Raw genomic sequence first — 56,674 nt, forward strand, 5'->3', positions numbered from 1 at the left:
GACGGCGGGCAGACCTGGCAGACCCAGCAGCTGGCGGCCGCCGATGTGGATCTTTATGCCGTCAGCTTTCTGGCCGATGGGCAGCGCGGCTGGGTGGCGGGAGACAAGGGCAGCTTGCACTACACCCGCGACGGTGGCAGCAGTTGGCAGGCCGCCAAGACTCTGCCAGCGGGTGTCGAGCGCGCAGCGCTGGCCAGCGTCAGCTTTCTTGAAGATGGGATGACGGGTCTGGCAGCCGGCGAGGGCGGGCTCGTCCTCAGCAGCCGTGATGGCGGCCAGAGCTGGGCCCTGGCCAGCAGCGGCCATGCGCAGTGGCCGGTGCCCGGCTTCCTGGCCTTGTTGGCGGGCCTGCTGCTGCTCCTGCTGTCCTTGGTGGGGGTGATGGCCTGGCGCTTTCGGGGCGCACCACAGAGCTTGCGCGGCCTGCTCAATGCCCGTGCCGAAGCCGACACGCCAATCAGCCGGGGCGATCAGGACAAGCTCAACTTCCGCCCCGTGGTGGATGCGCTGAGCTACTTTCTGCGCCACCAGGCCACGCAAGCGCCCCTGACCGTGGCATTGACCGCCCCCTGGGGCCGGGGCAAGAGTTCGATGATGCGCATGCTGGAGGACAAGCTGCAACGCGGCGGCCTGCACACGGTCTGGTTCAATGTCTGGCACCACCAGAAGGAGCCCGTGCTGCTGGCGGCCCTGCTCAATAGCTTGAGTGCACAGGCGGTACCGGGCTGGTTGACGGTGAGCGGCTGGGCGTTCCGCAGCAAGCTGGTCTGGTTGCGCTTTGCCCGCCAGCCTTTTCTGGGCTTGGGGCCGCTGCTGATCTGGTTCTTCATGACGCTTTTCGTGCCCTTGTACCTGTTGGTGGGCACGCTGATGTATGGCTTCTCGGGGGTGGCGCTTTCTCAGGGCAGCCCGGCTTTCGCCTCGCTCGCCGACGGCCTGCTGGCGCTGGCCGCCCTGGTGACCGGCAACCCGGCCAGCGAGGCCTTGATGGCCGGCGAGTGGAGCAAGTTCCTGCGCGAGACCGTGGGCGCCCTGGGTAGCCAGCCGGCCAAGATCGTGCCCCTGCTGCTGACGCTGTGGGGGCTGCTCTCGGTCTTCTTTCTGTTCAGCCATTTCGCGCGCGCGTTTCCGGCTCGGCCGGGGGCGCTGCTGAGCAGCCTGGGGCCGCGCTTTTCGATTGCCGCGGCGGAGGAACAGACCGGCTTTCGCCAGCGCTTTCGCGACCATTTTCTCGACGTGGCCCAGGCCCTGCGGCCGGGTACGCTGACCGTGTTCATCGACGACCTGGACCGCTGCGAGCCGGCCAAGGCGGCAGAGATGTTGGAGGCGGTGAACTACCTCAGCGATGCCGGCCCCTGCTTCATCGTCTTGGGCATGGCCATGGAGGTGGTGGAGGCCCAGCTCGGTGAAACCTACAAGGACCTGGCCCAGCGCAAGCATGATTTCGATCTCGCGCGCCAGGCGCCCGAGGGCCGGCAGGCCCATGTCAGCGGCCAGGCCCTGGATGATCGTGCGGCAGCCTCAGAGGCCCCGGCGGCGCCGCCGCCCAAGGCTGCGCCCAGCAGCCAGCAGGTGCAGCTCAGCTATGCCCGCAAGTATCTGGAGAAGCTGGTGCAGATCTATGTGCCCGTGCCTTCGCCCAGCGAGGAGGGGCTGGCGCAGCTGCTGGCCGAGGATGGCGCTGCGGCGCCGCAGCGCGCCGCCGTGGCCCGGGCGCTGGCGCTGGAGCAAAGCCTGGCCCAGTTCAACCGGCGCTTCTGGGGCGTGTTTCGCTTCGCCTTCGTCTTGCTGGCCCTGCTGTGGCTGGCATCGGAGGGCCAGCAGTGGAATGCCCAGCGGGAACAGGCTCGCCGCGATGAGGAGCTGGCGAAGATGCAGGCCTGGGATCAGACCCTGCTGCAGCGCCAGGCGGCCGTGACCGAGTCGCGCGGTTATGCCCATTGGCTCTCACTTCAGCCAACGCAGGCGCCAGCGATGGCTCCGAGTCCGGCGGCCTCGGCGGCGTCAGCTTTTGGTGCCCTTCGGCGCACGCCCAGCGTCCCTCCCGCCCCGCCGCCGGACGAGGCTTTCCTTCGTGTCCAGCAGGCTCGCCAGGCGCTACAGCAGGAGCAGGCCTGGCAGCGCTCGCAGGAGTCTCAAGCCTGGCTGGACAAGCTCAGCCAGCAGCGCCGCGACGAGGCTTACCAGGACATGGAGCGCAGCGTGCAAGCCCTGGATGACAGCCTGGCCGGCTTGGCCGAGGGGCTGCAGGCTTTCCGGGCGGCGGAGCAGGGCCCTGTGCGCCGCCTGGATCCAGATGCCGCCGAGCGCCCGGGCGACAGGCCGGCGGCGCCCCGGGCTTCGGAGGCGCAGATGGCCCGTCTGGCCGAGGCCCGGCCCACGCCAGCCTCGCCCCAACTGCCCACAGAGGTCTGGGCCATCTACCTGCCCATGATGGTGTTCACCGCCTTGATGTTTGCCGGGATCCTGTTGAGCCGGCAACGCCAGCAGATTCGCGCCAGCGAGGCTTATGAAGATGCGCTGGCAGATTGCCGGCCCCTGCTGCAAAAGCTGGAGTCGCTGCGGGCGCCGCGTGAGATCAAGCGCTTCATGAACCTGAGCCGCTATCTGGCCTTGCGCGTCAATGCCCGCAGCTATGCGCGCCTGCCCTCCGGGCTGGCCTGGTGGCCAGGTTTGCGGCAGCGGATGGAAGCGCTGCTGCCCGAGCCGCCCGAGTGGCAGGAGCAGGAGGTGGTGGCCCTGGCCGCCCTGCATCTGGCCCGGGCCGAGTTGGCGCCGCAGATCGATGCCGTGCAGTGGTTGCTTGACCCGGCTTGCCGCCGGGGCGCGCCGGGCTGCACCGCCGAACTCGAGCGCCTGGGCCGGCATCTGGCTGGCGGCGCTGAGACGCAGGCTCGCCAGGCGCAGGACCGGGTGCGGCGCTTCCTGGCGCTTCTGACCGAGATGCAGGCGCCTGCAGCACCGGCGGACGAGTCCACGACCCCCCCGGCTTGAAGCCCGCAGGGCGCAGCCGCGCATCGACGGCCGGCAACAATTGCTTGCAAGCCCGAAGCAGGTCTTCACAAGCCCGGGGCACGCAGCCGCTAGAGTGAGCGATCGTCCTCCTGCGCCGGGCCTGCCCGGGACGGCGCGCCGCTTGCCTCTTGCTGCCATGATTGCCGAAGACTGCACCGATCAGCGCCCGCCACTTGCACCGGCTCCGAGCCCGCCGCGTGAGGCCAGCGGGCTTCAGGCTCCGGCCACGGCCTCGCAGCCGCAGAAGGCCCTGTCTCTGGCCTCGCTGGCGGCCTTGAGCGCCTGTGGAGGAGGCGGCGGTGACAGCGGCGCGGCCCCGGCCCCTGCGCCCACCCCGGCCCCGCCGCCGGCGCCGCCCACCGAGGCGGAAGCGGCGCGATTTCTGGCCCAGGCCAGTTTCGCTGCCAGCACGGCCGAGATGGCCAAGGTCCAGGCCCAGGGCTACAGTGCCTGGCTCAACGAGCAGTTCGCGGCCACCGGCAGCCAGGGGCATTTCGACTGGATGGTGGCCAAGGGCTATGCGGTCGAGGCCAACAAGAACAACTTCAACGGCGTGGACAACACGCTCTGGCGCAAGCTGCTGAACTCGCCCGATCTGTTGCGGCAGAAGGTGGTGTTGGCGTTGTCGGAGATTTTTGTGGTCTCCATGGCCGGCCTGCCAGTGGCTTGGGCCGGCTTTGCGGTCGCGGCGTATGTGGACATGCTGGAGCAGCGTGCCTTTGGCACTTTCCGCGAGCTGATCGAGGGCGTCAGCCTGTCGAACGCCATGGGCGTCTACCTCAATATGCGCGGCAATCGCAAGGAGGACGCCAAGACCGGCCGGGTGCCGGACGAGAACTATGCGCGCGAACTGATGCAGCTCTTCACCATCGGACTGGTGGAGCTCAATCTCGACGGCACACCGGTGCTCGATGCCGCGGGCAAGCCCAAGGACACCTACACCCAGGCCCAGATCAGCGAGCTGGCCCGGGTGTTGACCGGCTGGGAGTTCGATGGCGCCAGCGCCACTGATCCTGCCTTCATGAAGAAGCCCATGGTGCACCTGGCGGCGCGCTTCTCGGTCGGGCCCAAGAAGGTGCTGTCGGCCGATGTGCCGGCCTCGGCCACCGGGCCGGAGGCGCTCAAGATCGTGCTCGACACCCTCGCCAACCATGCCAATGTCGGCCCCTTCTTCAGCCGCCAGCTGATCCAGCGCCTGGTCGCGTCCAACCCCAGCCCGGCCTATGTGCAGCGCGTGGCGGCCGTGTTCAACAACAATGGCCAGGGCCAGCGCGGCGACCTCAAGGCGGTGATCCGTGCGGTGCTGCTGGACAGCGAAGCGCGCACGCCCGGCAGTTCGCCCTCCAGCGGCCGCCTGCGTGAGCCCATCCAGCGCTTCATTCAATGGGGCCGCAGCTTTGGTGTGAGCTCACCGACCGAACTCTGGAATATCGGCGATCTGAGCAACCCGGCCAGCCGCCTGGGCCAGAGCCCGCTGCGCAGCCCCTCGGTCTTCAACTTTTTCCGGCCGGGCTATGTGCCGCCCAACTCGCAGCTGGGCACGGCCCAGATCACTGCGCCCGAGTTCCAGCTCTGCAACGAGAGCACGGTGGCCGGCTACCTCAACTACATGCAAAACGTGATCGCCAATGGCACGGGCGAGGTCAAGCCCAGCTACACGGCCGAGCTGGCGCTGGCGGTCGATGCGCCGGCCCTGGTGCAGCGCCTTGCTTTGCTGCTGGCGGGTGGTGGTTTGAGCCCTACCACGGTCAACACCATTGCCACCGCGGTGGCCACGATCAATGCCAGCAGCGATGCCGGCAAGCTGAACCGGGTGCAGGCCGCCATCCTCCTGGTGATGGCCAGCCCCGAATACCTGATCCAGAAGTGAAGCGAGAGCGTGAAAGAGAAAGCACCTGCCATGACATCGGTTCACCGCCTCCCGACCCTGCAACGCCGCGAGTTTCTGCGCCGCGCCTCCGCCCTTGGCGTGGCCGGCGCGGCCGCGCCCTGGGCCCTCAATCTGGCCGCCCTGGGTGAAGCCGCGGCGCAGACCGCGCCCAGCGATTACAAGGCCCTGGTCTGCGTGTTTCTCTACGGCGGCAATGACTACGGCAACACCGTCATTCCCTACGACGCGCCCAGCCACACGGCCTACCAGCCCATACGCCAGACCCTGGCCATCCCGCGCGATCAACTGGCCGCCACGGCGCTGACACCGCGTGTGGCCCTGCCCGATGCGCGGCAGATGGCGCTGTCGCCGCAGATGACGGGGCTGAAAACGATATTTGACGCGGGCAAGCTCGGCGTGCTGCTCAATGTCGGCACCCTGGTCCAACCCACCACCCTGGCGCAGTACAAGGCGCAGAGCGTGCCTCTGCCGCCCAAGCTGTTCTCGCACAACGATCAGCAAAGCGTCTGGCAGGCCAGCAACCCCGAGGGGGCCATTTCCGGCTGGGGCGGTCGCCTGGGTGACCAGTTCCTCAGCGCCAACGGCAACGCCACTTTCACTTGCATCAATGTCTCCGGCAATGCGGTCTTCATGGCCGGACAGCAGGCGGTGCAGTACCAGATGTCGACCAGCGGTGCGGTCGCCATCAACGGCGTCACGCGGCCGCTCTACGGCTCGCAGGCCTGCGCCGATGCACTGCGCAGCCTGATCACGGCCGAACGCAGCCACTGGATGGAGCAGGAGCTCAACCGCGTGGTCAGCCGCTCGGTCAATGCCCAGGCCATCGTCGCCTCGGCCCTGAACACCTTGCCGGCCCTGAACACGGTCTTCGACACCACCAACAGCCTGGCCACCCAGCTGCAGATGGTGGCCAAGATGATCGCCGCGCGCAGCAGCATGGGCGCCAAGCGCCAGGTGTTTTTTGTCTCCATCGGCGGCTTCGATTTGCATGATTTCCTGCCCGATCAACACCCGGGCCTGCTGCGCAAGGTCTCCGAGGCGCTGGGCAGTTTCTACGACGCCACGGTGGAGCTGGGCGTGGCCAACCAGGTCACCGCTTTCACTGCCAGCGATTTCGGCCGCACCTTGAGCAGCAATGGCGATGGCTCCGACCATGGCTGGGGCAGCCATCACTTCGTGCTGGGAGGCGCGGTCAAGGGCGGGCGCTTCTGGGGCCAGGCGCCGGAGGTGGCGGTCAACGGGCCGGACGATGTCGGCCAGGGCCGCTTGCTGCCCACCAGCTCGGTCGATCAGCTGGGCGCCACCCTGGCCAGCTGGATGGGTGTGCCGGCCAGCGACCTGAGCCGTGTCATGCCGCAGATCGCCAACTACACGCAAAAAGACCTGGGATTCTTCCTCTGAGGCCCGGGTCGCAGCTGGACTAGGATCGCCGGGTTTGCCCCCGTTTCCATCTTTTCGATCCTCGTCCGATCGTTTGCCTATGCCGCTACGTCTTGTTCGTCCCCTGAGGTCGGCGCTGTCCCTGCTGGCGTTGTTGGCGCTGGCCTCCTGCTCTACGCCCGACAGCCCAGCGCTGACCACCAAGGCCCCAGCGCCCGATCTGATCCAGCCCGAGTCCGCCAGCGGCTGGACGGCCAAGCAGGCCCAGGCCAGCGCCCATTTCGCCGTGGCCGCCGCTCATCCTTTGGCTTCGGATGCCGGCCGTGAAATCCTGCTGGCCGGTGGCAGCGCGCTCGATGCGGCGATCGCTGTGCAGATGGTCTTGACCCTGGTCGAGCCGCAGTCCAGCGGCATCGGCGGCGGCGCCTTCTTGCTGCACTGGGATGGCGCCAAGGTGCAGGCTTTTGATGGCCGCGAAACCGCGCCGGCCGCGGCCGACGAAAACCTCTTTCTCAAGCCGGACGGCAAGCCCATGCCCTATCTGCAGGCCGTGGTCGGCGGCCGCTCGGTGGGCACGCCGGGCCTCTTGCGCATGCTGGAGCAAGCCCATGCCCAGCATGGCAAGCTGCCCTGGGCGCGATTGTTCGAGCCGGCCATTCGCCTGTGCGAGCAGGGCTATGCCTTGAGCGGTCGCAGCCACAAGCAGTTGCTCAACAACACGGCTCTGCGCCAGGACCCGCAGGCCGGCGCCTACTTCTTCGATGCCCAAGGTCAGGCTCTGCCTGAGGGCAGCCGGCTGCGCAACCCGGCCCTGGCCGCCGTGCTGCGCCAGGTGGCGGCCGGTGGCGCCGATGCCTTTTTGAAAGGCACTGTTGCTCAGGACATCGTGCGCCGCGTGCGCGGCCATGCCGGCAACCCCGGCCTGCTCAGCGAGGCCGATCTGGCCGGCTACCAGCCACGCCAGCGCGAGGTGCTGTGCACGCCCTGGCGTGGCCAGCAGGTCTGCGGCTTCCCGCCGCCGTCTTCCGGCCATCTGACCGTGATGCAGATGCTGGGCATGATGCCGGCGCAAGCCCCGGCCCAGGCTTTCAGCGAGGGCGTGCCCAGTGCCGCCTGGCTGCACCGTTATGCCGAGGCCAGCAAGCTGGCCTTTGCCGACCGCGCCCAGTACATCGCCGACCCCGATTTCGTGGCCGCGCCCGGCGGTGATTGGCGCAGCCTGCTGGCTCCCGAGTACCTGCAGGCGCGCGCAGCGCTGATCGGCCCGCGCAGCATGGCCAGCGCCGCCGCCGGTCAGCCCGCCGCAGCGCTGCGCGTGGGTTGGGCGCCCATGCCCGATCAGCCCGAGCATGGCACCAGCCACATCAGCATCATCGATGCGGCCGGCCGGGCGGTGGCCATGACCACCTCGATCGAGGCCGGCTTTGGCGCCCGCATCATGAGCGACGGCGGCACCGGCTTGCCCGGCGGATTCATGCTCAACAACCAGCTGACCGACTTCGCCCTGGTGCCGCGCGACGAGCAAGGCCGGCCGGTGGCCAACCGTCTGCAGCCAGGCAAGCGCCCGCGCTCCAGCATGGCACCGACCCTGGTGTTCGACGCCAGCGGCCGCCGTCTGAGCATGAGCCTGGGCTCGCCCGGCGGGCCGGCCATCATCCATTTCGTGGCCAAGACCTTGCTGGCCACGGCCGATTGGCAGCTCGATGTGCAGCAGGCCCTGGACCTGCCGAATTTCGGCAACTTTGGAGGCCCTGTGTTCTTGGAGCAAGGGCGCTTTCCGGCGGCCACGCGCGAGGACCTGCAGGCGCGCGGCCACCGCCTGGTCGAGACGGAACTGACCAGCGGCATCCAGGCCATCCAGCGCAGCCCCACGGGCTGGCTGGGTGGTGCAGATCCGCGGCGGGACGGCGCGGTGCGCGGCGACTGAGCGGCCTGGCCCGGCCCGGCGCGCCGGCGCTTCGCATTTGCTTACAGCCTGAGGTGCGATCTCGTCATCGCTTGGGCGCGCTCGGGCGTTGGGCAGCTCATCGCCACCTTCTTCTCGGAGCTTGCACCATGCGGACCTCGCGCACCTCAGCTTTTGTGGCTGGCCTGGCCCTGGGCCTGGCCGGTTTGGGATCAACCGCCCAGGCCTCGGACATCGGCGTGTCGGTGTCGGTCGGCCAACCCGGCTTCTACGGCCGCATCGATCTCGGCTCGGCCGCCCCGGCGCCACGCCTGATCTACAACGAGCCGGTCTGGGTGCAGGGCCGCCCGCATCACCTCCACCGCGCGCGCGAGCGCGTGGAGCCCTGGTATCTCTATGTGCCCCCGGGCCATGCCCGCCATTGGGCTCGCCACTGCGGCGACTACGGCGCCTGCGGCCGGCCGGTGTACTTTGTGCAGGAAGGCTGGTACCGGGAAGTCTATGGCCCGCGGCGCGGCGGTGAACAGGCGTGGCGCCCGGGTCACGGGCGCGGCCATGGCCACGGCCATCATCATGGCCACCACCATGGCCGCCCCTACGATCGCTGAATCGATCAGCCCACAGGCCTGCGGCTCGCCCGCGGCAGGCGCGTGATCCCCAGTGATGGCCGGCGGCCGGTCAGCTGGGCGCTGATGGCCGCCTGCAGCGGCGGCAGATGGCGGGCGAGGGTCAGCACGCCTTTGCGCAAGAGCCGGGCCGGCGCACGCTCATCGGTGAACAGATTCACCACCGCATTGGTGCCCTGGTAGATGGTCCAGGTGCGGCGGCGGTGCTGGTCGGCATAACGCTGCAGCAGCTCGGCATCACCGAGGTCCTGGCCGCGCCGCTGGGCGCCTCCCATCAGATCAGCCAGCGCCTGCACCCCGTAGAGCCCGAAGTTGTAGCCATGCGCGGTGACCGGGTGCATGCCCACGGCGGCATCGCCGACCAGGGCCAGGCGCCGGGTGGCGAAACGCTGGGCGTAGCAGGCCACCAGGGGGTAGAGGTGGCGGGGGCTGGCCAGGCGGATCTCGCCGAGCCGGCCCTGCAGCTGGGTCTGCACCCAGGCGCGAAAGCGCTCCGCCTCCCAGGCCTGCATCTCGGCCGCGCGGTCGGCGCTGACAGTCAGCACCAGGGAGCTGCAGCTGCCCTTGAGTGGCAGCAGGGCCAGGGTATGGCCGTAGTGAAAACACTCCAGCGCGATGCCCTCGTTGGGCGCGCTGTGGGCCAGGCGGCAGACGATGACGCTGCGGCCGAAGTCGCGCATCTGTGCGCCGATGCCGGCCATGCGGCGCAGGGCGGAAAAGCGGCTGTCGGCGGCGATCACCAGGGGCGCCCGCAAGCGCTCGCCGGTGCTCAGCTGCACTTCGGCCAGCTCCGGTGTGGCGTTCAAATTCAGGCCGCTGACGCGGCAGTCGCTGCGCAGCTCAATGCGCTCCGCGCGTTGCTCGACGGCCCGGTAGGCAATCCGGCGCAGCCAGTGGTTGGCGACCAGATAGCCCAGCTCGCCCTGGCCGTCGGCGGTGCCGAAGCCCAGGTGCTCGGGCGCGGTGCCATCGAAGACATGGGCGCGGCGCAGCGGCGCGATTTCTTCCGGTGGCAGCAGGGCCCATTGGCCCAGGCGCTCCAGCACCGCCCGGCCCGGGTGGGTGAGGGCGATCTCTCGGCCGTCCTCGGCCGGATCTTGCAGGGCGCTCAGGGGCGCGGCTTCTAGCACGCAGCTGCGGATGCCGGCATCGGCCAGGGCGCAGGCCATGCTCAGGCCGGCGGGGCCACCGCCGACGATGAGCACACGCTGCGTGTCTTCAGGCCGCGAGGAGTGAGAGGTGGGCGTGGTGGAAGAGGGCTGGATCGACATGGTCGCCCAGCCTAAGGCCGGGCGAGTGCCGCGGCCTTGATCGGGATCAGCGTTGCGTCTTCTTGCTCAGGGCCAGCAGGCTCAGGCCGCCGACCAGCAGAAAGGACAGACCGCTCCAGATCTCGTAGGGCAGGCCCAGCAGGCGGTAGGCCGCAGCCTCCTTGCAGGTGGCGGTGACCATGAAGACGAAAGGCCAGCGCATTTCCAGATCCAGCGCCTCCAGCACCGTTTCGGCAAAGGTCAGCTTGCAGGTGTCCATCAACGCGGCCACTTCGTGCTGGTAGTAGGCCGCAGCCAGACCAGCCGCCGCCAGGATCAGCAGTGCCGTCAGGCTGGCCGTGCGCAGCGGGCGCTGGCGCTTGAACAACCAGCCCAGCAGGGCCACGGCGGCGATCAGCAAAAAGATGCCACGCTGCATCACGCACCAGGGGCAGGGCTTGACCCCGAAGCCATGCTGGGCGACCAGGGCGAAGGCCACGGCGGCCAGGCTGCCCAGCCCGATGCCGGCCAAGGCCTGCTCGGGGAACTTCGAGACCTTGAGGAACATCAGTCGGCTTCCACTTCCACCACCAGATCGATCTCCACGCATGCACCCATGGGGTTCTGCGCCACGCCGAAGGCGCTGCGGGCATGGGCGCCCTTGTCGCCAAAGACCTGGGCCAGCAGCTCGGAGGCGCCGTTGGTGACCAGGTGCTGCTCGGTGAAGTCCGGTGCGCTGTTGACCAGGCTCATCAGCTTGACGATGCGCTTGATCTTGTTCAGATCGCCCACGGCGGCGTGCAGGGTGCCCATCAGATCGATGGCGATGGCGCGCGCGGCAGCCTGGCCGGTGGCGGTGTCGGTGTCACGGCCGAGTTGACCGACCCAGACCTTGCCGTCCTTCTTGGCGATGTGGCCGGAAAGGAAGACGAGGTTGCCGGTGCGCACAAAGGGCACGTAAGCGGCCACGGGCACGGCCACGGGCGGCAGGGTGATGCCCAGGGTTTCTAGCGTGGTGTAGATGTTGGTGTTGCTCATTTGCGGGCTCACTCGAGTTGATGCTGAATTTGGGGGATCGCGGCGCGGGCAGCCGGCTGTGAAAGCGGCTCCGCCCTGGCTACGATCGGGTGGCGCGCATCCTACACCGAGCGGCCCGACGGGCCGCCTCGACACGGCCACCGCCCTGCTGGGGAGCGCTGCTGCCGGAGCACATGAGACGCATGCACTCTCCCGCAACTGCTGAGCCGCTGCAGGCTGTGGCGCGCCGTGGGCCGGCGTCGCTCTGGCCGTTTCGCCTGGCGCTGCCGGCCCTGGCCTGGCTGAGCGGTCTGGCCTGTGTGCAGCTGCAGCGTGAGCTGCCGGGCGAGGGCGCGTTTGCAGCGGTCCTGCTGTTCGGCCTGGCCTGCCTGATTGCGGCCATGCGCAGCCGCGCTGCGGCTGCCTTGCGCCTGCTCGGCTTCAGTCTTGCGGCTGGCTTGCTGGCCTTCAGCTACGGCAGCTGGCGCGCCGAACTGCGCCTGGCCGAGCGTTTGCCCGAGGCCTGGGAAGGGCGCGATCTGCTGCTGATCGGCCGTGTCGACTCGCTGCCGGCCGCCACCCTGGGCCAGGCCGGGGCGCCGGGCTGGCGTTTCGAGTTCGCGCTGGAGGCCGCCCAAGCCGGGCCGCTGGCCAGCGATCCTCCGCTGCAGCTGCCGCCGCGCCTGCTGCTGAGCGCTTTTGCCGAGCATGCCGATGCCGCGCCGCCGCCGCTGCGTGCGGGCGAACGCTGGCAGTTGCTGGTGCGACTCAAGCAGCCGCAGGGCCTGATGAACCCGCACGGTTTTGACTATGAACTCTGGCTGTTCGAGCAAGGCCTGCGCGCCAGCGGCGTGCTGCGGCCGGGTGGGGCGCAGCGGCGCCTGGCCGAGGCGCCCTTCGCCAGCATCGATGCCGCGCGCCAGCGCCTGCGCGAGGCCTTGCAGCGCCGCGTCAGCGAGCCCAGCGCAGCCGGCGTGCTGGCGGCCTTGAGCCTGGGTGACCAGGCCGCCATCAGCCGTGCCGACTGGGCCTTGTTCCGCGACACCGGCCTGAGCCATCTGCTCAGCGTCAGCGGCCTGCATGTGACCATGTTCGCCTGGGCGGCCCAGGGCCTGCTGGGCTGGGCCTGGCGCGGCAGTACGCGTCTGTGCCTGCGCTGCCCGGCGCCGGCAGTTGCCCGCTGGGGCGGGGTGGCGGCGGCCCTGGCCTATGCCTTGTTCTCGGGTTGGGGTGTGCCGGCGCAGCGCACGGTCTGGATGCTGGCCAGCCTGGCCTTGACGCGCAGCGCGGGTGTGCGTTGGCCCTGGCCGCTGGCTTTGCTGCTTTCGGCCCTGGTGGTCACGGCGGTCGACCCGTGGGCCGTCTGTCAGGCGGGCTTCTGGTTGTCGTTCTGTGCCGTGGGTCTCTTGATGGCGGCGGGTGACGCTGAACCCGCGCGCGGCTGGCGCGCCCAGCTGATGGCCGGCCTGCGCAACCAGGCCGTGGCCACCCTGGGCCTGGCACCGCTGAGCCTGCTGTTCTTTCAGCAGCTGTCTGTGGTGGGCGTGCTGGCCAATCTGCTGGCCATCCCCTGGGTCAGCCTGGTGATCACGCCGCTGGCCCTGGGTGGGGCGATCCTGCCGGGCTTGTGGATCTGGGGCGCTGGGTGTGTCGAGCTGATGATGGCCCTGCTGCGCGGGCTGGCGAGCTGGCCGCTGGCGGTCTGGACGGTGCCGGTGGCGCCCTTGTGGGCGCAGGCTGCAGGCTTGGCGGGCGGCGTTGTGTTGGTGTTGCCCCTGCCGTGGCGGGTGCGTGCTTTGGGCTTGGCGCTGGCGCTGCCCTTGCTGTGGCCGGCGCCCGAGCGCCCGCGTGAGGGCGAATTCGAGTTTCTGGCCGCCGATGTGGGGCAGGGCACGGCCGTGCTGCTGCGCACGGCAAACCATGCCTTGCTCTACGACGCCGGCCCGCAGTACGCGCCCGGGGTGGATGCGGGCCAGCGCGTGCTGCTGCCGCTGTTGCGCGCGCTCGGTGTGCGCCAGCTCGACCAGCTGCTGCTCAGCCACCGCGACAGCGACCATGTGGGCGGTGCGGCGTCCGTGGCCGCCGGTCTGCCGGTGCGCGTGTTGCGCAGCTCGCTGGAGCCCGGCCATCCGCTGCACCGCCTGTTTCCGAGCTCTCTGCCTTGTGAGGTCGGCCAGGGCTGGGTCTGGGACGGCGTGCAGTTCGAGCTGCTGCACCCAAGCGCCGAGCAGCTGCAGCGGCAACAGCTCAAGAGCAATGAGCTGTCTTGCGTGCTGCGCGTGCGCAGCGCCTCGGGCCAGCGCAGCGCGCTCCTGATGGGCGATCTGGAGGCGGGGCAGGAAGCAGAGCTGCTGCGCCGCCATCGTCCTCAAGACCTGCCCGCCGAGCTGTTGCTGGTGCCGCACCACGGCAGCAAGACATCGTCCACGCCGGAGCTGCTGGCAGCCGTGGCGCCGCGCTGGGCGGTGGTGCAGTCGGGCTACCGCAATCGCTTTGGCCACCCGGCGCTGCCGGTGCTGGCGCGCTACCAGGCGGCCGGCATCGAGGTCTTCAACAGCCCCGACTGTGGCGCTTGGCGCTGGCGCAGCGATGCTGTGGCGCCCAGCTGTCAACGCCAGCTGGGTCGGCGTTACTGGCATCGCCAGCCCTCTGCGGATCGAGCGGGCTTGTCATGGCAGGGACCGCCGGCGCCAGGCGCTCATCTCGAAGAGGATGGCTGAGCGGTCCGGCTGAGATGATTGCGCATGTCCTCTGCTTCATTTCTGGTGTGGGGCTTGTGGTGTAGCGTGCGGGGCGGCTCGCTGGCGGGCTGAGTCCCTTCCTTCAATCGGGTTTGTTCGATGGATGTGTCGTATCTGCTGTTTTTCTTCGCCGGTCTGGGCGCGTTCAATGGGTTGGCGATCGCGGCTTGGTTGCTTTGGCATCGCCCCGCCAGCCCGGCGCAGCCTTGGCTGGCCGCCCTGGTCTTGATGCTCAGTGTGCGCACGGGCAAGTCGGTGTTGTTTTACTTCTGGCCCGATATCGGCAAGCTGGTGCTGCAGGTCGGGCTGTCGGCCTGCTTCTTGATTGGGCCTTGCTTGCTCGGTTTCGTGCGGGCCTGCCTTGATCCCTTGGGCGAGCGCAGCGGCCGAGACCATTTCCTTGTGCTCGGACTCATGGGGCTGACCCTGGTCTTTGGCTGGCTGTATCCCTACTCGGTCCACCTTGCGCTGTGGCAGGGGCCGATCTGGCATTCGATCCAGTACTTCTGGCTGGCCTGTTTGCTGCTGAGCTTGGCCTGTCTTGTGCAGCATTGGCGTCATCGCCGCGCATGGGCTGCAGCGCAGCGCCGCGATTTGAGCAAGGCACGGTGCTTGAACCTTGGGCCGGGCTTCGCTGCAGCGGTCACGGCCGGAGTCGCCTTGGTGTGGGCGGCGTACTTCTGGTCGGGCTGGACCTCCTATATTGCCGGCGCACTGTCTTTCACGGTGCTGGTGTGTCTGAGCATCGGATTGGCCGTGTTTCGGCGACCGGCATTGAGCCCAACAGCTCCGATTCACGAACCCTATCAGCAGCGCAAGATTGCTCCGGCCGAGGCGGAGGCTGAGCTGGCGGCCCTGCACCGCCTGATGGCCGAAGAGCAACTCTACCGCGACCCCGGCCTCAGCCTGAACAAGCTGGCTCGGCGTTTGTCCATGCCGCCGGCGCGACTGTCCCAACTGCTGAACGACAACCAGGACATCAGCTTCCGGCAGTACCTGAACCAGCTGCGCATCGATGCCGCCAAACAGTTGCTGAGCGAGGGGGCGGCCTTGCCCATGGAGCAAGTGGCCGAGGCCTCGGGCTTTCTGTCCATGTCGACCTTTTACAGCAGCTTCAAGAAGGCCGAAGGCGCCACGCCGGCCGCCTGGCGACAGGCTCGACAGGTGGCCGAGGGCTCCTGAAACCGGTTCTCGGACTCCGGAAACCGATGGCAAGCTGTTGATTGACAAGGGCTTTGCGCAACATCGAGCTCTCGTTTCAATCGGAGCTTGTTCATGCGATCTTGTTCTCAACCGTCGCCGCTTTTTTCCCGCGCCATGGCTCGACTGAGTTTGCGCCTGGCTGAAGCCAGGGCCTGGAGCCTGGCGTTGGCGGCTTGCCTTTTTTCCATTGGAGCTCAGGCATCGGCCTCGTCGGGCGCCGAGCGCGCTGGCGTCGCCGCCGTCATCCAGGACTATCTCGACGGCAGCAGCTACAACCGCAGCGATCAGTTGCGGCGCGCCTTTCATGCCGATGCCCGGCTCTACCTGAGCGGAAAGGACGGCGCCATGCGGGAGGTGGGCATCGCGGAGTACGCCGCCTGGTTCAACGATTCTCCGGGCCAGTTCAATGGTCGGGTGGGTCACTTGCTGAATGTGCAGGTCGATGGCGATATCGCCAGCGCCAAGGCCGAGATCGTGATGGGGCGTGAGCCCGCGCGATTCACCGATTTGTTCCTGCTGCGACGCTTTGAGGGCCAGTGGAAGATCATCAGCAAGACGGCCACCCGCCACGCCGGGCCGGCCCATGTCAAGCGGGTTCTGGTGGTGCTGTCCAATGTGAGCCAGATGCCTGGAACCACACTCGGCGCTGGCAATAGCTTTGTGGAGCTGGTGCATACCTATTCGCGCTTGCGTGAGGCCGGCTATGGCGTTCAGTTCGTCAGCCCGGAAGGCGGGGCGGTTCCCCTGGCCTATGTGGATACCCGCGACGTCGATCAGCGCGCCCATGTGTACGACGCCGACTTCATGTGGGCGCTGGCCCACAGCCGCAAGCCTGAGCAAGTCCAGGCCTCTGACTACGTGGCGTTGATGTACATGGGCGGCAGCGCAGCCATGTTCGGCGTGGCCGACAACCCGGCTGTGCGCGCCCTGGCTCTGCAGATCTACGAGCAGCAGTCGGGGCTGCTGGCGGCGGTCTGCCATGGCAGCGCGGGGCTCACCGAACTGCACCTGGCCGATGGCACGCCCCTGGTTCGCGGCAAGCGGGTCACAGGCTATCCCGATGCCTTCGAGAACAAGAACGCGGCCTACTACAAGAGCTTTCCCTTTTCGATCGAACAGCGCTTGTTGGAGCGCAAGGCCGTCTTCACCCAGGGCCCGCGCAACCAGCCGCATGTGGAAGTGGACGGTCGCCTGATCACAGGCATGAGCTGGGAGTCCACCCGTGATGTGGTGGCAGCCTTGCTGCGTCAGCTCGACGGCCGATTGAACCCCTCGCGCTGACCGGGCTCGGGATCAGTGGCGACGCTTCAGCCTGATCTCGAACAGGGCCGGCCACAGCTTGCCCGTGACGAAAAGGCGCTTGCCGACCGCGTCCCAGGCGATGCCGTTGAGCACCTCGGGCGCGTCCTCGGCCTGCGGCTTGCGCGGCCCGCTGCGGGTTTGCGGCGGCAGTTGGCTGCGCAGGCTGCGCAGGTCGATCCAGCCGCGCACCTGGCCGCTGGCCGGGTCGATGCGGGCGATGATGTCGGCCTGCCAGATGTTGGCGTAGATCTCCCCGTCCACCCATTCCAGCTCGTTGAGCTGGTCCACCGGCTGGCCCAGGGCGCGCACCGGGATGCGGCGCAGCTCGCGGAAGGTCTTGGGGTCGAGTACGCGCAGCTCGGCGCTGCCGTCGCTGAGGTAGAGGTGCTGCTCGTCGTGGGTCAGGCCCCAGCCTTCGCCGGGCAGCTTGTATTCGCGCTTGGGCTCGAAGCTCTTGAGGTCGAAGACAAAGACCTTGTGCGTCGTCCAAGTCAGCAGGTAGAGCTCGTCCTTCCAGGCTGTCAGGCCTTCGGCGAAATGCTCTTGCGCGATGTCCCGCTTCTGCAGCACCTGGCCATCGTCCAGGCGCACACGGCGGATACTGGAGCGACCGTTCAGCCCCGTGCTCTCAAACAGCTGGCCGTCGCGGAACAGCAGGCCCTGGGTGAAGGCCGTGGGGTCATGCGGGTAACGCTTGACCACCTCGGGCTCGTCCACAGGCAAGGCCACGCGCTGCGCGCGCGCCGCCGGGCTCCAGCTCCCCAGAGCCAGCGCAGCTGCGAGCAAGGCCAGGCTCAGGCCATGGCGAAACCAGATGCGGCGGATGGGCGGCAGTGCAGCAGGGGTCATGAGAACGGTGCGGTGGTTGAGAACGGGGGCCGGCGCGGCGCAGGCCGCAGTGTGCCTCAGCGGGCTCGGGGTCTACGGCAGTGCTGGGTTGCGTGTGACGGGTGCGCCGCCCTGTCCGTCGCTCCGTCCGTCGATCCTTCAGTCGGGCAGCGGGCTCATGCCATCCACACCGCCGCGGCGAGGCAGGCCGTCCTCCGGCAAGGCCACCCAAGGTGCGCCATCGCTGCAAAAGTAGTGCCCGCTGGCGCATGGCCACGCGTCGACGGCCGGGCCGCCAGCTTCGGGCCCGAGCACGGCACCGGCAGGCACGCCGATGATCTCGGGCATGCGCGAGTCCAGGGTGTAGAGATGGCTGCCGCAGTGGCCGCAGAAGAAGCGCCGGCCGTTTGCCGTTGGCGCGAACTCGCGCAAGGCGGCCTGACCCTGGATCTGCACGGCTTCCCCGGGCAGGCTGAGCCAGGAGCTGAAGGCGCCGCCACTGAGCCGCCGGCATTGGCCGCAATGGCAGTGCATGAAACCACGCGGCGCGGCGCGGCAGCTCAAGGAAGCGGCGCCGCAATAGCAGGCGGCGCGCCAGGTGGTGAGTTCCTTCATGGGATTCATGTCGACCGATGGAATGCCAGAACCGGTTCGCGCAGCTGCATCACATTGCCCTCCGGGTCATGCCCGTCGCAGGCGCGAAAGCCGCGCATCGGCCACTCGCGCTCGGGGCCCTGCACATCGCCACCCAGTGCCCGGGCTCGCGCCCGCGCCGCGGCCAGGCTGGGCACGGGGAAGAAGAGCTTGAGGGCGCAGTCTTCGCGGCGCTCGGGCGGGCTGCTGATGCTGAAGCTGTCGGCAATCGCGCGGGGGATGCCATGCACCACCAGCTCCATGCCCGAGTCGGCACGCAGCACGCAGTGATCGTCGGCGCTGTGCATGCGTTGCAGGCCGAGCACGGCTTCGTAGAAGCGGGCCAGTGCGGGCACATCCTTGGCGAACACGACGGCGCCGAAAGCAAGGGCATCAGACGACATGGAGGCACTCCTGGCGGGACGATGAACCGGAGGGATGGCCTCAGACGGGCGCCGAGCGCGGGCCCACGAGGATCGCCATGCCCACCGAGCGCGGTGCGGTCAGCTTGAAACCAAATTGGGCATAGAGCTCATGGGCCTGGCCGTCGGCGATCAGGCTCACGTAGGCCGATTCGGGCAGCTCAGTCTCGATGTGTTTCATGATCTCAGCCATCACCCGCTTGCCCAGGCCGCGGCCTTGGTGGGCGGGCAGGACGGCGATGTCGGTCACCTGGTAGAAGCAGCCGCCGTCACCGATCAGGCGGCCCATGGCCACGGTCTCGCCCTGATGCTGAATCTGGACGGCAAACAAGCTGCCGGCCAGACCGCGGCGGGCGGCCTCCTCGGTCTTGGCGCTCAGGCCGCTGGCGCTGCGCAGATGGCGATAGGTCGCGATGCTGGGGGTGGCCAGCAGCACGGTGTAGGACAGTTCGTTTGCCTTCATGGATTCGCTGGTGCTTGGCTTGCTGGGCTCGACTCGCTGGGGCTCGGGCTTGCATGCATCAACAAGGGCGATTGCGCACGGAGCCGTGCCAGAGCGATGTCACGCTCCAGTTGCGCGCGCTCCGCGGCCAGGGCCTTGCTGCGTCGCCAGGCATGGGCGCGTGCTTCGGCGCTGCCGTCTTCACGGCTGAGCTGTTCGTCCAGACGCTTCTGATCTTGCGCGAGGGCACTCAAGCGCTCATGCAAAGGCTGCAAGCCGGCATCGACCGGCTGAACTGCTTGTGCCGACAGGAACCCGCAAGTGGCCAGTCCACAGACCACGAGCTTCATCATCATCATCTTCTTCTTCATGCGGCATCCTCTCCTCATCAATGAGGCGCTCACTCAGCGCCCCGCCGCCCGCATGCCGGCCAGGGTGCGACCCAGCTCGATCACCGCGAAGGCATAGTAGCTGGACCAGTTGTAGCGGGTCAGCACATAAAAATTCTCGGTGCCGATCCAGTAGCTCGGTGCGGCCTCGCCGTTTTGCAGCTCCACCACGGCGAGCAGCTGCTTGGGCGGGTGCTCCAGCGCGGCTTCGCTGGGCTCCGCGCCGGCAGCGCGCAGTTCTTGCACCGTGAAGCTGGGCTTGATGTCGGGAGCCAGCAGACGCGCGCGGGCGCTGGTGTCCACCGGCATGGCCAGGCTGTAGTGGGTGGGCAGGCCGCGCTGCCAGCCGTGGCGGGCCAGGTAGTGGGCGACGCTGCCGATGGCATCGGCCGGGCTTTGGATCAGGTCGATGTGGCCGTCACCGTCAAAGTCCACGGCATAGCGGTTCCAGCTGCCGGGCATGAACTGCGGCCAGCCCATGGCGCCCGCGTAGGAGCCTTTGACCTCGGCGGGATTGAGGCCCTCGCGGCGGCAGAGCTTGAGGAACTCGGCCAGTTCGCTGCGGAAAAAAGAGCTGCGGTCGCTGCGGCCGCTGGGGAACTCGAAGGCCAGGGTGGCCAGCGCGTCCAGCACCGAAAAGCCGCCGGTGATCTGACCGTAAAAGGTCTCGACGCCGATCAGGCCGGCAATCAGCTCGGCCGGCACGCCGTACTCGTTCTCGGCGCGGGCCAGGCTGGTGGCGTTCTGTTCCCAGAACCGCAGGCCGGCCTGCAGGCGGCGCGGCTCGACAAAACGGGCACGGTAGGCCGCCCAATCCTTGGCCGTGCCGGCCGGCGGCGGCATGATCAGGCGCTGCACCGTGGGGTGGATGTGGGCCTGTGCCAATTGCTGCTGCAGGCGCTGCAGGCTGGCTTCGTCCCAGCCTTGCTCGCTGGCCAGGCCGGCGGCAAAGGCCAGCACATCGGGCCGGGTGCCGAAAGGCTTGAGCGCCACCGGTTTGGCCTTGGCTTTGGCTGGCGGTTTGGCGGCCGGCTTGGCGCTCCGCTTGGCCGTCGTTTTCGCCGAGGCCTTTTTAGGGCTGCTTGTTGGGCTGCCGGCCTCCGTGATGGCAGAGGCCGCGGCGAGGCTGGTGCTGGGTGCACTCAGACCCAGCAGCAGGCCTGCGCACAAGATCAGGCCCGCGCAGCGTCCACGCAGCCGGGGTGACGGTGGCGCTGGCATTTGGAAAGCGGGGGCGTGCGGCCGCACGGGGGAGGGGAAGAGCAAAGAAGGCAGACGCATCGAAAAAGCAAGCAGGCAGGCGGGAAGGCAGACAGAAAGACAAGACATCAAATCGATCAGAAAACGGGGCCCAGCATACCCGGCTTGCTGCCGCCTCCATCGCCGCCCATGGCGCTGAAGCGGGGCGTCAGGGCTTCAGCCGCGGCATTGCTGGCATGCGCTGCGGAAGGCCTGCAGCCAGCGCCGCCGTTCGCGCCACCCTGCTGTCTGGGCTTCGGCGCCCCGGCCGTAGCGTGCGAGCTCCTGTGCCAGCAGCAGGCCTGCGGCCGGCTCGGCCCTGGCACCGAAGCGCGTGCGCAGCATCTGCGCCCAGGTGCCCGGCGCTTGATGTGGGGCAGCTTCCACCAGGCCCAGGGCATGCAGCTCACGCAAGACCTGGCCCCGCTGCCGGCTCCAGGCGTCTTGCGGGCGGTGGCGCTGCCAGAGGCTCCAGGCGGCGCCCAGCAGCCCGAGGGCGGCGATCACGCCGGCGCAGAGCTGGCCCAGAGCGGCCCAGTCCGGCTGGCTGACGCCCAGTTGCTTGAGCAGGTCGAACTGGTTCTGGCGCGAGTAGTTGAGCACCTGCTGCTGCCAGCGGTTGTTGAGCAGCTCCCAGCCCCGGCGCAGATTCAGCCACAGCGTGGGGTTGATCTGACCCAGGGCATTGGCCAGCACGCCTGGCGGCGGGCGCAAGGCCTGACCCTGCAGCACCCGCTCGGGCGCCACGGCCGCCGTGGGGTCGGCGCGCAGCCAGCCGCGGCCGGGAAGCCAGTACTCGGCCCAGGCGTGGGCATTGCTGTTGCGCACGATCCAGTAGCCGTCCTGCGGCTGGGGGTCCATGCCCTGGAAGCCGGTCACCACCCGCGCAGGCACGCCCATGGCGCGCAGTACCACGACAAAGGCCGAGGCAAAGTGCTCGCAAAAGCCCAGGCGCCGGTCCAGCCAGAACTCGTCGATCAGATGTGGCGACTCGGCGCCGTAGCGTCCCGGCGCGAGCGTGTAGATGAAGTCGGCGCTGCGGATGTGGGCCAGCACCTCCTCGACCAGGCGGGGCGTCAGCTGTGCTTCCTCCAGGCCCGCATAGCGCGGCTGGCGGCGCAGATCGGCCGCCCATTGCAGGGTGCGGGGGTTCAGGCCCGGCGGCAGGTCCAGGTAGTTCTGCAGCACCAGCTCGTTCTGCTGCGGGCCATGGCGGTAGTCGCGGTAGGCGCTGGTGCTCAGGCGCAGGCGCTCGGTGATGGGGCGCGGCGCCTGCCACTGCAGCTCCGGCGCGCGGCGCAGGCTCAGTCCGTCCAGCTCCAGGGCCTCGCCGGCCTGGCCGGGGCTCATCTCCAGCAGGGGCAGCACGCTGATGCGCAGCGGCTCCAGGGTCAGCTCGTAGCGCAGGGGTGCGCCGCTCAGGGTCAGCCGGTCGCTGCGGCCGGGCCAGGTCTGCGGGGCGGGCCGCCAGCTGCGGCCGTCAAACTGGGACAGCACCGGGCCGCGGAAGTAGCGCGCCTCGGGTGGTGGCGGCGCTTGATCGCCCTCGAAGCGCAGGCGCATGGCGACCGCCTCGTCGTTGGCGATCTCGGCCATGGCGCCAAAGTCCATGGTGTTGGACAGGCCGGTGCGGCCGACGGCATCCGTCGGCGCGCCCCAGAGCGGCGCGATGCGTGGGAACAGCAGGAAGAGCAGCACCATCACCGGCAGGCCCCAGGCCGTGGTGCGCGCCGCCTGGGCTGCAGCCATGCGCAGGCTGGGCTGGCCCACCGGCATCTGCGCCAGCACCAGGGCGCTGAGCAGGGCCCAGACGCTGGCCAGCATCCAGATCGCAGTCAGCAACGACTGGGAGTAGAAGAAATTGGTCAACACCAGGAAGAAGCCGAGGAAGAACACGACGAAGGCGTCGCGCCGCGCGCGCAGCTCCAGGGTCTTGAGCGCCATCAGCATCACCAGCATGGTGATGCCGGCCTCGCGGCCCAGCAGGGTGCGGTGGGTCAGCCAGGTCAGCGAGGCGGTGAGCAGCAGCACGGCCACCAGGGCCCAGCGCCCAGGCAAGGCCTGACCCCGCCAAGCCAGCCAGCCGCGCCAACCCAGCACCAGGGCCGTGATGCCGCTGGCCCAGGCCGGCAGGTGATCCAGATGGGGCAGCAGCACGGCGGCGATGGTGGCTAGCAGGAAAAGCGTGTCGCGCGCCTCGCGCGGCAGGCTGCCCGAGCGTTGGAACATGGGGATGCCGGCGAGGCTCATGCTGGACCCTCGCTCTCATCCTCGTGCGGAGCGTCCAAGGTCTCGGTCTGACCATGCCGGGCCAGGGCGCGCAGGCAGGCTTGCTGCTGAGCCGGGCCCAGGGCGGGCGGCCATTCCTGGCCGTCCAGGCGCAGGCCGTAGGGCCTCTGCAATGCTTCGGCCGCCAGGAGCCAGGCGCACAGGCGCGACAGGCGCTGTTCTTCATCGGCCAGGCCGGCGGTGTCGCGCCAGTCCAGCCACAGCTCTTGCGAGGCCAGGGCCTGGCTGTCGCGCACCCAGAGCGGCGCGCCGAGCACGCCGCTGTCCAGGCTCAGCGCAGCTTTCTTCCACAGCACCTGGCGCATGGAGTCCCCGCGCTGGTAGCCCCGCACGCCGTCCAGCTCCAGCCCGGCCTGGCGCAGGGCGCGGGTCTGAGCTTGCGCCTGCCCCTCGCCGCCGCCGGCGCTTTCGGGGAAGGGCGGTGGCGAGCGCTCGGGCTGGGGATAGACCCAGAGCCCGGCCGCGGGCCGCCAGACGCTCCAGGCGCGGAACAGGCCGAGCGGAAAGCGGCTCATGATCTGCAAGGCCGGCAGTGGGTGGTGGCCGCGTGCCGGGCTGGCAAAGCGCAGCTGCAGCGGCGCCTGGTCGCGCGCCGGCACATCGGTCCAGGCGAACTCGCTGGCGGTCTTGAAGCTGGACAGGCGTTGCGGCTGCACGGCCAGGCCCACGCCCCAGCGCGGCCGCGCGTCGTCGTTGTGCAGGCGCAGCTCCAGCTGCACATCGTCGCCCGCGAACACGGGCTCGGGCGCTTTGAGCTCCAGCTTCAGCCCTTGCAGATTGCCGTGCGTGCTGTGCATGGAGGCCAGGCCCGCACCGCCGAGCAAGAAGGTCAGCAGATAGCCCAGGCTCAGCTGCTCGTTGATCGAGGCCAGCAGCAGCACCAGCAAGGTGGCGCAGAAGAACAGCCCCGGCCGGCTGGGCAGGATGTAGAGGTTGCGCTGGCTGAGCTGCCACTGGTCGCTGCGCCGGTGGCGCGCCAGCCACCAGGCCTGCACGCGGTGCCGCAGGGGCTGTGCAAGGTTCCAGGCCATCTGGGCGACTCAGGGCAGGGCGATCGCTTCAATCATGGCCCGCACCTGCTCGCGAGGCCCGCGCCCCGCGCCGGCCTTGGGCCGCAGTCGGTGGGCGATGGTCTGGGGCAGGATGGCCTGGACATCGTCGGGCGAGACGAAATCGCGCCCCTCCAGCAAGGCCCGCGCGCGCGCCGCGCGCAGCACGCCCAGACCGGCCCGCGGGCTCAGGCCCTCACGGAACCACTCGCCCGAGCGGGTGGCCTTGATCAGCGCTTGCAGGTAGTCCAACAGGGCCGGCGCGGCATGGATGTTTCGCACCGCGACCTGGGTGGCCAGCAGTTGCGCGGGCGTCATCACCGGGCGCAGGGCGCGCAAGGCCTCGCGGCTGTCCTGGCCAGCCAGCAGCTCGCGCTCGGCGGCTTCGTCCGGGTAACCGAGCGAGATGCACATCAGGAAGCGATCCAGCTGCGATTCGGGCAAGGGGTAGGTGCCGAGCTGCTCGCTGGGGTTTTGCGTGGCGATCACAAAAAAGGGTTGGGGCAGGGCGTGGCTGGCGCCGTCGATGCTGACCTGGTTCTCCTCCATGGCCTCGAGCAGAGCGCTCTGGGTCTTGGGGCCGGCGCGGTTGATCTCGTCGGCCAGCAGCACCTGGGCAAACACGGGGCCCGGGTGGAAGACAAAGCCGGCCTTCTCACGCTCGTAGATGCTGACGCCGAGCAGGTCCGAGGGCATGAGGTCGGCGGTGAACTGCAGGCGCGAGAACTGCAGGCCCAGGCTGATGGCGAGGGCATGGGCCAGGGTGGTCTTGCCGACGCCGGGCAGGTCTTCGATCAGCAGGTGGCCGCCGGCAATCAGGCAGGCCAGTCCGTCGCGGATCTGCGCCGATTTGCCCTTGATGATCGTGCTAACCTGCTGCTGCAAAGCCGTCAGTTGCGCTGCGCTGTCTTGTAGGGTCTGTGTTTCACGCGTCATGCAGGACACCATAGCGGAAAACCGTGCGGCTGGTTCCGTCCCCTCAACTTTGCGCCCCCATGTCGACAGCCTATTTCAGCCACCCCGACTGCCGCCGGCACGACATGGGCCCTGGCCACCCGGAATGCCCGCAGCGCCTGACGGCCATCGACGACTGGCTGCTGGCCACCGGCATCGACCAGGCGCTGGAGCGCCACGAGGCGCCGCTGGTGGATCTGGCCGCCGTGGAGCGCGCGCACAGCCACAGCTATGTGGCCGAGCTGGCCGATCTGCTGCAAGGCCTGGCCGAGCGTGGCGAATCGCATGCGGTGGACCCGGACACCGTGGCCACGCCCCACACCTGGGCCGCCACCTTGCGCGCCGCGGGTGCGGCCGTGCGGGCCACCGATCTGGTGCTCGATGGTGGCGCCGAGAACGCGTTTTGCGCCGTGCGCCCGCCGGGCCACCATGCCACGCGCGACCAGACCATGGGCTTTTGTTTTTTCAACAATGTGGCGGTGGCGGCTCGTCATGCGCTGGACGACCGCGGCCTCAAGCGTGTGGCCATCGTCGACTTCGACGTGCACCACGGCAATGGCACCGAGGACATCATCGCCGGCGATGACCGCGTGCTGATGGTCAGCATCTTTCAGCACCCGCTCTACCCCTACAACGGCGCCGTGCCCAAGGGCGAGAACATGGTCAATGTGCCGGTGCCGGCCTACACCCGGGGCATGGAGGTGCGCTCCATGATCGAGGCCATGTGGCTGCCGGCGCTGGAGCGTTTCAAGCCGCAGATGATCTTCATCTCGGCCGGCTTTGATGCCCACCGCGAGGACGATCTGGGTCAGCTCGGCCTGGTGGAATCCGACTACGAGTGGATCACCCAGCGCATCAAGGATGTGGCCGAGCGCCATGCCCAGGGCCGCATCGTGTCCTGCCTGGAAGGCGGCTACAACCTCGATGCGCTGGCGCGCAGCGTGGGTGTGCATCTGCGCGTGTTGGCCGGCATCTGAGGCCGTGCCGCTGCGGCCATCTTGCTTCCCCTTTTTTGAACCTCTTTCTGGATTCACGCCGGCTTCACAGAGCCGCGTTTCACTGAGCGCATGAGCAGCAACAGCAAACCGATCGATTTCCAAGAACTTCATGCCTTGACCGCGGCCTTGTTCAGCCCGACTGCCTTGGTCGGTCTGGCGGTGCTGGTGGCCTGCCTGGGTCTGTCCTGGCTGGTGGTCAGCGTGCTGAACCGGCGCGTGGCCCACCGGCCGGCGTCCGTGCTGTTTGGCCGTCATGTGGTGGACGGCGCGCTGTTCCCCGTGCTGGCCCTGCTGCTGGCCTTGCTGGCCAAGCAGGTGCTGCCGCACTTCGGCCTGTCGCCGGCGGTGTTCAAGCTGGCGGTGCCGGTGCTGGTGTCCCTGCTCGCGATTCGCATGACGGTGCGCGTGCTCAGCGCGGCCATGCCCACCTCGGGCCTGGTCAAGGTGATCGAGCGCACGGTCTCCTGGATGGCCTGGGGCGGCTCCATCCTCTGGGTGACGGGCGTGTTGCCCTGGTTCCTGGAAGAACTCGACGCGATCGACTTCAAGGTCGGGGTGACCAAGATCTCGCTGCGCAATCTGATCGAAGGCTCTTTCACCGCGGTGGTGGTGCTGGTGCTGGCCTTGTGGGTGTCGTCCGTGATCGAGGCGCGCTTGCTGCGCGGCGGCGGCATGGACCTGTCCCTGCGCAAGATCGCCGCCAACATCACCCGTGCCTTGCTTTTGCTGGTGGGCCTCTTGTTTGCCTTGTCGGCGGCCGGCATCGACCTGACGGCGCTGGGCGTGCTGGGTGGTGCGCTGGGCGTGGGTATCGGTCTGGGCCTGCAGCGCCTGGCGGCCAATTACGTCTCGGGCTTTGTCATCCTGGCCGAGCGCTCGCTGCGCATCGGCGACATGGTCCGGGTCGACAATTTCGAGGGTCGCATCAGCGACATCAAGACCCGCTACACCGTGATCCGCGCGCTCAATGGCCGCGAGGCCGTGGTGCCCAACGAGATGATGATCACTCAGCGGGTGGAGAACTCCTCGTTGGCCGATCCCAAGGTGCTGCTCAGCACCGTGGTACAGGTGGCGTACGGGACCGATGTCGAGGATCTGATCCCCAAGCTGGTGGCGCGGGTGGGCGAGGTGCCTCGCGTGCTCGGCGAGCCCGGTCCTTCGGTGCAGCTGAGCAGCTTTGCCGCCGACGGCCTGGAGCTGACCGTGTTCTTCTGGATCGCCGATCCCGAGAACGGTCAGGGCGGCGTGCGTTCCGATGTCAATCTGGCCATCCTGCGCCTGCTCAATGGCCTGAACATCGAGATCCCCTTCCCGCAGCGGGTGGTGCGGCAGGCCTAGCGTTGTCTGGTCGCGGCACAGAGCAGCCGCTGGTTTTTCTCGTGAGGCCCTGCCGCCCGTGCCGCCACTGGGCTCATGGTTCCGGGGTCGGCCCTGACGGGCCGACTTCCCTGCGCTGCTCGCGCCTCGGGGCTGGCGCATAACTCACTTCGCTCCCTGCGTTCGCTTCGTTCAGACAGAAGCGCCAAGTCAGTACTTGAAGCGCACGAGTACGTGCGCGCCCCGAGTCGCTGTGCTGCTCGGCCCGGCACAAATCGCCCGGCAGCGGCACGGGCTGCAGGGCGCTTGCATCGCGGGCGATGTGCCCCTTCCACGGTGGAACACGCCACTTCCGGAGGTGGCTCGGCCCGCCGACGGGCGATTTGTGCGCGGCCGAGGGCGCAGCGGAGCGGCTCAGGCGCGTGTACCCACGCGCTTCAAGCGCTGACTCGGCGCCACTGTTTGACCACAGTGAGCGCAGCGAACGGAGGGAGTTTGGCGCCGCTGAGCCGCGGAGTGAGCAGCGAGGGGAGTCGGCTCGCAGAGCCGACCCGCGAACCATGAGCCCGGCGGCGGGCCGAGACACCGCAGCGAGAGTGACGAGCACAACGATGGTCCGCGATGTGCCGAGAACGAGAACGAAAAAAGCCGGCATCGCTGCCGGCTCTTCTGATGGGCTGGTGGGCGCTGCGATCAGCCCGCGTTCACCGGAATGCTCACCGTCTTGCCGCTGGCGATGCGTTCCTTCCAGTCGGCCGGGCCGGTGATGTGGGCGCTGGTGCCGCCGGCGTCCACCGCCACGGTCACCGGCATGTCGACCACGTCGAACTCGTAGATCGCTTCCATGCCCAGGTCGGCGAAGCCGACCACCGGCGCGGCCTTGATGGCCTTGCTGACCAGGTAGGCGGCGCCGCCCACAGCCATCAGGTAGGCGCTCTGGTTGTCCTTGATGGCTTCAATCGCAACCGGGCCGCGCTCGGCCTTGCCGACCATGGCGATCAGGCCGGTCTTCTCCAGCATCATGCGGGTGAAGCCGTCCATGCGGGTGGCAGTGGTCGGGCCGGCGGGGCCCACCACTTCTTCGCGCACCGGATCGACCGGGCCGACGTAGTAAATGACGCGGTTGGTGAAGTCCACCGGCAGTTTTTCGCCCTTGGACAGCATGTCGGCGATGCGCTTGTGCGCGGCGTCGCGGCCGGTCAGCATCTTGCCGTTCAAGAGCAAGGTATCGCCCGGCTTCCAGCTGGCCACTTCTTCCTTGGTCAGGGTATTCAGGTCGACGCGCTTGCTCTTGTTGTAGTCCGGCGCCCACTTCACATCGGGCCAGAGGTCCAGGCTGGGCGGCTCGATGAAGGCCGGGCCCGAGCCGTCGAGCACGAAGTGGCCGTGGCGGGTGGCGGCGCAGTTGGGGATCATGGCCACGGGCTTGCTGGCCGCGTGGGTGGGGTAGGTCTTGATCTTGATGTCCAGCACCGTGGTCAGGCCGCCCAGGCCTTGGGCGCCGATGCCCAGGGCATTGACCTTCTCGTAGAGCTCGATGCGCAGCTCTTCGAGCTTGTTCTGCGGGCCGCGGGCCAGCAGCTCGTACATATCGATGTCATCCATCAAGGACTCTTTGGCCATCAGCATGGCCTTCTCGGCCGTGCCGCCGACGCCGATGCCCAGCATGCCCGGTGGGCACCAGCCCGCACCCATCAGGGGTACGGTCTTGAGCACCCAGTCGACCAGGTTGTCGCTGGGATTCATCATCACGAACTTGCTCTTGTTCTCGGAGCCGCCGCCCTTGGCGGCCACCATGACATCGACCGTGTCACCGGGCACCAGAGTCATGTTGATGACGGCGGGCGTGTTGTCCTTGGTGTTCTTGCGCTCGAAGATCGGGTCGTTCAGCACCGAGGCGCGCAGCTTGTTGTCCGGGTGGTTGTAGGCCTGGCGCACGCCCTCGTTGATCGCATCCTCGATCGAGCCGGGGAAGTCCACGAAGCGCACATTCATGCCGATCTTCAGGAAGACGTTGACGATGCCGGTGTCCTGGCAGATCGGGCGGCGGCCCTCGGCGCACATCTTCGAGTTGGTCAGGATCTGCGCGATCGCGTCCTTGGCGGCCGGGCTTTGCTCGCGCTCGTAGGCGCGGGCCAGGTGGGTGATGTAGTCAGCGGGGTGGTAGTAGCTGATGTATTGCAGGGCGCCGGCGACGCTGTCAACCAGATCTTGGTAGCGAATCTGTGTGCTCATGGTGTGAGTCCGTACAGGGGAGGGGAGAAGTGGGAGGAACTGAGAAATTCTTGCGGCATCATGCCGGGCTGAGCTTGCGGGGCGCTGAATGGGCCGGGACATCCAGGACGGAATGGCCGGCCAGGCGCGCCAAGTCAAGCATGCCCACCAGTGTAATGTCGAGGAGGATTCCGTCGTGACCCCAGCCCTGCGTCGTTTCTTTGCCAGCGAGTCCGCCAGCGGCATCATCCTCGCCTGCGCCGCCGTGCTGGCCTTGATCATCAGCAACTCGCCCTGGGGCGAGGCCTACCAGGCCTTCACCCGCATCCCGGGCGAGGTGCGCATCGGCGATGGCGCTGGCGGTACCGCCCTGCTGCTGGCCAAGCCCCTGCTGGTGTGGGTCAACGACCTCTGGATGGCGGTGTTCTTTTTCCTCGTCGGCCTGGAGATCAAGCGCGAGTTTGTGGCGGGCGAGCTGGCTTCGCGCCGCCAGGCGGTGCTGCCGGCGGTGGCCGCCCTGGGCGGCATGGTGGTGCCGGCCCTGATCTACAGCGCCATCAACTGGGGCGATGCCCAGGCCCTGCGCGGCTGGGCGATTCCGGCGGCGACCGACATTGCCTTTGCCATCGGCATCGTCATGCTGCTGGGCTCGCGCGTGCCGGCCTCGCTCAAGGTCTTCCTGACGGCCGTGGCCATCATCGATGACCTGGGCGCCATCGTCGTGATCGCCTTGTTTTACACGCAGCAGCTGTCCCTGCTGATGCTGGGCCTGGCGGCCTTGTGCCTGCTCGGCCTGGCCTTGCTGAACCGCGCCGGTGTGATGCGCAGCGATGTCTACATCGTGCTGGGCCTGCTGCTGTGGCTGTGCGTGCTCAAGTCGGGCGTGCATGCCACTCTGGCCGGCGTGGCCACGGCCCTCTTCATCCCCATGCACGACCCCAAAGGCGGTCACTCGCCGCTGGAGACCCTGGAGCATGGCCTCCATCCCTGGGTGTCGTTCCTGATCCTGCCCATGTTTGCCTTTGCCAATGCCGGGGTCTCGCTGGCGGGCCTGAGCCCCGCGGCCCTGCTGGAGCCGCTGCCTCTGGGTATCGCCGCCGGCCTGGTGCTGGGCAAGGCCCTGGGGGTGTTCGGCAGCGCCTGGCTGTTGATCAAAACCGGCGCGGCCAGCCGGCCGCAGGGCGCCAGCTGGACTCAGTTCTTCGGCGTCTGCGTGCTCTGCGGCATTGGTTTCACCATGAGCCTCTTCATCGGTGGCCTGGCCTTTGCCGGCCTGGACCCGAGCTTTGAGACGCGGGTCAAGCTGGGCGTGCTGAGCGGCTCACTCCTGGCCGGAGTCTTGGGCGCCTTGATCCTGAGCAAGGCGGCGCCGGCGGCGAGCAGGTAAAAATTCCCCAAGCGCTGGGCTGCTGCGGGGCAGCCCAGGAAAAACGCTCAAGCTCGACGGCATCGGGTCGAAGAAGCAGACTGGCGCGGGATGGCGTTCGGCCGGTGCTGACGCGTCATTTGCGTGCCAGATTTGTCAGTTTGGGGCTGCGTCGCTTCGCAAGTCGGATCTTTGTCATGAGACCGAGCTTCAATGGCTTCGCAGCGACTTCTTCGTCGTCATTCATCCGCTCGCTCTCAGAAAAGGAACCCGCTATGAAATCCTTGCCTGTCCACGCTGCCCCGTGCTCCTTCGCGGTCTCTGCCGCACCGGCTCTCTTGATGAGCTTGGTCGCGCCGGCCTTGCTGGCGTTCTCCGCGCTTTTGCCGCGTCCGGCCCTGGCGGCCGACGGCGGCGCCACGCCTGAACAGGCGGTGGCCATGGTCAAGAAGGGCGTGGCCTTCATCAAGAAGGAAGGCAAGGAAAAGGGCTACGCCGAGATCTCGGTCAAGGGTGGTCAGTTCAGCTTTGAGGATCTCTATTTGGTGGTCTATGGACTGGACGGCGTCGTCCATGCACATGGGGCCAACATCAAGATGGTGGGCAAGAACCTGATCGATCTGAAGGACGTGGACGGCAAGGCCTTCGTCAAGGAGCGCGTGGAGATGGGCAAGGCCAAGCCCAGCTTCTGGCAGGACTACAAGTTCACCAATCCCGAGACCAAGAAGATCGAGCCCAAGAGCATGTACTGCGAGCGGCTCGAAGACACGGTGGTCTGCGGCGGCATCTACAAGTAAAACAAAACGCCCGCCTGCACCATGTGCACCATCCCCAGGGAGTCCTATGAAACTCGCAAGCAAATTGCTCGCCGCCCCGCTGTTGACCGCGGTCCTCGTGTTCGGCGCCGGGCAGATCAATGCCATTTTTCTGAGTCGAGCGGCGAGCGAAAACCGCGCCAGCTTTGAGGCGCAAAAAGATGTCTTTCGCACTCTGACCAGCTCGCGCGAGCAATTGGCCTTGGTTCATGCCAGCGTCTACCGCACGCTGACCATCATTGCGTCGCTGGACGAAGCCAAGGTCAAGAGCGTGCGTGATGACTTGGCATTGCAGCTGGCGGGCGTCAAACGGGTCACCCTGGCTCTGGGGGATTCACCGGCGGCCGATGAAGATGTCAAGTCCGCCGCCGAGAAACTCGGTGTGCTGATCGACAAGTACCTGAAGCAGGCCGATTCCGCCCTGGACCTGGCCACCATGGACCCCAATATCGGCGTGGCGTCCATGCAGGAGGCGGACGCTACCTTCAAGGCCCTGGCCGCGCAGATGAATGCGGTGGTCGAGCATGCGGACGAGTTTGCTACTGCGAGCATGGATGCATCGGACCGGACCTCCAAGCACCTGGCCTGGGGCTTGGGAGCCTTGGGTCTGCTGTGCGGTGTGCTGGCCGTGACCGCGTCCTGGCTGATGCAGCGGGCCCTGACCGCCGAGCTGCGCCGTGCGGCCGATCTGGCCAACGAGGTGGCGGCCGGCAACCTGACCATCGATGCCAGCAGTCAGCGCCAGGACGAGGTCGGTGATCTGATGCGGGCCCTGGCGGCCATGGCCGCACAGCTGGGGCGTTCGTTGCGCACGGTGATGGCCTCGTCGGAATCCATCCGCACCGCCAGTGCCGAGATCGCCCATGGCAATCAGGACCTGAGCACCCGCACCGAGCAGACGGCCTCCAATCTGCAGCAGGCAGCCTCGTCCATGGATCACCTGACCGGCACGGTCAAGCACTCCGCCAGTTCTGCCGGCGAGGCCAACCGCCTGGCCGCCACGGCGGCCGAGGTGGCAGCGCGCGGCGGCGAGGTGGTGGCCCAGGTGGTCAGCACCATGGAGGACATCAACAGCAGCTCGCGCAAGATCGGCGACATCATCGGCGTGATCGACAGCATTGCCTTTCAGACCAATATCCTTGCTTTGAATGCCGCGGTGGAAGCGGCCCGGGCGGGCGATCAAGGCCGGGGTTTTGCGGTGGTGGCCAGCGAGGTGCGCTCCCTGGCCCAGCGCAGCGCCCAGGCGGCGCGTGAGATCAAGACCTTGATCGGCGCCTCGGTGGACAAGGTCGAGGGCGGCACCCGCCTGGTGGCCGATGCCGGCCGCACCATGGATGAGATCGTGGCCAGTGTGCAGAAGGTATCCGACATCATTGGCGACATCTCCTCGGCCGCCGCCGCGCAGTCCAGCGGCATCGGTGAGGTGAATTCATCGGTATTGCAGCTGGATCAGATGACGCAGCAGAACGCGGCCTTGGTCGAGCAATCGGCGGCAGCGGCCGAGAGTCTCAAGGAGCAGGCGGTGCGGCTGGCCGAGGTGGTTCACACCTTTCGCCTGGGTGACGAGCAGCCGGGTTGAGCCGCAGAAGCCCCCCCGCAGGCATGGAGTCCAGCGGGTCTCCATGGGGCCTGCAAAAGCGAAGCGGCCGCCCTTGGGCGGCCGTTGTTCTTGGCCAGGCCCCAGCGTGGGGCGGCGTGCTTCAGTGAGCTGACTCTTTGCCGTGGCTGCTGTTGAGCAGCTTGTCGGTGTAGGCAATGGCGATGGCCGAGAACAGGAAGGCGATGTGGATCAAGGTCTGCCACATCAGCGTTTTCTCGCTGTAGTTGTCGGCGTTGATGAAGGTCTTGAGCAGGTGGATGGACGAGATGCCGATGATGGCGGTGGCCAGCTTGACCTTGAGCACCGAGGCGTTCACATGGCTCAGCCATTCGGGCTGGTCGGGGTGGCCGTCCAGGCCCATGCGCGACACAAAGGTCTCGTAGCCGCCCACGATCACCATGATCAGCAGGTTGGAGATCATCACCACATCGATCAGGCCCAGCACCACCAGCATCAGGATGGTCTCGTTGAGCTTGGCAATCGGCTCGTAGCCAATCACAAGTCCGGAGGCGTCCTTGATGGCGGTGGCCTTGTAGCCGATGCTCTTGACCAGCATGCCCAGGGCCTCCTGGTTGCCAAAGGCAGCTTCAATCAGATGGACCAACTCGGTCCAGAACTGGAACACATAGACCGCCTGCGCCAGGATCAGGCCCAGGTACAGGGGCAGCTGCAGCCAGCGGCTGGAGAAGATCACGTTAGGTAAGGGGCGCAAGGGGCGCGACGGTGTGCTCATAGGGTTTTCACTCGGTGGTCGATTTGAACTGGCGCGATTCTAGGGGCCGCGCTTTGCATGCCCATGAAGGCAGGCCCCCGAACTTGTTGATTCCCCAGGAGAAAACAGCAGGCCGAGGCAGGGCAGCCCAGGGTGTGCGAACAGAGGAAGGCGTGGCTGGCACGCGCTTCGGTACGCTGAGTTACCGCGCTAGAGTAAGCGCTTCGTCAGAGACAAGACGCACAGTTGCAAACATTCGCACAGTTTGCAATCAAGCCCTGCCCGAGGAGACACCTTCATGAGCGAGACACAAGCGTACCTGCCCAGCGCCGCCTGGCAAGAACAGGCCCACGTCAAGGGCATGGCCGCCTATCAGGCCCTGGTGGCCGAGAGCGAAGCCGATTACCAGGGCTATTGGGCCCGTCTGGCCCGCGAGTTCGTCACCTGGCAGACACCCTTCACCCAGGTGCTCAACGAGAGCAACGCCCCGTTTTTCAAGTGGTTCGAAGACGGCCGCCTGAACGTCTCCTACAACTGCCTGGACCGCAATGTCGAGCGCGGCCTGGGCGACAAGGTCGCCATCATTTTTGAAGCCGACGATGGCGCGGTCACCAAGGTCACTTACAGCGAGCTGCTGGCCAAGACGGCCCAGCTGGCCAATGTGCTGAAGTCGCGCGGCGTGAAGAAGGGCGACCGCGTCGTCATCTACATGTCCATGTCGGTCGAGGGTGTCGCGGCCATGCAGGCCTGCGCCCGCATCGGCGCCACCCACTCGGTGGTGTTCGGCGGCTTCTCGGCGCAGAGCCTGCGCGACCGGGTGCAGGATGCCGGCGCGGTCATGGTCATCACGGCCGATGAGCAGCTGCGAGGCGGCAAGGCCTTGCCGCTCAAATCCATCGTCGATGAAGCCCTGGCCGATGGCAGCTGCCCCACGCTCAAGGACGTGATCGTCTACCAGCGCACCGGCGGCAAGATCGGCTGGGTCGAGGGCCGCGACCATTGGCTGCACGAGTTGCTGGCCGGTCAGTCCACGGTCTGCGAGCCCGAGTGGGTCGAGGCCGAGCACCCGCTGTTCCTGCTCTACACCTCCGGTTCCACCGGCAAGCCCAAGGGCGTGCAGCATTCCAGCGGCGGCTATCTGCTGCATGCCGCGCTGACCACCAAGTGGACCTTCGACCTCAAGGACAACGATGTGTTCTGGTGCACGGCCGATATCGGCTGGGTCACCGGCCACAGCTACATCGCCTACGGCCCCTTGGCTTTGGGCGGCACCGAGATCGTGTTCGAGGGCGTGCCCACCTACCCGGATGCCGGCCGCTTCTGGAAGATGATCGAGAAGCACAAGGTCAGCATCTTCTACACCGCGCCCACGGCCATCCGTTCGCTGATCAAGGCGGCCGAGACCAGCGAGGCCGTGCATCCGGCTCGTTATGACCTGAGCAGCCTGCGCCTGTTGGGTTCGGTTGGTGAGCCCATCAACCCCGCCGCTTGGGAGTGGTACCACAAGCATGTCGGTGGCGGCCGCTGCCCCATCGTCGACACCTTCTGGCAGACCGAAACCGGCGGCCACATGATCACGCCGCTGCCGGGTGCCACGCCCCTGATTCCGGGCTCCTGCACCTTGCCCTTCCCGGGCATCACCACTGCCATCGTCGATGAGACCGGCAACGATGTGCCCAACGGTCAAGGTGGCATCCTGGTCGTCAAGAAGCCCTGGCCTTCGATGATCCGCACCATCTGGAACGATCCTGATCGTTTCAAGAAGAGCTACTACCCGAGCGAGCTCAAGGGCTACTACCTGGCAGGCGACGGAGCGATCCGTGACGCCGACACCGGCTACTTCACCATCACTGGCCGCATCGACGATGTGCTGAACGTGTCCGGCCACCGCATGGGCACGATGGAGATTGAGTCGGCCCTGGTCAGTTGCACCGAGTTGGTGGCCGAAGCCGCCGTGGTCGGTCGCCCGGACGACACCACGGGCGAGGCCATCTGTGCCTTCGTGGTGCTCAAGCGTCCTCGCCCCACCGGCGACGAAGCCAAGGTCATCGCCAAGCAGCTGCGCGACCATGTGGCCAAGGAAATCGGCCCGATTGCCAAGCCCAAGGACATCCGCTTCGGCGACAACCTGCCCAAGACCCGTTCCGGCAAGATCATGCGCCGCCTGCTGCGCTCGGTCGCCAAGGGCGAAGCCGTCACCCAGGACACCAGCACCCTGGAGAACCCGGCCATCCTCGAGCAACTGGGTCAGGCTTACTGACCCTGGTGCTTGAGTCGCGCTTGAGCGCGAGGGCAGCGCAGCTGCTGGCGAGGTTTCGGGGATCACTCATATCGCGCAGCGATGTGGGGGATCACCAGAACCCGGCCATCCTCGAGCAACTGGGTCAGGCTTATTGACTACACATCGGCCCCAGAAAAACAAACAGGCCCCGCGGGGCCTGTTTTTACGTGCTGGGCTGAAAGAGCTGTTGGCCCTTCAGCGGGGTGGCTTCACTTGGCGCTCAGCACCCAGGTGGCCAGTTGCTTGGCTTCAGCCGCGCTCACCTGCGTGTTGGCCGGCATGGGCACGGGGCCCCAGACGCCGGCGCCACCCTTGATGATCTTGTCGGCCAGCTTGGTGGCGGCGTCCTTGTCCTTGGCGTACTTGGCGGCGACATCCTTGTAGGCCGGGCCGACCAGTTTCTTGTCGACGGCGTGGCAGGCCATGCAGTTTTTCTTTTGTGCCAGTTCAGCGTTGGCGAAAGCGGCCGGTGCAGCGGCGGCGGTGGCCAGAGCGGCCAGAATGAATGCGAACTTCATGACTTCCTTTCGGGGGCAGACCAAGGGGCAATTCCGCAGATGCCGGTCGGCTTTGTGCTCTACAGTTCAGGCCAACCAGCGCTGGGAGAATTGTAGTGTTCAGCAATGGGCTTGAACTGCTTGCGCAAGGGGTTTCTCTCTATGTTGTTTTTGGCCATAGGTGTCTTGGCGGTGTTGCTGAAATGGCTGGGCGTCGAGCCTGTGGCCAGCAGCAGTTGGTTCCTGGTGTTGCTGCCCTTTGGTCTGGCCGTGGCCTGGTGGGCCTGGGCCGATGGCACCGGCTACACCCAGCGCAAGGCCATGCAGCGCATGGACGAGAAGAAGGCCGCGCGGCGCGAGAAGGCCATGGAAGCGCTGGGTCAACTTGACCCGAACAAGAAAAAAGGCAAGCGCTGAGCCCTGATGGCCTGAAGCACAGGCTTTTCTTGCCCTTCTGCGGGCGTCGGTCAGGCCCTTGAGCCGGCCGCGTCAATGGCGCCGCACTCCGTGATGCGAGCCGCGAGCTGTGCCCCTCTCGCGACGGTTTCGAGCCCGCATCCGCCTCAGCACAAGCGACTTGCGCCGCTCCAATCCACCTGTCTTGTTCAGCACTTGCACCGCAGCGACCATGCCGCCAGTTCCAGATTTCTCGCCAGCCAAAGCACGGGCTTCGTTTCGCGGTCTGTGGCTGATGATCGCCGGCGTGGCCGCGCTGATCATCGTCGTGCTGGCTCTGCTCAAGCTGCAGCGTGAGCGTCCCGTCGCGCCCGTTGAGGCGCCGTCGGCGCCGGCTGCTGCTGTGGAGCTCGCAGCCCCGCCAGCCCCGGCCCTGCCTCCGCCCAGCGAGTTTGCCGCGGCCACTCGCCTGGATCTACTGGCCGGCGATGGCCATGCCGGCTTGCGCGATGGCCCGCGCGCACAGGCGCGGTTTGCCGATCCTTACGGCATCGCCGTCGATGCGGCCGGCGTGATCTATATCAGCGATGGCGGCGACAGCAACCGCATCCGGCGCTTGCGTCCCGACGGGCAGGTGGACAGCCTCAGCGGCGGCGTCGAGGGCTTTCGTGACGGCCCCTTGGCCGAGGCTGCGTTCCACACCCCTTCGGGCCTGGCGGTCGATGCGCAGGGCAATCTCTTTGTCGCCGACACCGGCAACCATGCCATCCGCAAGATCAGCCCCCAGGGTCAGGTCAGCACCGTGGCCGGCAATGGCCAGCCGGGCTTTCGCGATGGCCCGGCCGAGCAGGCCCGCTTCAACGGCCCACTGGGCGTGGCGGTCGGGCGCGATGGCTCGGTCTATGTGGCGGACAGCTACAACGACCGCATTCGTGTCATCAGCCCTGCAGGGCAGGTGCGCACCTTGGCCGGCAGCGCCTGGCCGGGCGATCAGGATGGACCGGGCGCCAAGGCGCGCTTTGACACGCCGACTGCCCTGGTCGTGGACGAACAGGATCGCGTCTGGGTGCTGGACAGCCGCAATGACGCAGTGCGCCTGGTGCAGCCGGACGGCACGGTCAGCACCTTTGTACGCGGCGATGACGAGGACGAAGACGAGCTGCTGCGTCGTCCCTTGAGTCTGACGCGCAGCCACGACGGCTACCTTTACGTTGGTGTGCTGCGCCGGGGTGCCTTGCTGCAGATCGCGCCGGATGGCCGCGTGCACCGCCTCAGCGGCGGCCCGCAGGCTCATCTGTCTCGACCGGCTGCCCTGGCGCTGACGCCTCGCGGTGAGCTCTTGGTCACCGATGCGGCCTCGTTTCGCATCCATCGCTTGAGCTGGGGGCAGGGCGAGCCGGAAGACGCCAGCACCGCGCCGCGCGCCGATGTCGGACCTGCGCCCGATCTGGCCTTGCCGCGCACCGAAGGGCGTTGGCCCTTGTTGCCGCAGCACAGCTGGCACGAGGTGGTGGGCACACCTGGCGAGGTCCGAGGGCGCCGTGGCGGTGATGCGCGTGACCATCTGCATGAGGGTTTGGATGTGAAGGGCGATGTCGGCGAGCTGGTGGTGGCCATGGCCGATGCCAAGGTCAGCAGCCCGCTGGCCAACTGGGCCTACGGCAGCAATGCCGAGGGCCTGTCTCTGGATCGTCTGGCCTACATCCACATCCGGGTGGGGCGTGACAAGCGGGGACAGCTGCTCAACGGCCGTCAGTTCCAACTGGTGCTCGATGCGGCGGGCCGGCCCGAGCGCATCCGGGTTCGTCGCGGCACGCGCTTCGCCGCGGGCGATGCGCTGGGCTCGATCAATCCCATGGCCCATGTGCACATCAATTTGGGCACGGGCGGCTACCACCGCAACCCCTTGCAACTGGGCTTTGCCGGTTTCAGCGACCAGCAGCCGCCCTTGATCGAGGGCATCGAGGTCTTTGATGCTGCGGGGCGGCGCTTGCGGCAGCTGGAGCAGGGGCGTCTGCGTCTGCCTGCCGATTGGCGTGAGCTGCAGTTTGTGGTCGATGCCTGGGACCAGGTCGATGGCAATGAGGAGCGCCGCCGCCTGGGCCTGCACAGCCTGGGCTACCAGCTGCTGCACGAGGATGGCCGACCGGTCGCTGGTTTCGAGCAGCCGCGCATGACGCTGGATTTCAGCCGCCTGCCGGTGGACGACAGGGCGGTCAAGCAGGCCTATGCCGCGCGCAGCGGAGTGACCGTGCATGGCAGCGCCTTCACGCGCTTTCGCTACCAGCTGGGGGCGCAGGTGCGCGATGGGCTCAGTTCGCCCTCAGCGCTGCTGGATGCGCCCTTGCCGCCGGGGGATTACCTGCTTCGTGTGATCGCGCGCGACCAGCAGGGCAATGAGGCGTTGCTGCGTCGCGATCTGGCCTTGAGGGGCCGTTGACTGAGTGCAGTCAGGATTTCAGACCAGGCCCTGCTTGCTCGCCAGCACAGCGGCTTCGGCGCGGCTGGACACATTGAGCTTCTTGTAGATGCTCTTGATGTGGTCGTTGACCGTGAACCACTTGATGCCCATCAGGTTGGCGATTTCCTTGATGGTGAAGCCTTTGCTGAGGTAGGTGAGGACTTCGCTTTCGCGCGGAGTCAGCCGTTCCCATTCGGGCGGTGGGTCGAGCACCACGCCGCGCCCGTTGCCGAAGGTGCTGTGCACCCCGGAGGACGACAAGGTGCCGAAGCCCGAATTCAGGGCCATGGGGCCGCTGTCGCCGCTGGAGTTGGGGCGGAAGTGTGAGAGCAGGCGGCGCGCAATCGCCGGTGACAGCGGCGGCTGGCCCTTGACGATGCGTTGCAGCTCTTCGACCAGCACCTCGAAGCGGTCTTCCTTCAGCAAATAGCCGTCGGCACCGCATTGCAGGGCGGGGAAGAGATGGTCATCGTCCGAGTAGAGGGTGGTGACGATCTTCAGCGCCGGCGATCCGGCCATCTCGGCCAGCAGCTCCATGCCGTTGCCATCGGGTAACTCCAGATCCACCAGCACCAGGCGGAAACTAGCCTCCGGGTCGCTCTGGTTCAGCTGGCTGATATGGCGGCGCGCGCCTTCCAGGTCGCCGGCTTCGGAGATGTCCATGGGATCGCTGAAGCTCTCGCGCACCACGCGGCAGAGAAAGCTCCGGGCAACCGGGTTGTCTTCAATGATCAGTACTTTGACGGCCATAGTGAGAAGGTCAGCACAAATTCCATCCTAGCGCACAACCGCCACCCGAAGCCGTCGCGGAGACAGCTGTTTACACATCCCGGCTCGGCTGTTGTCCGAGCGCTGCGTCACAAGCTAGGGAATCCACGGAGGGCGGAGACACGGCGCCCGCTGGCCTGCGCGTCGGGATGCTGCCGTGGCCTCCGACTGGGACATGGTGTGCCACTGGGGCAGGGTTGCGGAAGGGGTGGGCGAGTCTCTGCTTGCCTACAATGCCGCCCATGCGCATATTGATCGCCAATGATGATGGTTACCTGGCGCCGGGGCTGCATGCGCTGGTCAAGGCTTGTGATGGTCTGGGGCAGATCGAAGTCATCGCCCCCGAGCAGAACGCCAGCGGCACCTCGAACTCGCTGACTCTGGGTCGCCCGCTGTCCGTCTACACCGCCAGCAACGGTTTTCGCTATGTCAACGGCACGCCCTCGGACTGCGTCCACGTGGCCCTGACCGGCTTGCTGGACTACAAGCCCGATCTGGTGCTTTCGGGCATCAATAATGGCGCCAATATGGGCGACGACACCCTGTATTCCGGCACCGTGGCCGCCGCCACCGAGGGCTTCCTGTTCGGCATCCCCTCGATCGCCTTTTCCCAGGTCGACAAAGGTTGGGGCCATCTCGATGCTGCGGCAGCGCTGGCGCGCCAGGTGGTCGAGCAGGTGCTGGCCGGCGGCCTGGGCTCGGCCTTCTTGCTCAATGTGAACATTCCGAACCGGGCGGATGCCTGCGATCTGCCGCGGCGTGTCACCCGCCTGGGCCGGCGTCATGCCAGCGAGCCAGTGATCAAGCAGATGAGCCCGCGTGGCGAGCCGATCTACTGGATCGGCCCTGCTGGCGATGCGCGTGAAGCGGGCGAGGGCACCGATTTCCACGCCACCGCGAACGGCATGGTCTCCCTGACACCGCTGCAGGTGGATTTGACCCACCATGCGGCCTTGGGTGCATGGGCGCAGCGCATGGACCGGCCGGCATGAGCAACAGCGGCAGCGACGGTAAACCCGTGGTTCGTGCGTCACGATTCCCTCTGCCCTTGGGTAAGGTGGGCGGGGCCAATGCCAGCGTGGGCGGCGGTGTGGCGCGTGAAGTGCTGATGCCGCAGCGCCATTTGCGCGAAGCGGCGCTGGATGCGGCGCGCCAGCTGGCGCCCAGCGGGCTCGGCCTGGATTCGGCCAAGGTGCGCCAGCGCATGGTGCTGCGTTTGCGCCGCGACGGCTTGCACGATGAGCGCGTGCTGGAAGCCCTGTCGCGCGTGCCGCGCCATGAGTTCGTGGACAGCGCCCTGGCCATCCAGGCCTACGAAGACACCAGCCTGCCCATCGGTCACGAGCAAACCATTTCCAAGCCCTCGGTCGTGGGTCGCATGATCGCCATGCTCTTCGGCGGTCAGTCGGCCAGCCAGCGCGGCCATCTCGGCCGCACGCTGGAGATTGGCACGGGCTGTGGCTACCAGGCGGCGGTGCTGGCCTTGCTCTCGCAAAGCCTGGTGTCGATCGAGCGTCTCAAGCCCTTGCACGACAAGGCGCGCAGCAATCTGGCACCGCTGCATCTGCCCCAGGTGCGCCTGATTTACGGCGACGGCCGGCTCGGTGCGCCGGGCGCGGCGCCCTTCGACAGCATCGTCGCCGCGGCTGGTGGTGATGACATCCCGGGCGCCTGGCTGGAGCAATTGGCGCCGGGTGGCCGCCTGATCGCGCCCATGGCCGCGCCGGGGGGGCGGGGTCAGGTCTTGGTGAGAGTGGATCATCTGCTGGAAAACGGCCGCAGTCGCTTTGTGCGCACAGAGCACGAGGCAGTGCTCTTCGTGCCTCTAAAATCCGGCGTCATGTGAGGCGGCCTTCGGTCGGCCTCGCCCCTTTTGGACTCCGGCTTTGAATGAATGTGTGAATGAAGGCCGGAGCCTTCCAACGCACCAGCCCCGACAGCGACGCATGCAACCGACATTTCATCCTTCCATCAAGCTCTTGCTGGCCTGCGGCCTGCTTTCCTTGACGGCTTGCGGCACCAGCCTGAATCGTGCGCCGGTGGAAGAGCGACCGGTGGGCGGCAGCGTCAAGCCGGCGCCCACTGCGCCCGTGGCCCCGACGCCGAGCAGCGCTCCGACGGCCGAAGCCAAGCCCCTGCCCGGCGCCGAGAACGCCGGCAAGCCCGGCTACTACACCGTCAAACCCGGTGACACCCTGATCCGCATCGCCCTCGATAACGGCCAGAACTGGCGGGACCTGAGCAAGTGGAACAACCTCGACAAGCCCAATCTGATCGAGGTGGGTCAGGTCTTGCGCGTGCTGCCGCCTGGCGTCGATGCCGGCAGCGTGGCGGCCCGCCCCGTGAGCACGGCCAAGGTGGAAACCCGCCCGCTGGACAGCAAGCCCAATGCCGGTGCGGCCTCGGCTCCCACGGCGGCGGATAAGTCCGCCTCGGCTGCTTCCAGCTCGGCTTCGGCTGCGTCCGCAGCTGCGTCGGGTACCGTGGCCAGCCGAGACAACGACGAGGATCCTGCTTGGGCTTGGCCGACCAGCACGGCTGTGGGGGCGGGCTTTGACGAGCAGCGCAACAAGGGTCTGGCCTTCTTCGGCAAGCCGGGGGATGCGGTGCTGGCGGCTGCCGATGGCCGCGTGGTCTACGCAGGCTCGGGCTTGCGCGGCTACGGCAATCTGGTCATCATCAAGCACAACGCGACCTACCTGACGGCCTACGCACACAACCAAACCCTGCTGGTCAAAGAAGACCAGGCCGTGCGCAAGGGACAGAAGATCGCGGAAATGGGGTCCAGCGACGCCGAGCAGGTGAAACTGCATTTCGAGGTGCGCAAGCTGGGCAAGCCGATCGACCCTGCCAAGGTCCTGCCCGCTCGCTAGCCTGATCTCGGGCTGGCGCGTTCGATGTGAGCCCGCCATGAAACGCAGCCCGTCCTCGCCATCGTCTCTGTCCCATTCGCTGCCGCTGGCGGCGGGATTGGCGGGGCAGGCCGCGGGCTCGATCTCTGATGCTCGCGAGCGCGCTGCCGACGAAGCCGAAGACGAAGTGGCCGGCCTGAATGGCCGCCTCAACACCGGCAGCGATCTGGAAGTGGGCAATGCGCTGCAGGCCTATCTGCGCGACATCCGCCGCACACCTTTGCTGAGCCCGCAGCAAGAGTTCGAGACCGCCCAGCGCGCACGTGCCGGTGATTTCGCGGCCCGCCAGTCCATGATCGAGCACAACCTGCGCTTGGTCGTTTCCATCGCCAAGAACTACCTGGGCCGCGGCCTGCCGCTCAGCGACCTGATCGAAGACGGCAATCTCGGCCTCATGCATGCCATCGGCAAGTTCGAGCCCGAGCGTGGCTTTCGTTTCTCCACCTACGCCAGCTGGTGGATACGCCAGAGCATTGAGAGTGCCTTGATGCACCAGGCCCGCCTGGTGCGCCTGCCGGTGCACATCGTGCGGGAACTCAACCATGTGCTGAAGGCGCGGCGGGCACTCGAAGCCGTGCAGAGCCAGAATGGCGGCGCCGGCCAGGTGCGGGCCGAAGACATCGCCGCTGCGCTGGGTCGGCCCTTGGCCGAGGTGTCCGAGTTGCTGGCCTATGCCGAGCTGCCCAGCTCGCTCGATGCGCCGGTCGATCGCAACGGCGAGGGCGGCGAATCGATGATGGACCTGGTGGCCGATGAGCAGACCATCGATCCGCTGGGCTTGCGCCTCAGCCATGAGCTGGACGAGCTGCTGCGCCACGGCATGTCGGCCTTGAACGAGCGAGAGCGCGAGGTCTTGGCAGGCCGCTTTGGTCTGTTCGACCGCGAGCCCGAAACCCTCGATGTGCTGGCCGTGCGGCTCAAGCTCACGCGCGAGCGCATCCGCCAGATCCAGATCGAAGCGCTGGCCAAGCTCAAGCGCAACATGATGCGCCACGGCATCGACCGCGACTCCATCTTCTGAGTGGCCGGTCGGCCCGTCGCGGCGCGCGGCGATAATTGCGGCATGAGTCAAGAAACAGAATGGCTGACGGTCGAATCGATTGACCTGGATGCCCAGGGCGTGGCCCACAAGGAAGACGGCAAGGTGGTGTTCATCGAAGGCGCCTTGCCGGGTGAACAGGTCCAGGTCAGCACCGGCCGCAAGAAGAACAACTGGGAGCAGGGCACGATGACAGCCATGCGGCGCGAGAGCGCCCAGCGCGTCACGCCCGGCTGCCCGCACTTCGGTCTCCATGCTGGCGCCTGCGGGGGCTGCAAGATGCAGCATCTGCACGCTGGTGCCCAGGTTGCCGTGAAGCAGCGTGTGGTGGAGGACAACCTCTGGCACCTCGGCAAGGTCAAGCCCGAGATGCTGCTGCGTCCGATCGAGGGGCCGACCTGGGGCTACCGCTACCGCGCCCGCTTTTCGGTGCGCTATGTGCCGAAGAAGGGTCAGGTCTTGATCGGCTTCCACGAGCGCAAGAGCCGCTACGTGGCCGATATGCAGGTCTGCAAGGTGGTGCCGCAGCGCGTCAGCGACCTGCTGATGCCGCTGCGCGATCTCATCGCCAGCATGGACGAGCGCGACCGCCTGCCGCAGATCGAGCTGGCCATGGGGGACGAGGTCATCGCCCTGGTGCTGCGCAACCTGAATCCCCTGTTGGAGCCGGATCGTCAGCGCCTGCGTGACTTTGCGGCGCTGCACCCCGGCGTGCAATGGTGGTTGCAGCCCAAGGGGCCGGAGACCGTGCATCTGCTCGATGAAGGCGGCCCCGAGTTGGCCTACCGCCTGCCCGAGTTCGGCGTGGTCATGCCCTTCAAGCCCACCGATTTCACCCAGGTCAATCCGCACATCAACACCGTGCTGGTCGGTCGCGCGCTGCGCTTGCTGGCGGTGCAGCCTGATGAGCGGGTGATCGATTGGTTTTGTGGCCTGGGCAACTTCACCTTGCCCTTGGCGACGCAGGCGCGCGAGGTCTTGGGCATCGAGGGCAGCGAGACCTTGGTGCAGCGCTCGCGCGAGAACGCCGCGCGCAATGGTCTGGCCGACAAGACCCGCTTTGTGGCCCGCAATCTGTTCGAGATGACGCCGGAACTGCTGGTGGCCGATGGCGTGGCCGACAAATGGCTGGTTGACCCGCCGCGCGACGGTGCTTTCGCCTTGGCCAAGGCGGTAGCCGATATTGCGCAGAACCCGGAGCTGGCGCCCGGCTGGACCTTGCCCAAGCGCATCGTCTACGTGTCCTGCAACCCGTCCACACTGGCGCGCGATGCAGGTTTGCTGGTCAATGTGGCAGGCTATCGCTGCACGGCGGCCAGTGCGGTCAATATGTTCCCGCACACCTCGCATGTGGAGAGCATTGCGGTGTTCGAGCGCTGAAATGAAGAAAGGGCCGTCAGGCCCTTTCGTTTCTATGCGCCACGCAGCCGGTAGGGGGTGTTAGTCCCTTTCTCCGCCGAAGATGCCCAGCAGGGACAGCAGGCTCTGGAACACGTTGTAGAGGTCCAGATAGATGGCCAGGGTGGCCGAGATGTAGTTGGTCTCGCCGCCGTCCAGCACACGCTTGATGTCGTAGAGCATGAAGGCCGAGAACACGGCCATGGACAGCACCAGCAGGGTCAGCATCAGGGCCGAGGACTGCAGGAACACATTCACCACGCCGGCCACCAGCATGATGATGGCGCCCACGAACAGGAACTTGCCCATGCTGGACAAGTCGCGCTTGATCACGGTGGCCAGGCTGGCCATGGCGAAAAAGATGGCGCCCGTGCCGCCAAAGGCCGTCATGATCAGGCTGCTGCCATTCTTGAAGCCCAGCACCGCGGCCAACAGGCGCGAGAGCATCAGGCCCATGAAGAAGGTGAAGGCGAGCAGGGCGTAGACGCCGGTGCTGCTGTTCTTGGTCTTTTCCACCAGCATCATCAGGCCGAAGGCGCCGGCCATGAAGACGATCAAGCTCATGCCGGTGCCCATGCTGGCCATCAGGCCGGTGGACACGCCCACCCAGGCGCCCAGCACGGTGGGCACCATGGACAGGGCCAGCAGCCAGTAGGTGTTGCGCAGCACGCGCTGGCGCTCGGCCGCCAGGCCTTGGCCCAGGCTTGCGTTCAGTTGGGTTTGCAGGGTTTCATTCATCTCAAGCGTCCTCCATCATCCAAACCATCGGCGGCGCGGCGATGGTCCAGCTTGTCTTGTCCCAGTGCGCCGCGTCACTCAGGGCGAAATGTAGCGCGTGCCGGGCCGCCGTGCTGAGCCCTGTGGTGCGATCGCGCAATTGGCGCTCTGCGAGTGCGCGAGGCTGCGCGGGCGGGTCAGGGCAGTGCTGCATGCCAGCGCATGAATGGCTGGCGCCCATGCAGCTAAAGTGCGGCCTTCCCCGTTCCGATTCAAGAGAGACCATGAAACAAAAGCCGTACCTGAGCCTGGAAGACGTCAAGCGCATCGCCGCCGCTGCCGAGGCTGAAGCCCTGGCGCACCAGTGGGCGGTGACCATCGCCATCGTCGATGACGGCGGGCATTTGCTGTGGCTGCAGCGCCTGGACGGCGCGCCGGCCGTGTCGGCCCAGATCGCCCCGGCCAAGGCGCACACCGCCGCGCTGGGTCGTCGCGAGTCCAAGGTGTACGAGGACATCATCAACCAGGGCCGCGTGTCCTTCCTGAGTGCGCCGGGCTTGAGTGGCTTGCTCGAGGGTGGCGTGCCGGTGCTGGTGGATGGCCATTGCATCGGCGCCGTCGGCGTCAGTGGCGTCAAGTCCAGCGAAGACGCGCAGATTGCGCGCGCGGGCATCGCGGCGCTGGTCTGAGTCCGCGGAGGGTTGGCGCGGGATGGTGCGCTGCCTCCTTGCCGTCGAACTTGTGGTGGTTTGCGGTGGTAGTCATGGCATCTGGCGAAGGCTGACTTGATGCCGTCATTTGCGCAAAGTATGCAAAACCGGGCTTGGTGATAACCCTGGTGGGTTATACTCAGCAGGTTTACCCGCAACCACCGCCACCCCAGCGAAACTCGCTTCAGTTTCTCCACCAAACTCAGGCTCTTTCGGCCCGGTTCTCCCCTGAGCCCGGCCGGCTGCAAGAGCAGAGCTGGGCGTGCGCACCTCACCGGAGTTCCCCGTGCTGCCCGATCTGCTCCAAACCCCCAAAGCGATTCTCGCCCTGGCAGACGGCACGGTCTTCACAGGCACCTCGATCGGCGCAGCCGGTCACACGGTCGGCGAGGTGGTGTTCAACACCGCCATGACCGGCTACCAGGAAATCCTCACCGACCCGAGCTACTGCCGGCAGATCGTGACCCTCACGTATCCGCACATCGGCAACTACGGCGTCAACGACGAGGATGTCGAGGCCCCGAAGATCCATGCCGCTGGCCTGATCATCAAGGAGCTGCCCATCCTTGATTCCAACTTCCGCAAGACCCGCAGCCTGGCGCAGTACCTGCGCGACGAAGGCACGGTTGCCATTGCCGACATCGACACCCGCCGTCTGACCCGCCTGCTGCGCACGACCGGTGCCCAGAACGGCTGCATCCTGGCGGTGCCCGAGGGTCAGGTTGTGACCGAGGCGTTGATCGCCGATGCAGTCGCCAAGGCCAAGGCTGCGCCCAGCATGTCCGGACTGGACCTGGCCAAGGTGGTCAGCACGCCCGAGCGCCACGGCTGGACCGAAACCGAGTGGACCTTGGGCAAGGGCTACGGCCAGCTGAGCCAGCCGCGTTTCCATGTGGTGGCCTATGACTTCGGCGTCAAGCGCAACATCCTGCGCATGCTGGCCGAGCGCGGTTGCAAGATCACCGTGGTGCCGGCCCAGACCCCGGCTTCGGCCGTGTTCGATCTGGAGCCGGACGGTGTCTTTCTGTCCAACGGCCCTGGCGATCCGCAGCCTTGCGATTACGCGATCGCAGCGGCAGCGCAGCTGATCGAATCGGGCATCCCGACCTTCGGCATCTGCCTGGGTCACCAGATCATGGCTCTGGCCTCGGGCGCCAAGACCTTCAAGATGAAGTTCGGCCATCACGGCGGCAACCACCCGGTCAAGGACCTGGACAACGGCCGCGTCAGCATCACCAGCCAGAATCACGGCTTTGCGGTCGATGCGGACAGCCTGCCTGCCAATCTGCGCGCCACCCACATCAGCTTGTTCGACGGCACGCTGCAAGGCCTGGCCCGCACCGACAAGCCGGCCTTTTGCTTCCAGGGTCACCCCGAAGCCAGCCCCGGCCCCCACGACATCGCCTACCTGTTTGACCGCTTCATCGGTCTGATGGCCAAGTCCTGATCACGGCCTGATGGAGTAAAGACATGCCCAAACGTACAGACATCAAGAGCATCCTCATCATCGGCGCCGGCCCCATCATCATCGGCCAGGCCTGTGAGTTCGACTATTCCGGCGCCCAGGCCTGCAAGGCCCTGCGTGAGGAAGGCTACAAGGTCATCCTGGTCAACAGCAATCCGGCGACCATCATGACCGACCCGGACACGGCCGATGTGACCTATATCGAGCCCATCACCTGGCAGGTGGTCGAGAAGATCATCGCCAAGGAGCGCCCGGACGCCGTGCTGCCCACCATGGGTGGCCAGACCGCGCTGAACTGCGCCCTGGACCTGCACAAGCACGGCGTGCTGGCCAAGTACGGCGTGGAGATGATCGGCGCCAACGAGAAGGCGATCGAGAAGGCCGAAGACCGCCTGAAGTTCAAGGATGCGATGACCAAGATCGGTCTCGACTCCGCCAAGTCCGGCATTGCGCATTCCATGGAAGAGGCGCTGGCCGTGCAAAAGCGCATCAAGGACGAAATCGGCGGCACCGGCTTCCCCATGGTCATCCGCCCCAGCTTCACGCTGGGTGGCACCGGCGGTGGCATTGCCTACAACCCGGAAGAGTTCGAAGAGATCTGCAAGCGCGGCCTGGACCTGTCTCCGACCAATGAGCTGCTGATCGAAGAATCGCTGATCGGCTGGAAAGAGTACGAGATGGAAGTGGTGCGCGACAGCCGCGACAACTGCATCATCGTCTGCTCGATCGAGAACCTGGACCCCATGGGCGTGCACACCGGTGACTCCATCACCGTCGCCCCGGCCCAGACGCTGACCGACAAGGAATACCAGCTGCTGCGCAACGCTTCGATCGCCATCCTGCGCGAAATCGGCGTGGACACCGGCGGCTCGAACGTGCAGTTCTCGATCAATCCGCAGAACGGCCGTATGACCGTGATCGAGATGAATCCGCGTGTGTCGCGTTCCTCGGCGCTGGCCTCCAAGGCCACCGGCTTCCCGATCGCCAAGATCGCGGCCAAGCTGGCCGTCGGCTACACCCTGGATGAGCTGAAGAACGACATCACCGGCGGTGTGACTCCGGCGTCTTTCGAGCCCTCGATCGACTACGTGGTCACCAAGATCCCGCGTTTTGCCTTCGAGAAATTCCCCATGGCCGATTCGCGTCTGACCACGCAGATGAAGTCGGTGGGCGAGGTGATGGCCATGGGCCGTACCTTCCAGGAATCCTTCCAGAAGGCCCTGCGCGGCTTGGAAACCGGCATCGACGGCCTGAGCGAGCGTTCGACCGATCGCGAAGAAATCATCCAGGAAATCGGTGAGCCCGGCCCGGAGCGCATCCTCTTCGTCGGCGACGCGTTCCGTCTCGGCATGAGCTTGCAAGAGGTCTTCGAAGAGACCGCCATCGACCCCTGGTTCCTGGCTCAGATCGAGCAGATCATCAAGATCGAGCAATCGCTGGCCGGCCGCGGCCTGGCCTCGTTGAGCGCCGATGAACTGCGCCTGCTCAAGAAGAAGGGCTTCTCGGACCGCCGCCTGGCCAAGCTGCTGGGCACCAACCAGCACGAGGTGCGCGCTGCGCGCCATGCCTTGAACGTTCGCCCGGTCTACAAGCGCGTGGACACTTGCGCGGCCGAATTCAGCACCGAAACCGCCTACCTCTACTCGACCTACGAGGAAGAGTGCGAGGCCGAGCCGACGAACAACAAGAAGATCATGGTGCTGGGTGGTGGCCCGAACCGCATCGGCCAGGGCATCGAGTTCGACTACTGCTGCGTCCATGCCGCGCTCGCCATGCGCGAAGACGGTTATGAAACCATCATGGTCAACTGCAACCCCGAGACCGTGTCCACCGACTACGACACCTCGGACCGCCTCTATTTCGAGCCGGTGACCCTGGAAGACGTGCTGGAAATCGTCGACAAGGAAAAGCCGGTCGGCGTGATCGTGCAGTACGGCGGCCAGACGCCGTTGAAGCTGGCCCTGGATCTGGAGCGCGCCGGCGTGCCCATCATCGGCACCACGCCGGACAGCATCGACATCGCCGAAGACCGCGAGCGCTTCCAGAAGCTGCTGCATGAGCTGGGCCTCAAGCAGCCGCCCAACCGCACCGCGCGCACCGAAGAGCAGGCCGTGGCTCTGGCCAACGAGATCGGCTATCCGCTGGTCGTGCGCCCCAGCTATGTTCTGGGCGGCCGCGCCATGGAAATCGTGCACGGCGACAAGGACCTGGAGCGCTATATGCGCGAAGCGGTGCGCGTCTCCGACAAGTCACCGGTGCTGCTCGATCGCTTCCTGGAAGACGCGGTGGAAGTCGATGCCGACTGCATCAGCGACGGCGAGACCGTCATGATCGGCGGCATCATGGAGCACATCGAAGCCGCGGGCATCCACTCCGGCGACTCGGCCTGCTCGCTGCCGCCATACACCCTGTCGCAAGAGCTGCAGGACGAGCTGCGCCGCCAGACCGCGGCCATGGCCAAGGCGCTCAAGGTCGTGGGCCTGATGAATGTGCAGTTCGCCATCCAAGGCGACGTGACGGGCGGCCTCGACGGCGCCACTGTCTATGTGCTGGAAGTGAATCCGCGTGCCTCGCGCACGGTGCCCTTCGTGAGCAAGGCGACCGGCCAGCAGTTGGCCAAGATCGCCGCGCGTTGCATGGCGGGCCAGAAGCTCAAGGACCAGAAGGACCGCCTGGGTCGCATCCCGGCCGAGGTGATTCCGCCGTACTACAGCGTCAAGGAGGCCGTCTTCCCCTTCAACAAGTTCCCTGGCGTGGACCCCATCCTCAGCCCAGAAATGCGCTCCACCGGCGAAGTGATGGGCGCCGCCCGCACCTTCGGCGAAGCGATGTTGAAGAGCCAGCTCGGCGCTGGCTCGCGCCTGCCGCGTCAGGGCAATATCCTGATCACCGTGAAGAACGGCGACAAGGCGCGTGCCGTGGCCGTGGCCAAGGACCTGCATGCCTTGGGCTTCGGCGTCGTGGCCACCAAGGGCACGGCAGCCGCCATCAGCGAAGCCGGCGTGCCGGTGACCGTGGTCAACAAGGTCAAGGATGGCCGCCCGCACATCGTCGACATGATCAAGGGTGGCGACATCCAGTTGGTCTTCACCACCGTGGACGAGACCCGCACCGCCATCGCCGACAGCCGCCACATCCGTCAGGCAGCGCTGGCCGCGCGAGTCACCTACTACACGACCATGGCGGGTTGTGAGGCTGCGGTGGAGGGCATGAAGCACCAGAACGGCCTGCTGGTGCAATCCCTGCAGGAACTGCACGCCGAACTGCACTAAACTGCGTCTGAACGAAGTCCGCCGCCGCGCCCCTGGAAGCAGGGTCGCAGCGGCGGCTTCATTTTGTGGAGCGAGGAAATGAGCCCCTTTCGGGCTTGCGACTCGCCGTTCTCCCGGCGCCGCGCCGCAGACGTGGTCGGCGCCCAGGCTTTTTCAAGGTTTCATTCATTCAAATCATGGCCACCATTCCATTGACCACCCGCGGTGCCGAGAAGCTCAAAGCCGAGCTGCATCAACTCAAGAGCGTTGAGCGTCATGCCGTGATCAATGCGATTGCCGAGGCGCGTGCTCAAGGCGATCTGTCTGAAAACGCCGAATACGAAGCCGCCAAGGACAAGCAAGGCTTCATCGAAGGCCGCATTCTGGAGATCGAAGGCAAGCTGGCTGCGGCCCAGATCATCGATCCGGCCTCGGTGGATGCCGGCGGCCGCATCGTCTTCGGCTCGACCGTGGACCTCGAAGAAGAGGCCACCGGCGCCGAGGTGACCTACCAAATCGTCGGTGACGACGAGGCCGACCTGAAGCTCGGCCTGATCTCGATCAGCTCGCCCATCGCGCGCGCGCTGATCGGCAAGGAGGCCGGCGACGTGGCCGATGTGCAGGCGCCCGGCGGCGTCAAGCGCTACGAGGTGGTGGAAGTCCGCTACGTTTGATGGCGCAGGCGGTTTCGTGACTCTGCTCCAGCGTTCGCGCCTGCTGCTGGCTGCCCTCTGGGCAGGTTTGCTGCTGTGCGTGGCCTTTGTGGCGGCGCCCAGCGCATTTGCGGCGCTGGAAAAGGCGCAGGCGGGTGTTTTTGTCGGCCGCCTGTTTGCGCAGGAGGCCAACCTGAGTTTGGCGGCCGCGCTGCTGCTGATGCTGATGGAGCGCCGCCTGGCGCGCGACGGGCAGGCTCGTGCCTTGACCGCCGAGTTCCTTCTGCCGGCGGGCGCCTTGTTTTGTACCGTGCTGGGTTACTTTGCGCTGCAGCCCTTGATGGCGGCCGCGCGTGCCGGGCAGGGCTCATGGTCGTTCATGAGCCTGCATGCGGTGTCGTTTGGGTTTTACGGGCTCAAGACCTTGCTGGTCTTGGCACTGGCCTGGCGTAGCAGCCGGGCCTGAGCGCGTGGCGCTCTGATGCCAGCCAGTCTCGGGCGGGGCCCAGGCTGGGTGGCATGCAGCAGGATCACTGATCCTGCGAGCTCTTCTTGATGCTGGTGAGGCGGCGCTTGGCGCGCTTGATCTCGCCGCCCTGGGCAACGCGTTCGTTGCCCAAAACGCGCAGCTTCTTGGTCTGCGGGCGGTGGTTGCCGCTCTTCGAGAACTTGACGATCTTGACCACGCGCGGGCCCAGTTTGCTGTCTGCGCGGGTGTTGGCTTCGTCTTCCTTGGGCGGAATCGGGCGCCAGATGATAAGCAGCTTGCCGATGTGCTGAATCGGCGCCGCATTCAGTTCGCCGCACAGGCTGGCGAAGATGCCTTCGCGGTTGGCGCGGTCGTCCGAGAAAATCCGCACCTTGATCAGCCCGTGGGCATTGAGGGCGGCGTCGGTCGCTTTCACGACGGCAGGGGTGAGTCCATCCGCGCCTATCATGACCATGGGGTCGAGATGATGGGCTTCGGAGCGTTTTTCCTTGCGCTGGGCAGGGGTCAATTGAATCGCAGGCATAGGCGTATTATCCGTGCAACATGAAGTTCACAACAAAAAGCAAAAAACTTAATAAGGCGTGGTTGCATGATCACATCAATGATCCCTACGTCAAGATGGCCCAGCGTGACGGTTATCGCGCCCGCGCGGCCTACAAGCTCAAAGAGATTGACGAAGAGCTCAAGCTGATCCGCCCGGGCCAGGTGGTGGTCGATCTCGGTGCTTCACCGGGCGCCTGGAGCCAGTATCTGCGGCGCTGCTTTGCCCCCAAGGAGGCCGGTACCGGCGGCGCAGCCGTGGGGCAACTCAACGGCACCATCATCTCGCTGGACTTGCTCGATTGCGCGCCGATTGAGGGCGTGCATTTCATCAAGGGCGATATCCAGGAGGAGGCGGTGCTGCATCAGCTGGAGGCAGCCCTCGCAGGCAAGTCTGTCGATGTGGTGGTGTCCGACATGGCGCCCAATCTCTCGGGCATCGAGAGCTCGGATGCGGCGCGTGTGGCCGGCTTGGTCGAGTTGGCCATCGAGTTCGCGCAAGCCCATCTCAAGCCTGAAGGTGCGCTGGTGGCCAAGGTGTTTCATGGCAGCGGTTACACGCAGTTGGTGGAACTCTTCAAGGCGACTTTCAAGAAGGTCAAGCCCTTGAAGCCTAAGGCCTCGCGCGATCGTTCGTCCGAGACCTTCCTGATTGGCATCGGCCTGAAGAAGCCTGCCGTACCGAAGGCAGACACGCCGGCGTGAATGCCGGTGATTTCGCATGGCCATGCAAATCAGCCTGGCCTCTTGACTGCAATAGAATCAACCCCATATGCCGTGCACGTGGCTGTAAACAGTGCAGCCTGGCCGTAATGAACAAGGAGTGGCGGTGAACAATCAGTGGTTCTCGAAAGTAGCGGTCTGGATCGTGATCGCTCTGGTGCTGTTCACGGTCTTCAAGCAGTTTGACCGCAGCGCAGCCCCGGGCAATGCCATGGGCTACTCGGAGTTCCTCGATGAAGTCCAGTCCGGCCGCATCAAGCAGGTAACTCTGCAAGAAGGCAATGGCGGCACCGACATCATTGCCGAGGGCTCGGATGGCAAGAAGATCCGTGTCACAGCCACCTATCTGGACCGCGGTCTGGTCGGTGATCTTCGCAATCACGGTGTCAAGTTTGACGTCAAGCCTCGCGAAGAGCCTTCTTTCCTGATCAGCATGCTGGTCAGCTGGGGCCCGATGCTGCTCTTGATCGGCGTGTGGGTTTACTTCATGCGTCAGATGCAAGGTGGCGGCAAGGGTGGCGCTTTCAGCTTCGGCAAGAGCAAGGCTCGAATGCTGGATGAAGCCAGCAACAACATCACCTTTGCTGATGTGGCCGGTTGCGACGAGGCCAAGGAAGAAGTGAAGGAACTGGTCGACTTCCTGAAAGACCCGCAAAAATTCCAGAAGTTGGGCGGTCGTATCCCGCGCGGTGTGTTGCTGGTCGGCCCCCCGGGAACCGGCAAGACCTTGCTGGCCAAGTCCATCGCCGGTGAAGCCAAGGTGCCGTTCTTCACGATCTCGGGTTCTGACTTCGTCGAGATGTTCGTCGGCGTCGGTGCCGCCCGTGTTCGCGACATGTTTGAGCAGGCCAAGAAGAGCGCGCCCTGCATCATCTTCATCGACGAAATCGATGCGGTCGGTCGCCATCGCGGTGCCGGTCTGGGCGGCGGCAATGACGAGCGCGAGCAGACGCTGAATCAGATGCTGGTCGAGATGGATGGTTTTGAAACCAACCTCGGCGTCATCGTGATCGCTGCGACCAATCGCCCGGACATCCTGGACCCGGCGTTGCTGCGCCCCGGTCGTTTTGACCGTCAGGTCTATGTGACCTTGCCGGACATCCGCGGTCGCGAGCAGATCCTCAATGTGCACATGCGCAAGGTGCCTGTGGGTCAGGACGTTAACGCCAGCATCCTGGCGCGCGGCACGCCCGGCATGAGCGGTGCTGACTTGGCCAACTTGGTCAACGAAGCTGCCTTGTTTGCCGCCCGTCGCGGTGCTCGCCTGGTCGAGATGATCGACTTCGAGCGCGCCAAGGACAAGCTCTATATGGGCCCCGAGCGCAAGAGCATGGTGATGACGGAAGAGGAGAAGCGGGCGACCGCCTACCACGAGTCTGGCCATGCCATCGTGGCCGAGATGCTGCCGGGTACGGACCCGGTTCACAAGGTCACCATCATGCCGCGTGGCCGTGCCTTGGGCGTGACCTGGCAGTTGCCGGAGCGTGATCAGTACAGCCGTTACTACAAGCAGATGCTGAATGAAATCAGCATCCTGTTCGGTGGCCGTATCGCCGAAGACCTGTTCGTCAAGGACATCTCCACCGGTGCGTCCAACGACTACGAACGCGCCACCCGCATCGCGCGCGATATGGTCACGCGCTACGGCATGAGCGAGGTGTTGGGTCCTATGGTGTATGCAGAGAACGAGGGTGAAGTCTTCCTCGGCCGCAGCATGACCAAGACGTCCAATATCAGCGAAAGCACGCAGCAAAAGGTCGACGCCGAAATGCGTCGAATCCTGGATGAGCAGTACGCGGTGGCACGTAGTATTCTGGAAACCCATCGCGACAAGGTCGAAGAGATGACCGCGGCGCTGATGAAGTGGGAAACCATCGACCGGGATCAGGTGCTGGACATCATGGCTGGTCGCCCGCCCCGCGATCCGGGTGACGGCTCGCAGCCGCGCAACAGTGCCAGCAGCGGCGGCTCGCCTCCAGTGAGCACCGATGGTGCACCTGCTGCCGCCTGACCAAGGCTGAGATTGAGTGGGGCCCGGCTTCTGAAGCCGGGCCTTTTTCTTTGTCGCATTCCTTCAGGCTCGCCGAGTTGCCTGCAGCCTGCTCGCAGTTCTTTCTTACGACTTGAGTCTTGCTTTGAGCGCATTACCCAATGAGTCCGCGCCGACCTGGCGCACCCGCCGCTTTGCCATCGATCTGCAGCGTGTCCAGGTCATGGGCATCGTCAATGTCACACCGGATTCCTTTTCCGACGGTGGCCAGCACGGGACAGCGCGCAGCGCCATCGCTCATTGCGAGTGCCTGCTGGCGGATGGTGTGGACATCCTTGACATCGGCGGCGAATCCAGCCGCCCCGGCGCGCAGTTGCTCGGCGAGGACGACGAGTGGTCGCGTGTGGCGCCTGTGCTGGCCGAGGCGGTGAAGCTGGGCGTGCCGGTGTCCATCGACACCTACAAACCGGCACTGATGGCGCGTGCGCTCGATCTCGGAGTGGACATCATCAATGACATTCAGGCCTTGCGAATGCCAGGTGCGCTCAAGGCGGTGTCGTCCCATGCAGATGCCGGTGTGTGCCTGATGCACATGCGCGGTGACTCATCCACCATGCAGGCTTTGGTGGACTACGGCGATGTGGTCCCGGAGGTGGCTGCCTTTTTGGCCGACCGGGCGCGCGTCTTGCGTGAAGCCGGCGTGGCGGCGGAGCGTATCGTGCTGGACCCGGGTTACGGGTTCGCGAAAACCACGGCACAGAATTTTGAGCTGCTGGCGCGACTGC

Annotated in this window: 46 protein-coding genes and 1 pseudogene (2 of these 47 cut by a window edge); 29 read left to right on the forward strand and 18 right to left on the reverse strand. The window is 66.5% G+C overall.

What is annotated here, in order from left to right:
• The 5 genes and pseudogenes from C1O66_RS24755 to C1O66_RS21680 all read left to right on the forward strand — a co-directional run.
• A pseudogene (locus C1O66_RS24755) lies at nt 1-1,413 on the forward strand (YCF48-related protein); its annotated part reaches 1,536 nt to the left of the window's first position; the annotation flags it as partial.
• Nucleotides 1,414-3,151: 1,738 nt separating this feature from the next.
• Nucleotides 3,152-4,885, forward strand: coding sequence for a DUF1800 domain-containing protein (locus C1O66_RS21665; RefSeq protein ID WP_102770088.1), 1,734 nt, complete (start codon nt 3,152-3,154; stop codon nt 4,883-4,885).
• A 30-nt stretch (nt 4,886-4,915) separates the two neighbouring features.
• Entirely contained in the window at nt 4,916-6,307 is a 1,392-nt protein-coding gene (locus tag C1O66_RS21670; protein WP_102770089.1) for a DUF1501 domain-containing protein, read from the forward strand.
• Between the two features lie 79 nt (nt 6,308-6,386).
• Entirely contained in the window at nt 6,387-8,213 is a 1,827-nt protein-coding gene (locus tag C1O66_RS21675; RefSeq protein WP_102770090.1) for a gamma-glutamyltransferase family protein, read from the forward strand.
• Nucleotides 8,214-8,341: 128 nt separating this feature from the next.
• On the forward strand, nt 8,342-8,800 hold the full coding sequence (locus C1O66_RS21680) for a hypothetical protein (RefSeq protein WP_102770091.1): 459 nt from the start codon (nt 8,342-8,344) through the stop codon (nt 8,798-8,800).
• A 5-nt stretch (nt 8,801-8,805) separates the two neighbouring features.
• Here the strand turns inward: C1O66_RS21680 and ubiM are convergent, their stop codons facing one another.
• From ubiM to C1O66_RS21695, 3 genes are read right to left on the reverse strand one after another with little or no spacing between them, the layout of a single operon-like run.
• The gene (gene ubiM / locus C1O66_RS21685; RefSeq protein ID WP_102770092.1) at nt 8,806-10,089 is read right to left on the reverse strand and encodes a 5-demethoxyubiquinol-8 5-hydroxylase UbiM; all 1,284 of its coding nucleotides are present in this window, start codon (nt 10,087-10,089) and stop codon (nt 8,806-8,808) included.
• 46 nt (nt 10,090-10,135) lie between these two features.
• On the reverse strand, nt 10,136-10,636 hold the full coding sequence (locus tag C1O66_RS21690; RefSeq protein ID WP_165794731.1) for a disulfide bond formation protein B: 501 nt from the start codon (nt 10,634-10,636) through the stop codon (nt 10,136-10,138).
• Complete coding sequence (locus C1O66_RS21695) at nt 10,636-11,106, reverse strand: RidA family protein (RefSeq protein ID WP_102770094.1); 471 nt, start codon at nt 11,104-11,106, stop codon at nt 10,636-10,638. The genes C1O66_RS21690 and C1O66_RS21695 overlap by 1 nt, the downstream gene beginning before the upstream one ends.
• A gap of 182 nt (nt 11,107-11,288) precedes the next feature.
• Between C1O66_RS21695 and C1O66_RS21700 the strand changes: the two genes are divergently transcribed.
• The 3 genes from C1O66_RS21700 (at nt 11,289) to C1O66_RS21710 (ending at nt 16,310) form a co-directional block, all read left to right on the forward strand.
• A complete protein-coding gene (locus C1O66_RS21700; RefSeq protein WP_102770095.1) occupies nt 11,289-13,805 on the forward strand; it encodes a DNA internalization-related competence protein ComEC/Rec2 in 2,517 nt (838 codons plus the stop codon).
• 120 nt (nt 13,806-13,925) lie between these two features.
• The gene (locus C1O66_RS21705; protein WP_102770096.1) at nt 13,926-15,008 is read left to right on the forward strand and encodes an AraC family transcriptional regulator; all 1,083 of its coding nucleotides are present in this window, start codon (nt 13,926-13,928) and stop codon (nt 15,006-15,008) included.
• 135 nt (nt 15,009-15,143) lie between these two features.
• Entirely contained in the window at nt 15,144-16,310 is a 1,167-nt protein-coding gene (locus C1O66_RS21710) for a nuclear transport factor 2 family protein (protein WP_165794732.1), read from the forward strand.
• Nucleotides 16,311-16,322: 12 nt separating this feature from the next.
• Here the strand turns inward: C1O66_RS21710 and C1O66_RS21715 are convergent, their stop codons facing one another.
• The 9 genes from C1O66_RS21715 to C1O66_RS21755 form a co-directional block, all read right to left on the reverse strand.
• Nucleotides 16,323-17,180: a glutaminyl-peptide cyclotransferase gene (locus tag C1O66_RS21715; protein WP_102770098.1), complete on the reverse strand. Its 858-nt coding sequence runs from the start codon at nt 17,178-17,180 to the stop codon at nt 16,323-16,325.
• Between the two features lie 138 nt (nt 17,181-17,318).
• On the reverse strand, nt 17,319-17,774 hold the full coding sequence (locus tag C1O66_RS21720; RefSeq protein WP_165794733.1) for a GFA family protein: 456 nt from the start codon (nt 17,772-17,774) through the stop codon (nt 17,319-17,321).
• A gap of 5 nt (nt 17,775-17,779) precedes the next feature.
• Nucleotides 17,780-18,196: a VOC family protein gene (locus C1O66_RS24010; protein ID WP_165794734.1), complete on the reverse strand. Its 417-nt coding sequence runs from the start codon at nt 18,194-18,196 to the stop codon at nt 17,780-17,782.
• Between the two features lie 40 nt (nt 18,197-18,236).
• A complete protein-coding gene (locus tag C1O66_RS21730; protein WP_102770101.1) occupies nt 18,237-18,677 on the reverse strand; it encodes a GNAT family N-acetyltransferase in 441 nt (146 codons plus the stop codon).
• Nucleotides 18,674-19,027: a hypothetical protein gene (locus C1O66_RS21735; RefSeq protein ID WP_102770102.1), complete on the reverse strand. Its 354-nt coding sequence runs from the start codon at nt 19,025-19,027 to the stop codon at nt 18,674-18,676. The genes C1O66_RS21730 and C1O66_RS21735 overlap by 4 nt, the downstream gene beginning before the upstream one ends.
• 33 nt (nt 19,028-19,060) lie before the next feature.
• On the reverse strand, nt 19,061-20,215 hold the full coding sequence (gene mltB / locus C1O66_RS21740; protein ID WP_243392918.1) for a lytic murein transglycosylase B: 1,155 nt from the start codon (nt 20,213-20,215) through the stop codon (nt 19,061-19,063).
• A gap of 246 nt (nt 20,216-20,461) precedes the next feature.
• A complete protein-coding gene (locus C1O66_RS21745; protein WP_243392919.1) occupies nt 20,462-22,534 on the reverse strand; it encodes a transglutaminase family protein in 2,073 nt (690 codons plus the stop codon).
• Nucleotides 22,531-23,604, reverse strand: coding sequence for a DUF58 domain-containing protein (locus C1O66_RS21750; protein WP_102770104.1), 1,074 nt, complete (start codon nt 23,602-23,604; stop codon nt 22,531-22,533). The genes C1O66_RS21745 and C1O66_RS21750 overlap by 4 nt, the downstream gene beginning before the upstream one ends.
• 9 nt (nt 23,605-23,613) lie before the next feature.
• A complete protein-coding gene (locus tag C1O66_RS21755) occupies nt 23,614-24,558 on the reverse strand; it encodes an AAA family ATPase (protein WP_102770427.1) in 945 nt (314 codons plus the stop codon).
• Between the two features lie 59 nt (nt 24,559-24,617).
• Between C1O66_RS21755 and C1O66_RS21760 the strand changes: the two genes are divergently transcribed.
• Nucleotides 24,618-25,553 carry a histone deacetylase family protein gene (locus tag C1O66_RS21760; protein ID WP_102770105.1) on the forward strand — a complete coding sequence of 312 codons (936 nt, stop codon included), beginning with the start codon at nt 24,618-24,620 and terminating at the stop codon, nt 25,551-25,553.
• A gap of 90 nt (nt 25,554-25,643) precedes the next feature.
• Complete coding sequence (locus C1O66_RS21765; RefSeq protein WP_102770106.1) at nt 25,644-26,912, forward strand: mechanosensitive ion channel family protein; 1,269 nt, start codon at nt 25,644-25,646, stop codon at nt 26,910-26,912.
• Between the two features lie 672 nt (nt 26,913-27,584).
• Here C1O66_RS21765 and C1O66_RS21770 read toward each other — a convergent pair.
• On the reverse strand, nt 27,585-29,126 hold the full coding sequence (locus C1O66_RS21770) for a fumarate hydratase (RefSeq protein WP_102770107.1): 1,542 nt from the start codon (nt 29,124-29,126) through the stop codon (nt 27,585-27,587).
• A gap of 175 nt (nt 29,127-29,301) precedes the next feature.
• Here C1O66_RS21770 and nhaA point away from each other — a divergent pair, with 175 nt between their 5' ends.
• The 3 genes from nhaA to C1O66_RS21785 all read left to right on the forward strand — a co-directional run bounded on the left by nhaA (nt 29,302) and on the right by C1O66_RS21785 (nt 32,865).
• Nucleotides 29,302-30,492 carry a Na+/H+ antiporter NhaA gene (nhaA, locus tag C1O66_RS21775; protein ID WP_243392920.1) on the forward strand — a complete coding sequence of 397 codons (1,191 nt, stop codon included), beginning with the start codon at nt 29,302-29,304 and terminating at the stop codon, nt 30,490-30,492.
• A gap of 254 nt (nt 30,493-30,746) precedes the next feature.
• Nucleotides 30,747-31,268 carry a cache domain-containing protein gene (locus C1O66_RS21780; RefSeq protein WP_102770109.1) on the forward strand — a complete coding sequence of 174 codons (522 nt, stop codon included), beginning with the start codon at nt 30,747-30,749 and terminating at the stop codon, nt 31,266-31,268.
• A 46-nt stretch (nt 31,269-31,314) separates the two neighbouring features.
• Nucleotides 31,315-32,865, forward strand: coding sequence for a methyl-accepting chemotaxis protein (locus tag C1O66_RS21785; protein WP_102770110.1), 1,551 nt, complete (start codon nt 31,315-31,317; stop codon nt 32,863-32,865).
• 121 nt (nt 32,866-32,986) lie between these two features.
• On the opposite strand, the gene C1O66_RS21790 is transcribed toward C1O66_RS21785, so the two are convergent.
• Nucleotides 32,987-33,619: a TIGR00645 family protein gene (locus tag C1O66_RS21790; RefSeq protein WP_102770111.1), complete on the reverse strand. Its 633-nt coding sequence runs from the start codon at nt 33,617-33,619 to the stop codon at nt 32,987-32,989.
• Nucleotides 33,620-33,896: 277 nt separating this feature from the next.
• On the opposite strand from C1O66_RS21790, the gene acs reads away from it, so the two are divergent.
• Nucleotides 33,897-35,858, forward strand: coding sequence for an acetate--CoA ligase (gene acs, locus C1O66_RS21795; RefSeq protein WP_102770112.1), 1,962 nt, complete (start codon nt 33,897-33,899; stop codon nt 35,856-35,858).
• A gap of 230 nt (nt 35,859-36,088) precedes the next feature.
• Here acs and C1O66_RS21800 read toward each other — a convergent pair whose 3' ends face one another.
• Complete coding sequence (locus C1O66_RS21800; RefSeq protein ID WP_102770113.1) at nt 36,089-36,397, reverse strand: c-type cytochrome; 309 nt, start codon at nt 36,395-36,397, stop codon at nt 36,089-36,091.
• A 141-nt stretch (nt 36,398-36,538) separates the two neighbouring features.
• Between C1O66_RS21800 and C1O66_RS21805 the strand changes: the two genes are divergently transcribed.
• The gene (locus C1O66_RS21805) at nt 36,539-36,793 is read left to right on the forward strand and encodes a TIGR04438 family Trp-rich protein (RefSeq protein WP_102770114.1); all 255 of its coding nucleotides are present in this window, start codon (nt 36,539-36,541) and stop codon (nt 36,791-36,793) included.
• Between the two features lie 211 nt (nt 36,794-37,004).
• A complete protein-coding gene (locus tag C1O66_RS21810; protein WP_243392921.1) occupies nt 37,005-39,212 on the forward strand; it encodes an NHL repeat-containing protein in 2,208 nt (735 codons plus the stop codon).
• An 18-nt stretch (nt 39,213-39,230) separates the two neighbouring features.
• On the opposite strand, the gene C1O66_RS21815 is transcribed toward C1O66_RS21810, so the two are convergent.
• Nucleotides 39,231-39,983, reverse strand: a complete 753-nt coding sequence (locus C1O66_RS21815; protein ID WP_102770115.1) for a LuxR C-terminal-related transcriptional regulator — start codon at nt 39,981-39,983, stop codon at nt 39,231-39,233.
• 260 nt (nt 39,984-40,243) lie between these two features.
• Between C1O66_RS21815 and surE the strand changes: the two genes are divergently transcribed.
• The 5 genes from surE (at nt 40,244) to rlmD (ending at nt 45,332) form a co-directional block, all read left to right on the forward strand.
• Nucleotides 40,244-40,993 carry a 5'/3'-nucleotidase SurE gene (gene surE / locus C1O66_RS21820; RefSeq protein ID WP_102770116.1) on the forward strand — a complete coding sequence of 250 codons (750 nt, stop codon included), beginning with the start codon at nt 40,244-40,246 and terminating at the stop codon, nt 40,991-40,993.
• The gene (locus C1O66_RS21825; protein WP_102770429.1) at nt 40,990-41,847 is read left to right on the forward strand and encodes a protein-L-isoaspartate(D-aspartate) O-methyltransferase; all 858 of its coding nucleotides are present in this window, start codon (nt 40,990-40,992) and stop codon (nt 41,845-41,847) included. The genes surE and C1O66_RS21825 overlap by 4 nt, the downstream gene beginning before the upstream one ends.
• A 100-nt stretch (nt 41,848-41,947) precedes the next feature.
• Nucleotides 41,948-42,874: a peptidoglycan DD-metalloendopeptidase family protein gene (locus tag C1O66_RS21830; protein WP_102770117.1), complete on the forward strand. Its 927-nt coding sequence runs from the start codon at nt 41,948-41,950 to the stop codon at nt 42,872-42,874.
• A gap of 37 nt (nt 42,875-42,911) precedes the next feature.
• The gene (gene rpoS, locus C1O66_RS21835) at nt 42,912-43,934 is read left to right on the forward strand and encodes an RNA polymerase sigma factor RpoS (RefSeq protein ID WP_102770118.1); all 1,023 of its coding nucleotides are present in this window, start codon (nt 42,912-42,914) and stop codon (nt 43,932-43,934) included.
• A 42-nt stretch (nt 43,935-43,976) separates the two neighbouring features.
• Entirely contained in the window at nt 43,977-45,332 is a 1,356-nt protein-coding gene (gene rlmD, locus C1O66_RS21840; protein ID WP_102770119.1) for a 23S rRNA (uracil(1939)-C(5))-methyltransferase RlmD, read from the forward strand.
• A gap of 60 nt (nt 45,333-45,392) precedes the next feature.
• On the opposite strand, the gene C1O66_RS21845 is transcribed toward rlmD, so the two are convergent.
• Nucleotides 45,393-46,088, reverse strand: coding sequence for a Bax inhibitor-1/YccA family protein (locus C1O66_RS21845; RefSeq protein ID WP_102770120.1), 696 nt, complete (start codon nt 46,086-46,088; stop codon nt 45,393-45,395).
• Nucleotides 46,089-46,351: 263 nt separating this feature from the next.
• Between C1O66_RS21845 and C1O66_RS21855 the strand changes: the two genes are divergently transcribed.
• The 5 genes from C1O66_RS21855 to C1O66_RS21875 all read left to right on the forward strand — a co-directional run bounded on the left by C1O66_RS21855 (nt 46,352) and on the right by C1O66_RS21875 (nt 52,612).
• Nucleotides 46,352-46,756, forward strand: a complete 405-nt coding sequence (locus tag C1O66_RS21855) for a GlcG/HbpS family heme-binding protein (protein ID WP_102770122.1) — start codon at nt 46,352-46,354, stop codon at nt 46,754-46,756.
• Nucleotides 46,757-47,039: 283 nt separating this feature from the next.
• Entirely contained in the window at nt 47,040-48,224 is a 1,185-nt protein-coding gene (gene carA, locus C1O66_RS21860) for a glutamine-hydrolyzing carbamoyl-phosphate synthase small subunit (protein ID WP_394341047.1), read from the forward strand.
• A gap of 23 nt (nt 48,225-48,247) precedes the next feature.
• On the forward strand, nt 48,248-51,514 hold the full coding sequence (gene carB / locus C1O66_RS21865; RefSeq protein WP_102770123.1) for a carbamoyl-phosphate synthase large subunit: 3,267 nt from the start codon (nt 48,248-48,250) through the stop codon (nt 51,512-51,514).
• Nucleotides 51,515-51,690: 176 nt separating this feature from the next.
• Nucleotides 51,691-52,167, forward strand: a complete 477-nt coding sequence (gene greA / locus C1O66_RS21870) for a transcription elongation factor GreA (protein WP_102770124.1) — start codon at nt 51,691-51,693, stop codon at nt 52,165-52,167.
• Between the two features lie 16 nt (nt 52,168-52,183).
• A complete protein-coding gene (locus tag C1O66_RS21875) occupies nt 52,184-52,612 on the forward strand; it encodes a DUF4149 domain-containing protein (protein WP_333780331.1) in 429 nt (142 codons plus the stop codon).
• A gap of 64 nt (nt 52,613-52,676) precedes the next feature.
• On the opposite strand, the gene C1O66_RS21880 is transcribed toward C1O66_RS21875, so the two are convergent.
• Nucleotides 52,677-53,159, reverse strand: coding sequence for a YhbY family RNA-binding protein (locus tag C1O66_RS21880; RefSeq protein WP_102770126.1), 483 nt, complete (start codon nt 53,157-53,159; stop codon nt 52,677-52,679).
• A gap of 20 nt (nt 53,160-53,179) precedes the next feature.
• Here C1O66_RS21880 and C1O66_RS21885 point away from each other — a divergent pair, with 20 nt between their 5' ends.
• The 3 genes from C1O66_RS21885 to folP all read left to right on the forward strand — a co-directional run.
• Nucleotides 53,180-53,881, forward strand: a complete 702-nt coding sequence (locus C1O66_RS21885) for an RlmE family RNA methyltransferase (protein ID WP_102770127.1) — start codon at nt 53,180-53,182, stop codon at nt 53,879-53,881.
• 124 nt (nt 53,882-54,005) lie between these two features.
• Nucleotides 54,006-55,910 carry an ATP-dependent zinc metalloprotease FtsH gene (gene ftsH / locus C1O66_RS21890; protein ID WP_102770431.1) on the forward strand — a complete coding sequence of 635 codons (1,905 nt, stop codon included), beginning with the start codon at nt 54,006-54,008 and terminating at the stop codon, nt 55,908-55,910.
• A gap of 202 nt (nt 55,911-56,112) precedes the next feature.
• Nucleotides 56,113-56,674 carry the 5' portion of a dihydropteroate synthase gene (gene folP / locus C1O66_RS21895; protein WP_102770432.1) on the forward strand. The gene runs 218 nt beyond the window's last position, so the window shows 562 of its 780 coding nt (coding positions 1-562); it begins with the start codon at nt 56,113-56,115; its stop codon lies beyond the right edge, outside the window.

This window comes from Paucibacter aquatile (genome assembly GCF_002885975.1).
GTDB classification, from domain to species: domain Bacteria; phylum Pseudomonadota; class Gammaproteobacteria; order Burkholderiales; family Burkholderiaceae_C; genus Paucibacter_A; species Paucibacter_A aquatilis.

What these genes read in the sequence shown, in the direction of transcription:
- C1O66_RS21745 (WP_243392919.1), bottom strand. Translation starts at nt 22,534, where the DNA reads ATGAGCCTCGCCGGCATCCCCATGTTCCAACGCTCGGGCAGCCTGCCG.
- ubiM (WP_102770092.1), bottom strand. Translation starts at nt 10,089, where the DNA reads ATGTCGATCCAGCCCTCTTCCACCACGCCCACCTCTCACTCCTCGCGG.
- C1O66_RS21715 (WP_102770098.1), bottom strand. Translation starts at nt 17,180, where the DNA reads ATGACCCCTGCTGCACTGCCGCCCATCCGCCGCATCTGGTTTCGCCAT.
- C1O66_RS21720 (WP_165794733.1), bottom strand. Translation starts at nt 17,774, where the DNA reads ATGAAGGAACTCACCACCTGGCGCGCCGCCTGCTATTGCGGCGCCGCT.
- C1O66_RS21815 (WP_102770115.1), bottom strand. Translation starts at nt 39,983, where the DNA reads ATGGCCGTCAAAGTACTGATCATTGAAGACAACCCGGTTGCCCGGAGC.
- C1O66_RS21680 (WP_102770091.1), top strand. Translation starts at nt 8,342, where the DNA reads ATGCGGACCTCGCGCACCTCAGCTTTTGTGGCTGGCCTGGCCCTGGGC.
- C1O66_RS21790 (WP_102770111.1), bottom strand. Translation starts at nt 33,619, where the DNA reads ATGAGCACACCGTCGCGCCCCTTGCGCCCCTTACCTAACGTGATCTTC.
- rpoS (WP_102770118.1), top strand. Translation starts at nt 42,912, where the DNA reads ATGAAACGCAGCCCGTCCTCGCCATCGTCTCTGTCCCATTCGCTGCCG.
- C1O66_RS21800 (WP_102770113.1), bottom strand. Translation starts at nt 36,397, where the DNA reads ATGAAGTTCGCATTCATTCTGGCCGCTCTGGCCACCGCCGCCGCTGCA.
- C1O66_RS21755 (WP_102770427.1), bottom strand. Translation starts at nt 24,558, where the DNA reads ATGACGCGTGAAACACAGACCCTACAAGACAGCGCAGCGCAACTGACG.
- C1O66_RS21760 (WP_102770105.1), top strand. Translation starts at nt 24,618, where the DNA reads ATGTCGACAGCCTATTTCAGCCACCCCGACTGCCGCCGGCACGACATG.
- C1O66_RS21845 (WP_102770120.1), bottom strand. Translation starts at nt 46,088, where the DNA reads ATGAATGAAACCCTGCAAACCCAACTGAACGCAAGCCTGGGCCAAGGC.
- C1O66_RS24010 (WP_165794734.1), bottom strand. Translation starts at nt 18,196, where the DNA reads ATGTCGTCTGATGCCCTTGCTTTCGGCGCCGTCGTGTTCGCCAAGGAT.
- C1O66_RS21690 (WP_165794731.1), bottom strand. Translation starts at nt 10,636, where the DNA reads ATGTTCCTCAAGGTCTCGAAGTTCCCCGAGCAGGCCTTGGCCGGCATC.
- C1O66_RS21675 (WP_102770090.1), top strand. Translation starts at nt 6,387, where the DNA reads ATGCCGCTACGTCTTGTTCGTCCCCTGAGGTCGGCGCTGTCCCTGCTG.
- C1O66_RS21665 (WP_102770088.1), top strand. Translation starts at nt 3,152, where the DNA reads ATGATTGCCGAAGACTGCACCGATCAGCGCCCGCCACTTGCACCGGCT.
- C1O66_RS21780 (WP_102770109.1), top strand. Translation starts at nt 30,747, where the DNA reads ATGAAATCCTTGCCTGTCCACGCTGCCCCGTGCTCCTTCGCGGTCTCT.
- acs (WP_102770112.1), top strand. Translation starts at nt 33,897, where the DNA reads ATGAGCGAGACACAAGCGTACCTGCCCAGCGCCGCCTGGCAAGAACAG.
- greA (WP_102770124.1), top strand. Translation starts at nt 51,691, where the DNA reads ATGGCCACCATTCCATTGACCACCCGCGGTGCCGAGAAGCTCAAAGCC.
- C1O66_RS21710 (WP_165794732.1), top strand. Translation starts at nt 15,144, where the DNA reads ATGGCTCGACTGAGTTTGCGCCTGGCTGAAGCCAGGGCCTGGAGCCTG.
- C1O66_RS21765 (WP_102770106.1), top strand. Translation starts at nt 25,644, where the DNA reads ATGAGCAGCAACAGCAAACCGATCGATTTCCAAGAACTTCATGCCTTG.
- C1O66_RS21750 (WP_102770104.1), bottom strand. Translation starts at nt 23,604, where the DNA reads ATGGCCTGGAACCTTGCACAGCCCCTGCGGCACCGCGTGCAGGCCTGG.
- C1O66_RS21735 (WP_102770102.1), bottom strand. Translation starts at nt 19,027, where the DNA reads ATGAAGAAGAAGATGATGATGATGAAGCTCGTGGTCTGTGGACTGGCC.
- C1O66_RS21885 (WP_102770127.1), top strand. Translation starts at nt 53,180, where the DNA reads ATGAAGTTCACAACAAAAAGCAAAAAACTTAATAAGGCGTGGTTGCAT.
- C1O66_RS21770 (WP_102770107.1), bottom strand. Translation starts at nt 29,126, where the DNA reads ATGAGCACACAGATTCGCTACCAAGATCTGGTTGACAGCGTCGCCGGC.
- C1O66_RS21785 (WP_102770110.1), top strand. Translation starts at nt 31,315, where the DNA reads ATGAAACTCGCAAGCAAATTGCTCGCCGCCCCGCTGTTGACCGCGGTC.
- surE (WP_102770116.1), top strand. Translation starts at nt 40,244, where the DNA reads ATGCGCATATTGATCGCCAATGATGATGGTTACCTGGCGCCGGGGCTG.
- C1O66_RS21705 (WP_102770096.1), top strand. Translation starts at nt 13,926, where the DNA reads ATGGATGTGTCGTATCTGCTGTTTTTCTTCGCCGGTCTGGGCGCGTTC.
- C1O66_RS21855 (WP_102770122.1), top strand. Translation starts at nt 46,352, where the DNA reads ATGAAACAAAAGCCGTACCTGAGCCTGGAAGACGTCAAGCGCATCGCC.
- C1O66_RS21805 (WP_102770114.1), top strand. Translation starts at nt 36,539, where the DNA reads ATGTTGTTTTTGGCCATAGGTGTCTTGGCGGTGTTGCTGAAATGGCTG.
- rlmD (WP_102770119.1), top strand. Translation starts at nt 43,977, where the DNA reads ATGAGTCAAGAAACAGAATGGCTGACGGTCGAATCGATTGACCTGGAT.
- C1O66_RS21880 (WP_102770126.1), bottom strand. Translation starts at nt 53,159, where the DNA reads ATGCCTGCGATTCAATTGACCCCTGCCCAGCGCAAGGAAAAACGCTCC.
- C1O66_RS21825 (WP_102770429.1), top strand. Translation starts at nt 40,990, where the DNA reads ATGAGCAACAGCGGCAGCGACGGTAAACCCGTGGTTCGTGCGTCACGA.
- C1O66_RS21830 (WP_102770117.1), top strand. Translation starts at nt 41,948, where the DNA reads ATGCAACCGACATTTCATCCTTCCATCAAGCTCTTGCTGGCCTGCGGC.
- C1O66_RS21810 (WP_243392921.1), top strand. Translation starts at nt 37,005, where the DNA reads ATGCCGCCAGTTCCAGATTTCTCGCCAGCCAAAGCACGGGCTTCGTTT.
- C1O66_RS21695 (WP_102770094.1), bottom strand. Translation starts at nt 11,106, where the DNA reads ATGAGCAACACCAACATCTACACCACGCTAGAAACCCTGGGCATCACC.
- C1O66_RS21700 (WP_102770095.1), top strand. Translation starts at nt 11,289, where the DNA reads ATGCACTCTCCCGCAACTGCTGAGCCGCTGCAGGCTGTGGCGCGCCGT.
- carB (WP_102770123.1), top strand. Translation starts at nt 48,248, where the DNA reads ATGCCCAAACGTACAGACATCAAGAGCATCCTCATCATCGGCGCCGGC.
- C1O66_RS21670 (WP_102770089.1), top strand. Translation starts at nt 4,916, where the DNA reads ATGACATCGGTTCACCGCCTCCCGACCCTGCAACGCCGCGAGTTTCTG.
- C1O66_RS21730 (WP_102770101.1), bottom strand. Translation starts at nt 18,677, where the DNA reads ATGAAGGCAAACGAACTGTCCTACACCGTGCTGCTGGCCACCCCCAGC.